Genomic DNA, 41,670 nt, shown 5'->3' on the forward strand with positions numbered 1-41,670 from the left:
GCGTTCCTTCGCGGGAATCAGGTGACGTGAACAATCACCAGCCTGCCATGACCGCCCCCTCTCAGCGAATTTGCAGAACTCTCAGCACACTACCCGCCAGACATATGACGTCAGGGCGGGCTGTTTGCGTTCAGATGGCGTCGCCCATGCCCCACGGCCTGAGCGCATGGGGCGACTGTCACCATTATTTCATGCCATTCCTGATTGCCTTTTGCGGCACTTTGGCTAAGAGGGGCGCGACGCTTTCAATCGATCAATCGGGGACATCGCAATGACCGCCATCATCGACATTGTCGGGCGTGAAATCCTGGACAGCCGTGGAAATCCGACCGTCGAGGTCGACGTCGTCCTCGAAGACGGCTCGATGGGCCGCGCCGCGGTGCCGTCGGGCGCGTCGACCGGCGCGCATGAGGCCGTCGAACTGCGCGACGGTGGCGCCCGCTATCTCGGCAAGGGCGTGCTCAAGGCGGTCGAGGCCGTCAATGGCGAGCTGTTCGAGGCGATCGGCGGCTTGGAAGCCGAAAACCAGATCCACATCGACCAGACCATGATCGAGCTCGACGGCACGCCCAACAAGAGCCGGCTCGGCGCCAACGCCATCCTCGGCGTCTCGCTGGCGGTCGCCAAGGCCGCGGCGGAAGCCGCCGGCCTGCCGCTCTACCGCTATGTCGGCGGCACCAAGGCGCATTTGCTGCCGGTGCCCATGATGAACATCATCAATGGCGGCGCGCATGCCGACAATCCGATCGATTTCCAGGAATTCATGATCCTGCCGGTCGGCGCGCCGACGCTGCGCGAAGGCGTGCGCTGGGGCTCGGAAATCTTCCACACGCTGCGCAAGAAGCTCAAGGATGCCGGCCACAACACCAATGTCGGCGACGAAGGCGGCTTCGCGCCCAATCTGAAGAGTGCGCCGGTGGCGCTCGATTTCATCATGGAATCGATCGAGAAGGCCGGCTTCAAGCCGGGCGAGGAGATCGCGCTTGGTCTCGACTGTGCGGCGACCGAATTCTTCAAGGACGGCAATTACGTCTATGAGGGCGAGAAGAGGACCCGCGATCCCAAGGCGCAGGCCAAGTACCTGGCCAAGCTTGCCGCCGACTATCCGATCATCTCGATCGAGGACGGCCTGGCCGAGGACGACTGGGAGGGCTGGAAGTACCTGACCGACCTGATCGGCAACAAGACGCAGCTGGTTGGCGACGACCTCTTCGTCACCAACACGGCGCGGCTGCGCGACGGCATCCGCATGGGTGTCGCCAATTCGATCCTGGTCAAGGTCAACCAGATCGGCTCGCTCACCGAAACGCTCGACGCTGTCGAGACCGCGCACAAGGCAGGCTACACAGCCGTCATGTCGCACCGTTCGGGCGAAACCGAGGATTCGACCATCGCCGACCTCGCCGTCGCCACCAATTGCGGGCAGATCAAGACCGGTTCGCTGTCGCGCTCGGATCGCATGGCCAAGTACAACCAGCTGATCCGCATCGAGGAAGAGCTCGGCAAGCAGGCGCGCTACGCCGGCAAGTCGGTGGTCAAAGCTTAAATTCTGCCGAACTGGCGAAAACGACGAAGGGCGGGATTTTCCCGCCCTTTTTCGTTGCGGCCGCTGGCTAATGCACCTGTCCGTAACCGTCCATTAAGCACAATCGAGCGACAAATGGCGGTCAAAGGATTGCGACCATGTGGACACGCCAGCACAAGCAGAGAAACACCGGCCGGCTGATCATCCCGTCGCTTTGCGTGGCGTTCCTGGCCTATTTCGGCTTCCATGCCTATCATGGCGAGTTCGGCATCAATTCCAAATATCAGCTCGAAGCGCAGACCATCGAATTGCAGGCCAAGTACGATGCCATCAAGGCGCGCCGGATCGATCTGGAGCGGCGCGTCCAGCTGATGCATGAGGGCACGCTTGAAAAGGATATGCTCGACGAGCAGGCACGCCGGGCGCTCAATCTGTCCCAGCCCGATGAAATCACCATCATGCTGCCGGCTAGTTCGAAATAACCGAGTTTCGGTTAATCGCTGTTATCTCCAACGATTCTGGGCGTTTAGGCGCATGCCAGCCATGCGTTTTTCTGCATGGCGAAACGCGGTCTCGCATGTTAGCTTCCTTCCAATCGGTGGGGAGGAGCTGCCCCCCCGGAGCAGACATGGTCTGCTTTAGTGTCCGCGAAGAGACGCCAACAGGGAGTGATGCATGGCCACCGCCGCCAAAAAAGCGCCTGCCAAATCCGTTAAATCGACATCCGCCAAATCAACGGGGCTTTCCGCCCCCAAGCCGGCCGACTTCACCAAGGACGAGGAGCTTGCCGCCTACCGGCACATGCTGCTTATCCGTCGCTTCGAGGAAAAGGCCGGCCAGCTCTACGGCATGGGCTTCATCGGCGGCTTCTGCCACCTCTATATCGGCCAGGAAGCGGTCGTCACCGGCATGAAGATGTCGCTGATCAATGGCGACCAGATGATCACCGCCTATCGCGATCATGGCCATATGCTGGCGATGGAGCTTTCCCCGCGCGGCGTCATGGCCGAGCTGACCGGGCGCCGTGGTGGCCTGTCGAGGGGCAAGGGCGGCTCCATGCACATGTTCTCCAAGGAGAAGCATTTTTACGGCGGCCACGGCATTGTCGGCGCGCAGGTTTCGCTCGGCACCGGGCTGGCCTTCGCCAACCGCTACCGCGACAACAACAATGTCTCGCTGACCTATTTCGGCGATGGCGCAGCCAACCAGGGCCAGGTCTATGAAAGCTTCAACATGGCCTCGCTGTGGAAGCTGCCGGTGATCTACATCATCGAGAACAACCGCTACGCCATGGGCACTTCGGTGTCGCGCTCGTCGGCCGAAACCAATTTTTCGCATCGCGGCGCCTCGTTCAAGATTCCCGGCATTCAGGTCGACGGCATGGATGTGCGTGCGGTCAAATCCGCCGGCGATCAGGCGACCGAATGGTGCCGTGCCGGCAACGGTCCGATCATCCTCGAGATGCAGACCTATCGCTATCGCGGTCACTCGATGTCGGATCCCGCGAAATACCGCTCCAAGGAAGAAGTGCAGAAGATGCGCTCGGATCATGATCCGATCGAGCAGGTCAAGGCGCGGCTGACGGCCAAGAAGTGGGCGACCGAGGACGAGCTCAAGAACATCGACAAGGAAGTCCGCGACATCGTCGCCGACGCCGCCGAATTTGCCCAGCACGACGCAGAGCCGGATCCGTCCGAGCTCTGGACCGACATCGTATTGTAACGGGAGGGCAAGGACATGCCGATCGAAATTCTCATGCCCGCTCTCTCGCCGACCATGGAAGAGGGCAATCTTTCCAAGTGGTTGAAGAACGAGGGCGACAAGGTCGTCGCCGGTGATGTCATCGCCGAGATCGAAACCGACAAGGCGACGATGGAAGTCGAGGCCGTCGATGAAGGCACGATCGGCAAGATCGTGGTTCCCGCCGGCACCGAAGGCGTCAAGGTCAATGCGGTGATCGCCGTGTTGCTGCAGGACGGCGAAAGTGCAGGCGATGTCGAAAAGAGCGGCCAGCCTGCCTCAACCCAGGATGCCGTTTCCGCTGGCGGTCAGCGGACCGATGCAGCCGAGGAAGGCTCAAAGGCGGCGGCTCCCCAGGATGCCGGCGAGGCTCCGAAGGCAGTTCCCGCCGCTCCGGCAGCCAAACCTGCCGCCGATCCGGATATTCCCGCCGGCACCGAGATGATCTCGACTACGGTGCGCGAGGCCTTGCGCGATGCCATGGCCGAGGAAATGCGCCGCGACGGCGATGTCTTCGTCATGGGCGAGGAGGTCGCGGAATACCAGGGCGCCTACAAGATCACGCAAGGGCTGCTGCAGGAATTCGGGCCGCGCCGCGTCGTCGACACGCCGATCACCGAGCACGGCTTTGCCGGCGTCGGCGTCGGTGCGGCGATGGCCGGCCTGAAGCCGATCGTCGAGTTCATGACCTTCAACTTCGCCATGCAGGCGATCGACCAGATCATCAACTCCGCGGCCAAGACGCTCTATATGTCGGGCGGCCAGATGGGCGCACCGATCGTGTTCCGCGGACCGAACGGTGCGGCCGCCCGCGTCGGCGCCCAGCATTCGCAGTGCTATGCCGCCTGGTACAGCCATATTCCCGGCCTGAAGGTGGTGATGCCGTACACGGCTGCCGACGCCAAAGGCCTGCTCAAGGCGGCGATCCGCGATCCGAACCCGGTCATCTTCCTTGAAAACGAAATCCTCTACGGCCAGTCCTTCGACGTGCCGAAGCTCGATGATTTCGTGCTGCCGATCGGCAAGGCGCGCATTCACAAACAGGGCAAGGACGTCACCATCGTCTCGTTCGGCATCGGCATGACCTATGCCATCAAGGCGGAAGCCGAACTGCGCGGCATGGGCATCGATGCCGAGATCATCGATCTCCGGACCATCCGCCCGCTCGACCTCGACACCGTCATTGCCTCCGTGAAAAAGACCAACCGCCTGATCGTGGTGGAAGAAGGTTTCCCGCAGAACTCGGTCGGCGACCACATCGCCAACCAGGTTTCGCAGCGCGCCTTCGATTTCCTCGACGCGCCGGTCATCACCATCGCCGGCAAGGACGTGCCGATGCCTTATGCGGCGAACCTCGAAAAGCTGGCTTTGCCCAATGTCGGCGAGGTCATAGAGGCGGTCAAAGCCGTCACGTATCGCTGACGGTCTTTCTTGCGGGGGAGGCAGAAATGGCGACGATGGCAGATGTGAGGAGAATAGCTTGGTCTCTATTTTGGCGGAGCTTCCTGTCTAGTATCGCTTGTGGATTTGTTGCTGGCGCGATTGTTGGGTTCGTCATTGGGTTCATTGGCGGTTTTTTTGGACTTCGCCATGAGGCAATTCAGGTACTGAGCTCTGTTGGGGGAGCATGCCTTGGGCTTGTAGCATCATTCCTTTGTTTGAATTTCTTCTTGGCCCGATCGATTGGCAAGGAATTCAAAGGCAAACGTCTAGAACTTGCCGTGGTTAGCCCGGCTGGCTTGCAGGGAGAGTAACTATGCCAATCAACATCACCATGCCGGCACTCTCGCCCACGATGGAAGAGGGCAATCTTTCCAAGTGGCTGGTCAAGGAGGGCGACAAGGTTTCGCCGGGCGACGTGATCGCCGAGATCGAGACCGACAAGGCGACGATGGAAGTCGAGGCCGTCGATGAGGGCACGGTCGCCAAGCTGGTCGTTCCGGCCGGCACCGAAGGCGTCAAGGTCAATGCGCTGATCGCCATTCTCGCCGGCGAAGGCGAGGATGCAGGGGCGGCGGCAAAGGGTGGTGGCGATGCCGCGCCCGCGAAAGCCGATGCCAAGCAGGATAAGGCGTCAATCTCCCCACCCGTGGGGGAGATGTCGACGAAGTCGACAGAGGGGGGCGCTGTCCCGCCGACCTCTCAGTCTGTCGCGCCCCCCTCTGGCCTGCCGGCCATCTCCCCCACAAGGGGGGAGATCAGCCAATCGTCAGGCGAGCGCACTTTCGCCTCGCCGCTGGCGCGGCGCATAGCCAAGGACGCCGGCGTCGATGTGTCCGCTGTGAGTGGCACCGGCCCGCATGGCCGTGTCGTCAAGGCCGATGTCGAGGCGGCGATTGCCGGCGGTGGCGCCAAGGCTGCACCGGCCGCGAAAGCCGCACCTGCCGGCGCTCCGGCACCTGCGGCTCCGGCTGCGGCACCCAAGGCGATGTCGGACGAACAGGTGCTGAAGCTGTTTGCCGAAGGGTCCTATGAGCTCGTCCCGCACGACAATATGCGCAAGACCATTGCGCGCCGCCTGGTCGAGGCCAAGACAACCATCCCGCATTTCTACCTGACGCTCGACTGCGAGCTCGATGCGCTGCTGGCGCTGCGCACACAGATCAATGCGGCGGCTCCGATGAAGAAGACCGACAAGGGCGAAGTGCCCGTCTACAAGCTGTCGGTCAACGACATGGTGATCAAGGCGATGGCGATGGCGCTGATGGCGGTGCCGGATGCCAATGCGTCGTGGACCGAAAGCGCCATGGTCAAGCACAAGCACGCCGATGTCGGCGTTGCCGTGTCGATCCCCGGCGGCCTGATCACGCCGATCATCCGCCACGCCGACGAAAAGACACTGTCCACTATCTCCAACGAGATGAAGGATCTGGCGAGCCGTGCCCGCAGCCGCAAGCTGAAGCCTGAGGAATATCAGGGCGGCACGACGGCTGTCTCCAATCTCGGCATGTTCGGCATCAAGGACTTTGCCGCCGTCATCAACCCGCCGCATGCGACGATCCTGGCGGTGGGTGCCGGCGAGCAGCGGCCGGTGGTCAAGAATGGCGAGATCAGAATCGCCAATATCATGTCGGTGACGCTGTCGACCGATCACCGCGCCGTCGACGGTGCGCTCGGCGCCGAACTTCTGGTCGCCTTCAAGCGCATGATCGAAAATCCGATGGGCATGCTGGTCTAGGAAGGAAAAAGGCTGTGCGGAAATTCGTCACCAGCCTTTTCGCCCTGATCCTTTCCGGCCTGGCCGGCGGGCTGGTGGCGCTGTGGCTGGCAATCGTCACCAATGCGAATTCCGAATACATCCTGGTCTTCATGGTTTCGGCGCTGGTCACCATCGTTGCGACGGTGGCGTTTTTCATCGCGCAGTTCGTGCCAAACCCGCAAAGGGCGATAAACCTGACGGGGCTTGTTGGGGTTTCGTTGTTCGTGCTGGCCGGAATCGGGCTGATTGCCTGGACCTTCTCGCAGCCGCCTGGCAAAGCCCAGTGGTCGGGCGATCTCCCCGTTGTCGCCGGTCTGTTTTTGCCAAGCATCGCCACGGTTATCGTGCAGTGGCTGTTCGTGGGATGGCGCGTGCGGCGCGGGCTTAGGGCGGAGGCGGGTGCGGGTGCATGAAGACGATCCTCTGCTACGGCGATTCCCTGACCTGGGGCTATGACGCGGCGAGCCTCGGGCGTCATGCGCTGGAAGATCGCTGGCCGAGCGTGCTCAAGGCGGCGTTGGGCGACGATGATATCGAAGTCATTGCCGAAGGTCTGAACGGCCGCACCACGGCTTTCGACGATCACCTGGCTGGTGCCGACCGCAATGGCGCCAAGGTGCTGCCGACGATCCTGACCAGCCATGCGCCGCTCGACCTGATCATCATCATGCTCGGCGCCAACGACATGAAGCCCTGGATCCACGGCAATCCGGTCGCGGCCAAGCAGGGCGTGCAGCGGCTGATCGACATCGTGCGCGGCCACGATTATCCGTTCGACTGGGCCGCGCCGCAAATCCTGATCGTCGCGCCACCAGCGGTCAGCCGCACCGACAATGCCGAATTCAAGGAAATGTTTGCCGGCGGCGACGAGGCCTCGAAGCGGCTGGCGCCGCAATATTCCGCGCTCGCCGACGAGGCCGGCTGCGGCTTTTTCGATGCCGGCACGGTGGCCGAGACCACACCGATCGACGGGGTCCATCTCGATGCCGAAAACACGCGCAATATAGGTGACGCATTGGCGCCATTGGTGCGTGTGATGCTGGAACTCTAGAGAAAATCAGGGAGAAACCCCGTGGCTGAATCCTACGACGTCATAATCATCGGCTCAGGCCCCGGCGGCTATGTCACGGCGGTGCGCTCCGCCCAGCTCGGCTTCAAGACGGCGATCGTCGAGCGCGAGCATCTCGGCGGAATCTGCCTCAACTGGGGCTGCATCCCGACCAAGGCGCTGCTGCGCTCGGCCGAGATCATGCACTATTCCGATCATCTGAAGGACTACGGCCTGAAGCTCGAAGGCGGCAAGGTCAGCGCCGACACGGCCGCTGTCGTCGACCGCTCGCGCAAAGTGTCGTTGAGGCTCAATGGCGGCGTCGCCTTCCTGATGAAGAAGAACAAGGTCGACGTCATCTGGGGCGAGGCGAAGCTCTCCAAGCCCGGTGAGATCGTCGTTTCCAAGACGGCCAAGAAACCGATGGAGCCGCAGCCGCCGGTGCCCAAGGGCGTCAAGGGCGAGGGGACCTACACCGCCAAGCACATCATTCTCGCCACCGGCGCCCGGCCGCGCGCGCTGCCCGGCATCGAGCCGGACGGCAAACTGATCTGGACCTATTTTGAAGCGATGGTGCCGAAGGAGATGCCGAAATCGCTGCTGGTCATGGGTTCGGGCGCCATTGGCATCGAGTTCGCCTCCTTCTATCGCACCATGGGCGCCGAGGTGACGGTGGTCGAGCTTTTGCCGGCGGTGATGCCGGTCGAGGATGCCGAGGTCTCGAAATTCGCGCAGAAGCAGTTCGAGAAGCAGGGCATGAAAATCATCCTCGAGGCCAAGGTGACCAAGGTCGAGAAGGGTGCCAACTCGATCACCGCCCATGTCGAGATGAAGGACGGCAAGGTCGAGAAGATCACCGCCGACCGCATGATCTCGGCCGTCGGCGTGCAGGGCAACATCGATAATCTCGGCCTCGAGACGCTCGGCGTGAAGACCGATCGCGGCTGCGTCGTCATTGACGGCTATGGCAAGACCAACGTTCCCGGCATCTACGCTATCGGCGATGTAGCCGGACCGCCTATGCTTGCCCACAAGGCCGAGCATGAAGGCGTGGTGTGTATCGAAAAGATCGCCAATTTCCCCGGCGTGCATGCGACAGACAAGCTGAAGATCCCGGGCTGCACCTATTGCAACCCCCAGGTCGCATCGGTCGGGCTCACCGAAGCCAAGGCCAAGGCCGAAGGCAAGGACATTCGTGTCGGCCGCTTCCAGTTCGGCGCCAACGGCAAGGCGATCGCGCTTGGCGAGGACCAGGGCTTCATCAAGACCATCTTCGACAAGAAGACCGGCCAGCTGCTCGGCGCGCATATGGTCGGCGCCGAGGTGACGGAGCTGATCCAGGGCTTTGTCGTGGCGATGAACCTGGAGACCACCGAGGAAGAACTGATGCACACCATCTTCCCGCATCCGACGCTGTCGGAGATGATGAAGGAAAGCGTGCTTGATGCCTATGGCCGTGCGCTCAACGCGTGATAAATTGCTGCCGCGAGACTCAGACGCATGCGCCGGAGGAACCTTACGGCAAGACAGTTCGTTTCCGGATGCATTTTCACCTGACACTGGAGGAGTTGGCATATGGACGTGAATGGCGTGGGCTGGATTGCGGCCATCATCATCGGCGGTTTGGCCGGGTGGCTGGCCGAGATGGTCATGAAGAGCAATACCGGCGTCTTGATGAACATCATTATGGGCATTGTCGGCGCGGTGGTGCTGAACGCAATTCTCAGGGCGCTCAACATCGAACCCTTCGGTGTCGGCTGGCTCGCCTACCTGATCACCGGCTTCATCGGCGCCTGCCTGCTGATCTTTGCCGGGCGGCTGATACGCCGCTAGACTACCGCTATGCGAAAAAGGCTGTGGCGGCATGCGCCGCCGCGGCCTTTTTCTTTGCACCGAAAAGTCCTAGATGACGTCAGAAGGGCGAATGCCGACGGGCAGACGCCAACAAGTCAGGTTTGAGATGGTCACCGTCCTCGACACGATCGCCAACGCGCCGCGCCTGCGGCACCCCGAGAAGGCGCACAAGCCTGATCAGGACGTGCTGCGCAAACCCGACTGGATCCGCGTCAAGGCGCCGATGTCCAAGGGCTATGCCGAAACCCGCGAGATCGTGAAGTCGCACAAGCTGGTCACGGTGTGCGAAGAGGCCGGCTGCCCCAATATCGGCGAGTGCTGGGAAAAGAAGCACGCCACCTTCATGATCATGGGCGAGATCTGCACGCGCGCCTGCGCGTTCTGCAATGTTGCCACCGGCATTCCGACCGCGCTCGATGCCGATGAGCCGGCGCGTGTCGCGCATGCCGTAAAGCAGATGGGGCTGACCCATGTCGTCATCACCTCGGTCGACCGCGACGATCTCGCCGATGGCGGCGCGCAGCATTTCGCCGAGGTTATCCGGGCGATCCGGGCAGCGACACCTCTGACCACGATCGAAATCCTGACGCCCGATTTCCTGCGCAAGGAAGGCGCGCTGGAGATCGTCGTGGCGGCCAAGCCCGATGTCTTCAACCACAATCTCGAAACCGTGCCGTCGAACTACCTGACGGTGCGGCCGGGTGCCCGCTATTTCCACTCGATCCGGCTGTTGCAGCGGGTCAAGGAGCTCGATCCGTCGATCTTCACCAAGTCCGGCATCATGGTCGGCCTCGGCGAAGAGCGCAACGAGATCCTGCAGCTGATGGATGACCTGCGCTCGGCCAATGTCGACTTCATGACCATTGGCCAGTATCTGCAGCCGTCGAAGAAGCACCACCCGGTGATCCGCTTCGTCACGCCGGAGGAATTCAGCTCCTTCGCGACGATCGGCAAGACCAAGGGTTTCCTGCTGGTGGCGTCGAGCCCGCTGACGCGCTCCTCGCATCATGCCGGTGACGATTTCGCCAGGCTGCGGGCGGCGCGTGAGGCGCAGCTCAAAAAAGCCAGTTAAATCCTGCTTCAATGCCGAAATTCGAAGCCACACGCCGCGTTGCCCACACGCCGGAGCAGATGTTTGCGCTGGTCGCCGATATCGAGACCTATCCGCAATTTCTGCCGCTGTGCGAGGCGCTGACGGTGCGCTCTCGCAAGGAGCGTGATCGCCGCACCATTCTCCTCGCCGATATGAGCATCGGCTACAAGGCGATCCGCGAGACCTTTACGACGCAGGTGCTGCTGAAGCCGGACGAGAACACAATCGACGTCAAATACATCGATGGGCCGTTCAAATATCTCAGCAATATCTGGCGCTTCGAGCCGGCCGACGGCGGCGGCTGCAACGTTCGCTTCTTCATCGACTACGAGTTCAAGAGCCGTATCCTCGGCGTGTTGATGGGCACCATGTTCGATCGCGCCTTCCGCATGTTTTCCGAAGCCTTCGAAAAACGTGCGGACGTCATCTACGGAACGACGCCCATCTCATGAGTGTCGCCGAGCGCGCGCAGGCCGATCTCCAGCGCATGCTTGACCGTCTCGCGGCGGATGAAGTCGCGGCCATTGTCGGCAAACATATTGAGCTCGGCAGCCACCGGCCCACCTCTTAGGGCAACTCCGAACCAGACGAGGCCGACCGGTTTTTCCGGCGAGCCGCCGCCTGGGCCGGCAATGCCGGTGACGGCAAGCGCAAGCCCGGCGCGCGAGCGGGCCAGAGCGCCCTCCGCCATCTCCAGAACCGTTTCGCGCGAGACGGCGCCATGCGCCTCGAGTGTGGCGGGCGAGACGCCGAGCATCTCCATCTTTGCTTCATCGGAATAGGTGATGAGGCCGCGATCGACGACAGCGGACGAGCCGGCAATGTCGGTCAGTGCCGAGATGATCATGCCGCCGGTGCAGCTCTCGGCCGTCGCCAGCATGATGCCGCGTTGCTGGCAGACCTGGAGCAGGGCGTTGGCAAGATCGCTGTTGTTCATGCGGGAACCTCCCCGGGGAAGACGACACTGGCGGTGGCGATGGCGGCGATGCCTTCCTCGCGGCCGACAAAGCCGAGTTTCTCGTTCGTCGTCGCCTTGATCGAGATGCGATCGCTGGAAATGCCCAGCATCGCCGACAGCGCATTGGTCATGGCCCCGCGATGCGGGCCGACGCGCGGCGCCTCGCAGATCAGCGTGATGTCGGCATTGGCGATGCGGCCGCCGCGTTCGCGCACCAACCTGGCCGCATGCTCGACGAAGATCTTTGACGCCGCGCCCTTCCATTGCGGATCGGAAGGCGGGAAATGCGTGCCGATGTCGCCGGCGCCGCAAGTGGCGAGCAGCGCATCGGTCAGCGCGTGCAGGCCGACATCGGCATCCGAATGGCCGGAAAGCTTCTTGCCGTGCGGAATGGCGACGCCGCACAGGGTGACATGGTCGCCGGCCTCGAAGGCGTGCACGTCATAGCCATTGCCGGTGCGAATGTCTGGAAAACGCTCGCCAGTAAGCCGTTGATCCGCCATCGCGATATCCCTTGCCCAGGTCAATTTGACATTGTCCGGCGACCCCTCGACGATTTTTACCGGAATATGCGCCCATTCGGCGATCGCGGCATCGTCGGTGAAATCCGCCTTGCCGAGATGATGGGCCTTTTCATGCGCGGCGAGCAACGGCCAGAACGGAAAGCCTTGCGGCGTCTGGGCGGCATGAAGGCCGGCCCTTGGCACCGTCTCTTCGATCATGCCGGTCGTCGACTCGCGCTTCAGCGTATCGGCGACGGGCAAAGCGGGCAGCGCGCCCTGCCGCTCGCCAATGGCGGCGATGGTACGGTCGATCAGGGCCGCGTCGACAAAGGGCCGCACCGCGTCATGGACAAGGACACGGCCGGGCGTACGGTCCCTCAGCGCCAGCAGGCCGAGCCGGACCGATGCCTGGCGCGACTCGCCACCGACCACGGCGGTAACCCGCTCGGCATACAGGCCGGCTGCCTTGTCGAAAAGCGCGCGGTCATCGGCATGGATGGCGACGACGACGGGGCCAATTTTGGGATGCGCCAGGAACGTCTCCAGCGTGCGCGCGATAACGGCACGGCCGCCGATGCGCTGATATTGCTTCGGCCCGTCGGCCTGTCCGGCACGCGCGCCGCGGCCGGCTGCAACGATGACCAAGCCGACCTTGTCGGTCGTCGCCTCGGCCGGTTTTTCGCTTGCGTCTGTCATGCCGAGAGGCTTAGTCGCGGCTTATTGCGAAGGCCAGCATTTTCCCAAATGCGCCGCAATGTGACGTCATTGCGCGTTGCACAATGCCTTTCTTATGGCTAGAGAATGTGCAGCAATCCGATATGCTTGGTTTTTGTGCATGCCTGAAGTGACAAAATTGGCTTCGCCGCTCGACGTTGGCGGCGTGACGATCCGCAACCGCGTCTTCCTCGCGCCCATGTCGGGAATAACGGACGAGCCGTTCCGGCAGCGCGCCGACGCGCATGGCGCGGGCCTAGTCGTGTCGGAAATGGTGGCGAGCGGCGAGCTTGCCAAGGGCAGGGTCGGATGCGACCTGCGCATCCGTCATTCCGGGCTGCCCGTCCATATGGTTCAGCTTGCCGGCCGCGAGGCCGAGCACATGGCCGAGGGCGCGCGCATCGCTGCCGGCGAGGGCGCCGACATCATCGACATCAATATGGGCTGCCCGGCCAAGAAGGTGACCGGCGGCTATGCCGGCTCGGCGCTGATGCGCGATCTCGACCATGCGCTGTCGCTGATCGAAGCGGTGATCGGCGCGGTCCAGGTGCCGGTCACGGTCAAGATGCGGCTCGGCTGGGACGACAATGCGCTCAATGCACCCGTCTTGGCGCGCCGCGCCGAAGAGGCCGGTGTTAAAATGGTGACCGTGCATGGGCGCACGCGCTGCCAGTTTTATCAAGGCAAGGCCGATTGGGGCGCCATCGCCCGCATCAAGGACGCCGTCTCGATCCCGGTCGTCGCCAACGGCGATGTGGGCTCGCCCGCGGAGGCCGCCGAAATCCTTGAACAGTCGGGCGCCGACGCGGTGATGATCGGTCGTGCCCATTATGGCGCGCCATGGACGGCGGGCCGCATTGCGGCGAAGGCTGCGGGCGACGCGCTCTCCGGCGTGCCGGAAAGCCCGCAAGCCATGGCCGACTACATCGTTTCCCACTACGAGGACATGCTGACGCTTTACGGCGTCGAAAGCGGCTTGCGCCAGGCGCGCAAGCATCTCGGCTGGTATCTCGACCGCCACTCTGCTGGCGTTTCCGATGAGCGGCGGAAAGCCATCCTCACCTCTTTCGAACCCGCCCGCGTCATTGCCTTGCTGCATGAGGTGTTTTCCGGCGGGGGCGAGGCCGCATCCATGCGGAGCGCTGCATGAACGCGCCTGCTGCACCGGGCACCGAGATGGCAAATGCTGCCCATATCGTGCTCAACACCATCCGCCGTCCGGTGATCATGGTCGATCCGGACGGGTTCATCACCTACGCCAATGCCGATGCGGAAGACTTCTTCCGCTCAAGTGCCAACATGCTTGCCCGCAACACACTGTCCAAGCTGATCCCGTTCGGCAGCCCGTTGCTGCAGCTGGTCGATCAGGTGCGCGAGCGCCGTGCGCCGGTCAACGAATACCGTGTCGACGTGTCGTCGCCGCGTCTCGGCATCGAGAAGGTCGTCGATCTCTATGTCGCGCCGGTGCCGGAATTCCCAGGCTCGATCGTGGTGATGTTCCAGGAACGCTCGATGGCCGACAAGATCGACCGGCAGATGACACACAGGGGTGCCGCGCGTTCGGTCACCGGCCTTGCCGCCATGCTGGCGCATGAGATCAAGAACCCGCTGTCCGGCATTCGTGGCGCCGCACAGCTGCTCGAACTCTCGGCGTCCGACGAGGATCGCGCCCTGACCCGCCTCATCACTGACGAGACTGATCGCATAGTCTCCCTGGTCGACCGCATGGAGGTGTTTTCCGACGAGCGGCCGATTGACCGCTATCCCGTCAACATCCATGTCGTGCTGGACCATGTGAAGGCAATCGCGAAGAACGGTTTTGCCAAGAGGATCAGGATAATGGAGGACTATGATCCATCATTGCCTCCGGTTTTCGCCAACCGCGACCAACTGATCCAGGTGTTTCTCAACCTGGTCAAGAACGCCGCCGAGGCGATCGGCGGCGCCCCGCAGGGCGAGATCGTGCTGTCGACCGCGTTCAGGCCGGGCATCCGCGTTTCCGTTCCCGGAACCCAGGACCGCGTGTCGCTACCGCTTGAATTCTGCGTGCGCGACAATGGGTCCGGCGTTTCGGAAGACATTCTGCCGATCCTGTTCGATCCGTTCATCACCACCAAGCCGAACGGCTCGGGGCTCGGCCTGGCGCTGGTGGCGAAAATCGTCGGCGAGCATGGCGGCATCATCGAATGCGATTCGACGCCGCGCGGCACCACCTTCCGAATCCTGATGCCGGCCTGGAAAGAAACACCCATCGACACTGCCGATGATGAAGGCGAAGGAGACCGCAAATGACGGTTCGCGGCAATATTCTCGTCGCCGACGACGATGCGGCCATCCGCACCGTGCTCAATCAGGCGCTGTCGCGCGTCGGCCATGAGGTGCGCGTGACCTCCAACGCCTCGACGCTGTGGCGCTGGGTGGCGGCGGGCGAGGGCGATCTGGTGATCACCGACGTTGTCATGCCGGACGAGAACGCCTTCGACATGCTGCCCCGCATCAAGAAGGCCCGGCCGGAGCTGCCGGTCATCGTGATGAGCGCGCAAAACACTTTCATGACGGCTATTCGTGCTTCCGAAACAGGTGCTTACGAGTATCTGCCGAAGCCGTTCGACCTGACCGAGCTGCTCAACATCGTCAATCGTGCGCTGTCAGAGCCGCGCCGACCGAAGATCGATACGCGACCGGAAGAACAGCCTGACGCCATGCCGCTGGTCGGCCGCTCGGCCGCCATGCAGGACATCTACCGCATGCTGGCGCGCATGATGCAGACCGATCTGACGGTGATGATCTCGGGCGAGTCCGGCACCGGCAAGGAATTGGTGGCGCGCGCGCTGCACGAATATGGCCGCCGCCGAGGCGGTCCGTTCGTCGCCATCAACATGGCGGCAATCCCGCGCGACCTCATCGAATCGGAACTGTTCGGTCATGAGAAGGGTGCCTTCACCGGCGCACAGAACCGCTCGACAGGCCGCTTCGAGCAGGCCGAGGGCGGCACGCTGTTCCTGGACGAGATCGGCGACATGCCGATGGAGGCGCAGACGCGGCTGCTGCGCGTGCTGCAGCAGGGCGAATACACCACGGTCGGCGGGCGCACGCCGATCAAGACCGATGTGCGCATCGTCGCCGCCACCAACAAGGATCTGCGCACGCTGATCAACCAGGGGCTTTTCCGCGAGGATCTGTTCTATCGCCTGAATGTCGTGCCGCTTCGGCTGCCGGGTTTGCGTGAGAGATCGGAAGACATTCCCGATCTGGTGCGGCATTTCTTCAAGATCGGCGCCAGCGAAGGCTTGCAGACCAAGCGCATTTCGACCGGCGGCATCGAATTGATGAAGCGCTATCCGTGGCCGGGAAACGTGCGCGAGCTGGAAAACCTGGTGCGCCGGCTTGCGGCGCTCTATTCGCAGGACGAAATATCAGCCGAAATCATCGAAGCCGAACTGAAGACAGGCGAAAGGCCGGTCGTTCCCGGCGGCGGCAATTTGATCCCGGACGATCTGTCCATCGGCCAGGCGGTGGAGCACTTCCTGCAGCGCTATTTCGCCTCTTTCGCCGGTGATTTGCCGCCGGCAGGTCTCTATCAACGCATCTTGTCGGAGGTCGAATATCCGCTGGTGCTCGCTTCCATGACGGCAACGCGCGGCAACCAGATCAAGGCGGCCGAATTGCTCGGCTTGAATCGCAACACGTTGCGCAAGAAGATTCGCGAGCTGGGCGTCAACGTCTACAAATCGTCGAGATCATGAGCGCCTGCTGCCCGAAGTGACGCGAGGTCATCCCCTTTTCAGGGGATCGGCGGCCGAAAGATTTCCGTCACGGCCACACTTGTTGCATAATCGCCACAATGCGTTGCATACATCCAACGCAATCACTGGCTCTTAGACGGCGACATGGCTTCGCAAGCTCTGACATCAAACGAACCGCTTTTCAGCAGACCCGGCCAGAGGGATGGACGGCGGCTGCTTGCGTTGCCTGGCGTTGTGGCAATTGCCGGCGCGCTGGTTACGGCGGCAATCTCGTTTGCGATTCTTGTCGGCGCCACGCCGATCACGCCAGACGCAAACACAACGCTGACGCTGATTGCGGCCAATGCCTTATTTGTGCTGGCGCTGATTGCTCTGGTCGGCCGCGAGGTGCATCGCATCACCATGGCGCGCCGGCACGGCAAGGCGGCGTCACGGCTGCATGTGCGCATCGTGACGATGTTTGCGCTGGTCGCGGCCATCCCCGCCATCATGGTGGCCATCATCGCCTCAATCACGCTCGATATCGGCCTCGACCGCTGGTTCGAAATCCGCACCAAGGCGATCGTCAACTCGTCGCTGTCGATCGCCGACGCCTATGTGCAGGAAAACGCTCGTAATCTTCAGGGCACGACGCTGTCGATGGCCTATGATCTCGACGCCTCGCGCACGCTTTACGGCCTCGATCGAACCGGCTTTCTCGACCTGATGAACAAGGAAGCCGTGGGCAGGAGCCTGGTGCATGCGGCGCTGGTCAGGGAAGACGGCTCCTTTGTCATGAGCGCGAAGACCGATGCGGATTTCTCTATGCCGCCACCGCCGGAGGGCGCGGTCAGCGCCGCGGCCGACGGCAAACCGGTGCTGATCGAGCCGAAGACGCGCAACATCATGGGCGCCATCATCAAGCTGCGGGAGATCGAAGGCCTCTACCTCTACACCAATCGCCTGGTCGACCCCGAAGTGATCAAGGCGAGGGCGATCGTCCAGTCCAACACCGCCGAATATCGCGGCCTGGAAGACAACAGGCGGACGTCGCAGGTGGCGTTCGCGCTGCCCTATCTGTCACTGACGCTGATCATCATCCTGTCGGCCATCTGGACCGGCATAGCGGTGGCCGACCGTCTGGTGCGGCCCATCCGTCAACTCATCGGCGCGGCTGACGAGGTTGCGACCGGCAATCTCGATGTCGCCGTTCCGGTACGGCCTTCCGACGGCGATGTCGCCTCGCTTGGCGATACGTTCAACAAGATGCTGCTGGAGCTTAAATCGCAGCGCAACGAGATCCTGTCGGCCAAGGATTTGATCGACGAACGGCGTCGTTTCTCGGAAGCGGTGCTGGCCGGCGTCACCGCCGGCGTCATCGGGGTCGATCCCTACGGCATCGTCTCCATCGTCAACAAATCGGCCGAAACGATGCTGGCCATATCGGCCACGGCGGCGCTGGGGCAGAACCTGTCCGCCGTGCTACCGCATGTCGGCCGTGTCTTCGAGATCGGCCGCAAATCCGGCAAGCCGGTCTATCGCGAGCAGGTCACCTTCTATCGCACCGGCGCCGAGCGTACCTTCAACGTGCAGATCACCATCGAGGCCGGCGACGACGGCGAGGAGGAGAAATCCTACGTCGTGACGGTCGACGACATCACCGATCTCGTCCAGGCACAGCGCTCGTCGGCCTGGGCGGATGTGGCGCGGCGTATCGCACATGAAATCAAGAACCCGCTGACGCCGATCCAGCTCTCGGCCGAGCGCATCAAGCGACGCTTCGGCAAGGTCATCACCGAAGACCGCGAGATTTTCGACCAGTGCACCGACACCATCATCCGGCAGGTCGAGGATATCGGCCGCATGGTCGACGAGTTCTCGGCTTTCGCCCGCATGCCCAAGCCCGAGATGAAAGCCATCGATCTGCGTGAATCGCTGCGCGAGGCGTCGTTCCTGGTCGAAGTCAGCCGCGCCGACATTGCTTTCGAACGCGTGTTCGGCAACGAACCGCTCAAGGGCACGTTCGATAGCCGATTGATGGCGCAGGCTTTCGGCAACGTCATCAAGAACGCGGCCGAGGCGATTGACGGGCTGGAACAAAAGGACGGTTCGCACGGCATAATCCGGATTCAAGCTGCCCGGCAGAATGGCGCGATCAGAATCGACGTCATCGACAATGGCAAAGGCTTGCCGCGCGAGAACCGCCAAAGGCTGCTCGAGCCCTACATGACGACGCGCGAGAAGGGCACCGGGCTTGGTCTCGCCATCGTCAAGAAGATCGTGGAGGACCATGGCGGGCGGCTTGAATTGCACGATGCGCCTGCGGACTTCCACGGTGGACGCGGCGCGATGATCTCGATCATCCTGCCGCCAGCTGCCGCAACCGCGCCGCCACGCGGTCAAGGCGAAACGGAACACGAACGAGAAACTGAAAAGGTCGGTAATGGCGTCTGATATTCTCATCGTCGATGACGAGGAAGACATCCGTGAACTCGTCGCGGGCATATTGAGCGACGAAGGGCATGAAACCCGCACGGCATTCGATGCCGACAGCGCGCTCGCGGCAATCGCCGACCGGGCGCCGCGGCTGATTTTCCTCGACATCTGGTTGCAGGGCTCGCGCCTCGACGGGCTGGCGCTGCTCGACGAGATCAAGACGATGCATCCGAGCCTGCCGGTGGTGATGATCTCCGGCCACGGCAATATCGAGACAGCGGTGTCGGCCATCCGCCGCGGCGCCTATGATTTCATCGAGAAGCCGTTCAAGGCCGACAGGCTGATCCTGATCGCCGAGCGGGCGCTCGAAACCTCGAAATTGCGGCGCGAGGTGTCCGACCTCAAGCAGCGCAGCGGCGAAACCTTCGACCTGATCGGCATGTCGTCGGCGATGAGCCAGCTGCGCCAGACCATCGAGCGCGTGGCGCCGACCAACAGCCGCGTCATGATCATCGGTCCGTCCGGCTCGGGCAAGGAGCTCGCCGCGCGCGCCATCCACACGCTGTCGACGCGCAAGGGCGCGCCGTTCGTGACGCTGAGCGCGGCCAACATCACGCCCGAGCGCATGGAGATCGAGCTGTTTGGCACCGAATCGAACGGCACCGAGCGCAAGGTCGGCGCGCTTGAAGAGGCGCACCGCGGCATTCTCTACATCGACGAAGTGGCCGACATGCCGCGCGAGACGCAGAACAAGATTTTGCGCGTGCTGGTCGAACAGCAGTTCGAGCGGGTCGGCGGCACCAAGCGGGTCAAGGTCGACGTCCGCATCATCTCCTCGACCTCGCAGAACCTGGAGGCGATGATCGCCGACGGCCGTTTTCGCGAAGACCTCTATCACCGCCTGGCGGTGGTTCCGGTCATGGTGCCGGGCCTGGCCGAGCGGCGAGAGGACATTCCCTATCTCGTCGACAATTTCATGAAGCAGATCGCTCGCCAGGCCGGCATCAAGCCGCGCCGCATCGGCGACGATGCGCTTGCCGTGCTGCAGGCGCACAACTGGCCGGGCAATGTCCGCCAGCTGCGCAACAATGTCGAACGGCTGATGATCCTGGCGCGTGGCGACGATATCGATGCGCCGATCACCGCCGACCTGTTGCCGTCGGAGATCGGCGATGTCATGCCGCGCACGCCGAACCAGTCCGACCAGCACATCATGGCGCTGCCGCTGCGCGAGGCGCGCGAACAGTTCGAGAAGGACTATCTGATCGCCCAGATCAACCGTTTCGGCGGCAACATCTCGAAGACGGCGGAATTCATTGGCATGGAGCGCTCGGCGCTGCACCGGAAACTGAAGTCGCTGGGGGTCTGATCCCCATTGTTGTTGGTCCAGCGGGCCGTGGCCCGTGCAATTGCCGGTTACGGCAGCGGCGGAATCGCCTAGAAATAGCGAGACTGTTCTGAGGGGTAACCCATGCCGCGCATTGCCTATGTGAACGGGCGCTATGTCGCCCATGCCGACGCTGCCGTGCATATCGAGGATCGCGGCTATCAATTCGCCGACGGCGTCTACGAGGTCTGCGAGGTGGCGCAGGGCTTTATCGTCGACATGCCGCGCCATCTTGCCCGGCTGAGCCGCTCCCTTAGCGAATTGTCGATCGACTGGCCGGTCACCAGGGGTGTGCTGCCGCTTCTTCTGCGCGAAATCGTCCGGCGCAACCACGTCGTCAACGGCCTGGTCTATGTCCAGGTTACGCGCGGTGTTGCCAGCCGCGACTTCGTTTTCCCCGCCGATACACCGTCATCGCTGGTGATTACGGCCAGAAAGGCCGACCCGGCGGCGGCCGCCAAGCGAGCCGAGGCGGGCATCAAGGTCATCACCGTGCCGGAAAACCGTTGGGACCGGGTCGACATCAAGAGCACCGGCCTGCTGCCCAACGTACTGGCCAAGCAGAAGGCCAAGGAGGCCGGCGCCCAGGAGGCCTGGTTCGTCGACACCGATGGCAACGTCAAGGAGGGCGGCTCGTCCAACGCCTGGATCGTTACAAGGGACGGCGTTCTGGTCACCCGGCCGGCGGAGCATGGCATCCTGCGCGGCATCACCCGCACGACCATGTTCGAAGTGGCGGCAAAGCTCGGGTTGACGATCGAGGAGCGCGGTTTTTCAGTCACTGAAGCCAAGGCTGCGCGAGAAGCTTTCATCAGTTCGGCAACGACAATCGCCATGCCGGTCGTGGCAATCGACGGTGCCGCGGTCGCCAATGGGCACCCCGGTTCGATAACACTTTCATTGCGGCAAGCCTTTTTTGACGTTGCGGAAAAAAGTCCAGCCTGATAACCGCACAGACGGACTGCACATCAATATATCTCGTTCTGCTTGTCGCTACTGACGGCAAGGGGGTGTTTGCAAGCTTGACATGTGCCCGCTAATTTGGCGCATTAGCCTGCAAACCGAAGGGGATCGGCGAAAGACAAGAACAATGGCGGAACGATCGCAAAACCTTCAGGACCTGTTCCTGAATTCTGTTCGCAAGAGCAAAAATCCACTCACCATCTTTCTCATCAACGGCGTCAAGCTGACCGGCGTGGTCACTTCCTTCGACAATTTTTGTGTTCTGCTGCGCCGTGACGGCCACTCCCAGCTCGTCTACAAGCATGCCATTTCCACGATCATGCCGAGCCAGCCGGTTCAGATGTTCGATGGCGAGGAAAGCCAGGGCGCCTGATTGGCACGTGAAAAAGACGCGGACCGCGGCGTCCGCGGGAAACCAGCACATAATTCCGGGACGGAAGCCACAGGTCCGACCCGGGCGGTTGTCATTGTGCCGGTGCTTACCCGGCATCAGCGCAACGATGACGAAACGAACCGTCCACGGCTGACGCGTTCGGCGGATGCGCGCCACGACGAAGCGGTCGGCCTTGCCCGCGCCATCAACCTGGATCTGATCCACACGGCGGTGGTCACCGTCAACGATCCACGCCCGGCAACCTTGCTCGGCAGCGGCAAGGTCGCGGAATTCGCCGAGATCGTCAAAGAGGGTCACGCGGAGGTGGTCATCGTCGACCATCCGCTGACGCCGGTGCAGCAGCGCAATCTCGAAAAAGAAATGAATGCCAAGGTGCTCGACCGCACCGGATTGATCCTGGAGATTTTTGGCGAGCGCGCGCGGACCAAGGAGGGCACGCTGCAGGTCGAACTTGCCCATCTCAACTACCAGAAGGGCCGTCTGGTGCGGAGCTGGACCCACCTTGAACGCCAGCGCGGCGGAGCCGGCTTCCTCGGCGGCCCCGGCGAAACCCAGATCGAGTCGGACCGGCGGCAGCTGCAGGAAAAAATCATCAAGCTCAAGCATGAGCTGGAAACGGTGCGCCGCACCCGCGACCTGCACCGCGCCAAGCGCAAGAAGGTGCCGTTCCCGGTGGTGGCGATTGTCGGCTACACCAATGCCGGAAAGTCGACGCTGTTCAACCGGCTGACCGGGGCCGACGTGCTGGCCGAAGACATGCTGTTTGCAACGCTCGACCCGACGCTGCGCCGCGTGCGCCTGCCGCACGGCACGCCGATCATCCTGTCGGACACAGTCGGCTTCATTTCGGACCTGCCGACGCATCTGGTCGCCGCCTTCCGCGCCACGCTGGAAGAGGTCGTCGAGGCCGATCTGGTCATCCATTTGCGTGATATCTCAGATCCGGATACGGCCGCCCAGGCCGAGGACGTCGAGCGCATCCTTGCCGATCTCGGTGTCGACGCTGGCGATGCGAACCGGGTCATCGAGGTGTGGAACAAGGTCGACCTTCTCGACGACGGCAACCGGGAGCGCCTGCTCGCCGACGGCACTGACGCCAACAAGGCGCCGCCGATCGCCATCTCGGCGGTCACCGGCGAAGGCATCGATGCGCTGAAGGCGCTGATCGAGACCAGGATGTCGGGCGAACTCGAGGAATTGACGGTGACGATCGAACCGCCGCAGTTCGGCCTTGTCGACTGGCTATACCGCAATGGCGACGTCGTTTCGCGGGTAGACAATGAGGATGGCAGCGCGACCATCGCACTCAAGGCCACGCACACCGCCCGGCAAGAGATCGAAAGCCGATTGCACCGCAAAAACAGGCAGTAAGCCTGATTATTTCACGCCCTTGGCCTGCTGCCAGAGCACTTCCATCTCGTCCAGCGTGGCTTTTTCGAGCGTGCTTCCCGATGCATCGATCGCGCGCTCGACATAGTGGAAGCGCGAGCGGAACTTTTCGTTGGTGCCGCTAAGCGCCGCTTCCGAATCGAGCTTGAGGTGACGCCCCAGATTGACGACGGCAAACAGGATGTCGCCGAATTCGTCCTTGATCTCAGCCGTTTCGCCCTTAGCCAGTGCCTCGCGCAGCTCGCCGATCTCTTCCTCGATCTTGTCGAGGATGGGTGCTGCCTCGCTCCAGTCGAAACCGACACGCGCTGCCTTTTCCTGCAGCTTTAGCGCCCGCGTCAAAGCGGGCAGGGCGACGGGCACGCTGTCCAGGAAACCCTTGCCATGGTCTTCGGGGTCGAGGCCGCGGGCGAGGCGCGCACTTCGCTTTTCGGCTTTTTCCTCAGCCTTGATCTTTTCCCACATGCCCTTTGCCATGCCGGCGCTGCGCGCCTTCTCGTCGCCGAAGACATGCGGATGGCGCCGGATCATCTTGGTGGTGATGGCCTCGACCACATCACCGAAGGCAAAATCGCCGGCTTCCTCAGCCATCTGCGCGTGGTAGACGACCTGCAGCAGGAGATCGCCGAGTTCGTCGCGCAGATCGTCGGGATCGCCGCGCGCAATGGCGTCCGCCACCTCATAGGCTTCCTCGATCGTATAGGGCGCGATGGTCGAGAAATCCTGCTCGATGTCCCAGGGACAGCCGGTCTTCGGCGCCCTGAGCGCCGCCATGATCTCGATCAGCCGGGAAATGTCGCGCGAAGGTTTCATGCGGCGAATGCTATCCCGCTGCCTGTCGTGCGGCCAACGGCGTCAGCCGGAGAGGGGAGATTGTCCACAGCGAGCTTCAGCCGAGTACCGACACAACCGCCTTGGCGAGGTCATCCATGCCGTCCTCGGGCAGGCCGGCGACGTTGATGCGGCTGTCGCCGACCATGTAGACGCCACACTCGGCACGCAGCCGCTCGACTTGCGCCTCGGTCAGGCCAAGCCTGGAAAACATGCCGCGATGGCTGGCGATGAAGTCGAAGCGGTCGGAGTTGGACTGCCGGCGCAGCGCGTCGGCGAACTGGACCCGCAGCCTCAGCATGCGCAGCCGCATCTCCTCCAGCTCCGCCTCCCAGTCGGCGCGAAGGCCATCATCTTCCAGCACCGTGCGCACGGCGGCGGCGCCGTGGTCCGGCGGCATCGAATACATGGCGCGCGCCGCCGCCAGCATCTGGCTCATCGCGACATCGGCTTGCGCGCTATCCTTCGCCAGGATCATCGCCGCGCCGACGCGGTCGCGGTAGACGGCAAAGTTCTTCGAGCAGCTCGAGGCAACGACCATTTCAGGCACCTTGCCCGCGAGAAGGCGCAAGCCGGCCGCATCGGCGTCCAGGCCTTCGCCAAAGCCCTGATAGGCAATGTCGACAAAGGGCAACAGCCCGCGCTCGACGACAAGATCGGTGACGCTGGCCCATTGCGCGATATCGAGATTGGCGCCGGTCGGGTTATGGCAGCAGCCATGCAGCAGCACGATATCGCCGGGCTCGGCTGCGCCAAGCGTTGCCAGCATCTCGTGGAAGCGCACCGCGCCGGAAACGGCATCGAAATAGGGATAATCGCGCACCTTGAGGCCGGCCCCGCGCATCACCGGCGGGTGGTTCGGCCATGTCGGGTCCGACAGCCAGACGGTTGCGTCGGGGCGGGTCCGCTTCAACAGCTCCGCCACCAGCCGCAGCGCGCCGGAACCGCCAGGCGCTTGCGCGGCGCGGATGCGCGTCATGTCGGCAGCGGGGCCGAAGGCCAGCTTGACCATCGCCGTGTTGAAGCCGGTGTCGCCGGCAAGGCCGAGATAGGTCTTGGTGTCCTGGTCCTGCAGCAACCGCTTCTCGGCCTCGCGCAGGGCGCGCATGACCGGCGTCCTGCCGTCGCGGTCCTTGTAGACGCCGACGCCGAGATCGATCTTGCCGGGGCGCGGATCGGCGCGATAGAGGCCGATCAAGGCGATGATCTTGTCGGCCGGGGCAGGTTGCAGGGTCTCGAACATCAATACGGCTCCAATGGCGGCGGAGTAATACGCAAAGCGGCCGCGTTTCGCCAGTGCTTCCATCTGCGCCAGTCCGCTAGCGTACTGGACCGTTACGCCAAGCTTTGTCTGTACGGCAGGGGTCGGCGGCTATGGCGACGGGTTCATTCCAATCCGCCGGATAAGCACCCGTCCAATCACGGCGAGACCGATGCCGGTCAGCAGGGAGAAACCGCCGAGCATGCCGGCCAGCCCGGCAAGGAACCAGCGTCCGGCGAAGCTGTCGACGGAGGCATTTTGCGGATTGGTTGGGTCGTAAGCGACAGGGACGCTGTCGCCATCACCCCAGAACGAGCTGTGGACGGCATTGTTGAAGCGGATGACGGTGCCGTCGGCGGTCGAGAACTCGATGCGGGGATTGTATTCGGCGGCGACAATCCTGCCTGTCGCCGAAGCGGTACGAGGGCCGTACATCTCGACGATGGCCAGCACGCCGGAAGCGATCAGTCCGACAATGCCAAAGATGATGAACACCCTGCCGACGATCGGCAACGCTGCAAAACCCGTTACACGACTACCATTGGCCATCTTTTGCTCCTGGGACAGACGGATAAGGCTAGACTTCATCCATAAAGCAAACATCTGCCGCACGGGAGATGGGTAAGTGCGCAGCGGACTTCTGATTGCATGATGCCTATTGTGGCGACGCAAAAAAGTTTTGGTGGCGATGGATTAAGATCCCCGCCTGTTTCGTAAACGGGGCATGAAACGGTCGATGCCACGCTTCGATATTGTCGGACAGCTGGGTTCGCTCAGGCGCTACGCACGCTCGCTGACGCGCGACGGCACTGACGCCGAGGATCTGGTGCACGATGCGCTGGTGCGCGCCTACGAGCGGCGCGACACATTCCGCTCGGGCGGCAATCTGCGGGCATGGTTGCTGTCGATCGTCCACAACGCTTTCATCGACAAGATGCGCTCGCGCCGGTCGGAATCAGCGCGTGTCGAGCAGGCCGGCTATCTCACCGATGCCAGCACGCCGGCGCCGCAGGAACATTCCGTGCGACTGGCGCAGGTGCGCGAGGCCTTTTTCAGTCTGCCGGAGGAGCAGCGTTCGGCGCTGCATCTGGTCGCCATCGAGGGCCTTTCCTACCAGCAGGCCGCCGACGCCAGCGGGGTGCCGCTGGGCACGCTGATGTCGCGTATCGGCAGGGCGCGCGCAGCACTGCGCGAGATGGAAAACGCTGCACCTTTGCCGGCCAAAAGCCATCTGAGGATCGTGGGAGACCCGTCATGACCGACCTGTTGCGGGACCCGGTGACCGATACCGATCTCGACGCCTATGTCGACGACCAGCTGGATGTCGCGCGCCGCATCGAGGTCGAGGCGTTCCTGTCGGCTCGTCCGGAGGCTGCGGCGCGGGTGATGTCCGACTTGAGGACGCGCGACGAACTGCGCCTGGCGCTGGCTGCTTCCACAGGCATGGCGCGGCCGGCGACGACTGAAGTCGCGCGCCGGCTGGGCAGGGGGCTGGCCAGTCGCCGCGTCTTCGCCGTGCTGCAGCGGGCGGCCGCGGTCGCCATCTTTGTCGCTGCCGGCTGGCTGGCGAACGGCCTCTTCGGGCCGCTGCTGGTGACCAAGGTCGTGGCTTCGCCGCCGCCGCCCGCCTATGTCGAAGAAGCGATCCGGGCGCACAAGACGACGCTCATGCGCGAGGCGATGCCCTCGCAGCTGGAGGCGCCCAACTACAATGGCGACGAAATCCGCGCCGCCACCGCAATCGTCATGCCATTGCTGCCCAAGGACTGGAAGGTCCGCGACGTGCAGATCTATCCGTCGCGCTTCGGGCCGAGCGTCGAGGTGGCGCTGGAGACGAAGGATATGGGGCTGGTCTCGCTGTTTGCGATCCGGCCCGGAACCTTCGACGTGGTCAAGCCTGCCATCGCGCCCTCCGGCGACATCTCCTCTGCCTATTTCCAGATCGGCGAGGTCGCGTACGCGGTCGTCGCGCGCAGCGATGTCCACGACCTCGACCGCGCCGCCGAGACGCTTGCCAAGACACTTTACTGATCAGGACACTTTACTGAGACCACATAAGGAGAACCCGCAATGAATACCCCTGACCTCGGATACCGCATGGGCACTGGCGCGCGCGCCGGCGCCGTCTATGACGAGGGCCTGCGCAGCCACATGCTGCGTGTCTATAACTACATGGGCATCGGCCTCGTCGTCACCGGCATCGTCGCCATGGTGGTCGCTTCGACGCCGGCCCTCTACGTGCCGATCTTTTCCAGCCCGCTGAAATGGGTGGTGATGCTGGCGCCGCTCGCCTTCGTGCTGCTGTTCTCGTTCAAGATGCAGACGATGTCGGCGGCGAGCGCCCAGGCGATGTTCTGGGCCTTCTGTGCGGTGATGGGGCTGTCGCTGGCTTCGGTGTTCCTGGTCTTCACAGGCACCAGCATCGCGCGCACCTTCTTCATCACCGCCACCATGTTCGGCGCCACCAGCCTCTACGGCTACACGACCAAGCGCGACCTGACCCAGTTCTCGTCGTTCCTGATCATGGGCCTGATCGGTGTGGTGATCGCCAGCGTCGTCAACATCTTCCTTGGCTCGACCGCGCTGCAGTTCGCCATCTCGGTGATCGGCATCGCGGTGTTCGTTGGCCTGACCGCCTGGGACACGCAGACGATCAAGGAACAGTATGCTGAGAATTTCGACGCGGAATCGCAGCAGAAGCTCGCCGTCTTCGGCGCGCTGTCGCTCTACCTGAACTTCGTCAACATCTTCCAGCTGCTGCTGAACTTCACCGGCGAACGCGAATAGTCGAACCGTAGCAAGGCAACAATCTCGATCTCGCAGTGGCCGGAGGAGAATCTCCGGCCACTGTCGTTTTGGCGTGGAGACATCGCTCCTCTATCAGCGCGATGTCGCTGCGCCCTTGAGTCCATGCGGGCTTTTGCTAACCTGCCGCTCGCACGCAGCTTTCCGCGAGAACGCATGGAACAAGTGACGCTTCAGGGCGACGGCATCTCGGCAACCATTGTCGGGCAGGGGGCCGAGCTCGTCTCCTTGCGCAATGCCGAGGGTCTGGAGTTTTTGTGGCAGGCCGGGCCGGAATGGCGGCGGCATTCGCCGGTGCTGTTTCCGATCGTCGGCCGGCTGAAGGGCGACCAGCTCCGCCATGGGGGCCAGGTCTATCCCCTGACGCAGCACGGATTTGCGCGCGACAAGCCATTTGTGTGGGCTGACGCGAGCCCCCGATCCTGCACGCTGGTGTTGACCGACGATGCCGATACACGCACGCGCTATCCGTTCGCCTTTCGCCTTGCCATCACCTATACGCTCGAGCGTCGCGAACTTGGTGTGAGCTTCGAGATTGCCAACACCGGCGACGAGACGCTGCCAGCCTCCATCGGTGCACATCCGGCTTTCAATTGGCCATTGCAGCCGGGGCTCGCCAAGACCGACTACCACCTGACCTTTGCCCAGGACGAGCCGGCGCCGATCCGCCGGCTGAAGGATGGCCTGGTGCTGGCTGCACCGCGGCCGACGCCCATCGAAGGCAAAACGCTGGCGCTTTCCGAACAGCTGTTCGAGGCAGACGCCGTGATCCTCGACCGGCCGGCCAGCACCAGCGTGCGCTATGCCGCCGCGAACGGTGCGGCGATCGAGATGTCGTGGCAGGGTTTCAAGGAATTGGGCATCTGGTCGAAGCCGGGCGGCGCTCCGTTCCTGTGTATCGAACCCTGGCACGGGCTTGCCAGCCCCGTGGATTTCGATGGCGAGTTCGCGGACAAGCCGGGCGTGATGCTGATCGCGCCCGGTGAAAAGCGCGTGCTGAGCTATCAGGTACGGCTCGAGCATGCGCCGCTGTGACCGATGAACCAGAGACAGGCGCGATGAAACTTGGCTTCATCGGCACGGGTGCCCTTACAGCGGCCATTGTCAGCGGGCTCAAATCCGTCGCGGATAACTCCGTCTCCGTGCTGCTGTCGCCGCGCAATGAAGAGATCGCCGCAGAGCTGGCAGCCCGTTATCCGGATGTGTGTATCGCTGATGACAATCAGGCGGTTCTCGATCAATGCGACCTAGTCATGCTGGCTGTCCGGCCGCAAATTGCGCATGACGTCCTGCCGGGTTTGCGGTTTCGGCGCGAGCATCACCTCATCAGCTTGATCGCCACGCTGCCGCGCGAGGAGATTGCCCGCTTGACCGCACCCGCGCACCAGGTGACGAAAGCGCTGCCCATGCCGATGATTGCCCACCGGCTGGGGGCAACGATCATCTGCCCGCCCGATGCCACTGTCGCTGCCTTGTTCGGCAATCTGGGGAAAGCGATCGAGGTCGAGAACCCAGCCGAATTCAACGCGTTGAGCGTGGTCACCGCGACCTATGCCAGCTACTTCAGATATCTCGATACGATCAACAGCTGGCTCAAGAAGAATGGCGTCGAGGAAGGAAAGGGGCGCGATTACATCGCCTCGCTTTTCAAAGCCTTGGGAAGCGCTCCTGATATGTCGCCGGATGCCGACTTCATGCATCTGGCGCAGGACTATGCGACGCGCGGCGGCATCAACGAACAGGTTCTTCGCGAACTCACGGCGCGAAACGTGTTCGATGCGCTCACCGAGAGCCTGGACGGCGTACACCGGCGCATCCTTGAAATTCCCTGATGATCAGGAGTATGGCTCCAACGGATGTTCCGGACCGTTTCGGGAGGGTCGGCGGGTGCCTGGATGCTTGAAATTGGGCTTTGTGGCAGCGGCGCTGGCTGTGCTGATTGTCTTTCCGGTCGCTGCCGCCGACATCGACCGCGCCAGCCTCTACCGCGCGCAATCGGTGACCAGCGGCACTGGCGAGGAGAACCGGGCGTGGGGCCTGGCGCCGTGCCTTGAAGAGGTGCTGGTCAAGGTTTCCGGCGACCCGCGGCTGATCGGCGACCCGCGTGTTGCGGACATGAGTCGGCACGCAGCCGACTATGTCACTGGTGTCGGCTACCGCGACCTGCTCAACAACCGTCCGCCGCATGACGAGCAGGGCACCCATGACCGGCCGCATTACATCACCGCCGATTTCGACCCGGACAAGATCGATGCCTTGCTGGCGTCGCTCGGGCGCAAACCGTGGGCGGTGCCGCGGCCAACAATCGTCGCACTGCTGGATGTAAGGCCGATGAAAGGCGACGGCTTCACGCTGGTGCGCGATGGCGGCGGCGAGCTTGCGGCGGATATGCGCGTTGCGCTGGCGGACGCGGCGCACCGGACCGGTTTGCCGCTGGAGTTGCCTCGGCCGTCCGACGTCGCGCTCGCCGACGTGGCCAACACGCTGGATGGGGACGCCCTGCTTGCCGGCACTTTGGCATGGCGCCAGGAAGCGCTGGGTTGGGTCGGCGACTGGCGGCTCAGCTTCAAGGACAAGGACTATCGCTGGCAGGTACGTGGCGTCAGTTTCGACGATGCGTTCCGCAACGCCACGCGCGGAACGCTGCAGATCCTGTCGGGCAATGGAGAGCCGGAAGCCGTCACGCCCTGACTTCAAGGGAACCTTCTTGCCGGAGCGCCGTAAACAAAGTGGCGGGCAAGCTTTGAGCAAGGAGGTAGAATTGCAACATCGCCGGATCGACGTTGACGGAAACAGCATCTTCTATCGCGAAGACGGCCCGCCTGATGCTCCCGTCCTCCTGCTGCCGCACGGCTATCCGTGCTCGTCCTATCAATTCCGAAGGTTGATGCCGGCACTTGCCGATCGCTGGCATACATTCGCGCCGGACTTTCCCGGCTTTGGCTACAGCGGCACGCCCGAAATGTCGGACTTTGGCTATGATTTCGATGCCTATGCCGGGCTTCTGACAGCTTTCGCCGATGCGCTCGGCACGTCGCGCTATGCGCTCTGGCTGCACGATTATGGCTCTCAGATCGGACTGCGCCACGCCATCGCACATCCCGAGCGCATCGCCGCACTCATTATCCAGAACGGTGACATCTACGAGGACGTTCTCGGGCCGAAATACGCCGCCATAAAAGCCTATTGGAATGAGAAGACGCCCGAAAAGCATCGGCCGTTGGAAGAGGCGGTAAGCGAGGAGGGCTTCCGGCACGAGTTTGTCGGAGAGGTGGATGACGCTGTAGCCGAGCGCGTGCCTCCCGATCTTTGGAAACTCCACTGGCCTTTGATGGACACGCCGATCCGCCGGCGGCTCGCGGTCAACCTGATGGAGAAGTTGGAGGCGAACCTCGGCTGGTTCCCCCGCTATCAGAGCTTTCTGCGCGAGCACCAACCTCCGACGCTCATCGTTTGGGGTCCCGAGGATGGTTACATGCCGGCGCAATCGGCGCATGCCTACCAGCGCGATTTGCCGGAAGCAGAACTTCATCTCATCGGCGGCGCCGGCCACTGGTTGCTCGAAACCCATTTCGATGAGGCGCTTCCGCTGGTGCGCGATTTTCTGGCGCGCGTCCACAGTCAGGAAGCGAAAGGGACGGGCAGGGCGGCCGGCCGGGCGTAGACCCCTCCGTTGCGGTCATCGGATCGATCTGCAACCATGGCGTCATGATGGAAAAGTCTGCCGCGCCCTGGCCTCTGCTGCAAATCGCGATCGAGCCGAAGTCGCGGGCCGATCAGGAGAAGCTGCTTGTCACTTCGTCCAAGCTCGCGCCTGACGACCGCGACCCGTCCGCTGCCATGGCCATGGCCAGATGACGTCGCCAAAATTCTCCTCGCGGGCAGGGTTCCTTGTCGGCCTCGGCATCACGCCCGTCGCCTTTTTCCTGGCGCTCTATTCGGCCGGAGCCGGGCATGGCGACTATGGGCTGGCGCGACTTCTCTATCCGGTCCCCATGCTGGCAACGCTGTTGACCAACACAACGATCACCGGCCTTTCCATCGGATTGGCTGCGCTGCAGTTTCCTGCCTATGGGGCATTTGTTGCGGGCGCCGGCGGCTCCAGATGGCTGGCCCTTGGCGTCTTCCATCTTGTTGCAATCGCAGCAGCCTTCAGCGGCCTCCTGGAAAGCTTCTCGGGATGACGCTCCTGTTCGTTATCCTGGTGCCAGCCCGTCGAGCAGGAAGTCGAGGCCTTTGCGAAAGGCGCCATCCCAATCGCTAAGGGGAGAGGGGGGAATCGACCTGAGGCAGCCGCTCGTTAATGAGGCGATCATCCCATACCTGCACCTCGATGAACTTGTCATACTTCATCGTTGGATCGGTCTTCCAGCGCTCACCGGGCATCCCAAATTCGGCCACGACGGCTTCGATCTCACCAAGAGTAAACACTTGCCCGTGGTATCGCTTTCGTTGGGGGCGAAGATCGTCACGCGTCGCGATCGGAAGACTTGCCATGCTGTCTGGATAGGTGAAAGTGAGCGTCTCCAGTGGGAACTCTCGCAGTCGCATAACGAGTGAGCTTGGCCGTGACGGGTCTTTGCCGTCGGCAAAGTCGCCAAGCTAAGAAATAGACCGGACGCTCTAGCTTCGTGGGCCCAAGCAGTCGGCGCCGTTCTCGAATGAGCCATTCCTCCGTTAATCGTCGCCTCTCCAAGTAGTTTGCTTTTGATAGCGCGCAGCCCAGACGCTCTGATCTCGTCAAGAACCCGTTCTGCCTGCTCTTCGGACAGCTCGCAAATATTTCTGCACGGTCCTCGACGGGGATCGTAGTTGTGAGTGATGACCTCGGGGAACGATTCCATTCGGGGAAGCTATACGAACCGCGCGTCAGCAGGCCAGATCGCTGGCAGATGGATGCCCCTGAGGGTACCCGTTGGGACGTTGTCGGCAAATCATGCGTTGTATCGCAACCATGGGATGGTGGGATGGTGACCGCCCAGTGAGCGCCGGCCTGCATCTCAGTCAGCAGGGCGTATATTGGCACGCCGCTAATGGAAGCAGCAGCCACATATGAAAGTCGCATAAGATAGATTATGGAACTTATGCATCAGGCCGCAGCTGGGAAAGGACGCGGACTTTCATAGAGCGTTTCAGATTTTGACAGAAGCGTGAGAGTGGTTTTGTGATTCAAGATGCTGGCTGGATCGGAGGCCAGCATCAGATGACTTGGCATGAGCCGTTGGCCAACGCTACGCTGTGTCGATGACGACAGGAAAGCGTGACATCGAAGCGGCGATCGAAGTGTTCGTGCACGGCTTCAGCACCGACAAGAGCCGCACCTTTCCATACGAAGCCAGCCGCGTCGGACCCTTGTGGCTGATGCGCGATGCCGAGCGCAAGAATGCACGCGACTACCGTGGCGAAGAATGGATCGTCCATGACGTCGCCGCCGAGGAAGCCGATGCCATCGTGCGGCAGCATGCGCGGCCGGGCTTTGCCGTTTCGGTCGTGATCGCGAATGACGGCCCGGACGAACCAACGCGAACGGCCTACAAGGCGCTCGGCTACCGGCTGCTGCGGACGGAAGGCTTTTTCATCCAGTCGCTGCGCCAAATTCCAGACCCGCCAGCAATCGTCTCTATCGAACGCGTGAGGACGGCTGAACGCGCTGCACAACTGGGAAAGGTCATACGCAGGCGGCCACTTCCAGACGATCAACTCGGCGACGATGCGCCGTTTCGCCAGTATGTGGCGCTCGATGGCGACGCCATCGTCGGGCGTGTGCGCAGCATAGACGCCGTCGGCGCCACATGGTGCTCGGCAATGTTTGTCGAGCCTTCGCACCGGCGTCGAGGCATCGGCCAGGCGCTGATGGCCAAAATGCTGCATGACGACAAAGCGCATGGGTCGCGGTGCTCGATGCTGTTGGCGACGCGTGCCGGAGCGCTGCTTTATCCCCGCATGGGCTATGAGCGGATTGGAACGCTGTTGATCTTCGCGCCGAAGAACCGAACGTCCTTATAAAGATCTGCTCGTATCATGCTGTCTCATAAAGGAATTTCGATCACCATGCCGTCATAGGCCGGAGTGACGTTGGCCGGCACCTCGGCCTTCACCGTGGCATAGTCGAGCGGCACATGCATATGCGTCAGCACGGCCTGTTTCGGCGCCAGTTTTTCAATCCAGCCAAGCGCCTGAACGAGCGACAGATGACTGGGATGGGTATGGTACTGCAAGGCATCGATGACCAGCATTTCCAGGCCGCGCAGCCGCTCGGCGGTGGCATCCGGGAAGTCGCTTATATCGGGGCAGTAGGCCAGCCCGCCGATGCGGAAGCCGAGCGAAATGATGTCGCCATGGATCTGCGGCAGCGGCTCGAGGGTGAGGGCACCGCCCTCGCCTTCGATCGTCACCGCCCTTGCGTGATCGATGATGTGCGGCCTGACGATCGGCGGATAGGAACTGCCAAACGGCGTCTCGAAGCAATAGCCGAACGCTTCGCGCAGCCTGAGCATGGTCGGCTGGTCGGCATGGACATCGATCAAATGGCGCTGCTCCAGCACGTAGCCGCGCAGATCGTCGATGCCGTGGATGTGGTCGGCGTGCGGATGCGTATAGACGACGGCGTCGATGCGCCGGACGGCCGCCATCAGCATCTGCTCACGGAAATCAGGCCCGGTGTCGATGACGACCGTGGTTCTGGCGCCGTTGGCTGCTATCCGCTCGACGAGCGCGGCTGAGCGTGTACGCCGGTTTTTCGGATTGGCCGGGTCGCAATTGCCCCAATCGCCGGTGATGCGCGGCGTGCCAGGTGACGAGCCGCAGCCGAGGATGGTGAGGCGCAGCCGGTCGCTCATGCGTCAGAGCCCGGCGGGCCGCGGCATCTTGCCGAACAGCCGGAAGAAGTTCGCCGTCGTCAGCGTCGCGATCTCGGCTTCGCCAACGCCGACCGTCTCCGCCAGCACCTTGGCTGTATGCGCGACATAGGCCGGCTCGTTGCGTTTGCCGCGGAACGGCACCGGCGCCAGATACGGTGCGTCGGTCTCGACCAGCAGCCGGTCATGCGGCACATCGGCTGCGATGGCGCGTAAATCGGCTGAGTTCTTGAAGGTCAGTATGCCCGAGAAGGACACATAGCCACCAAGCTTGACGCCCACGTCGGCCAGCCGTCGCCCCGACGAAAAACAATGCAGGATGAAGGGGAAGGCGCCCTTCCCTGTTTCGTCTTCGAGGATGGCAGCCATGTCGTCATCGGCATCGCGCGAATGGATCACCAGCGGCAAGCCGGTCTCGCGCGCGGCCGCTATGTGAGTACGAAAGCCCTGCGCCTGCGCATCGCGTGGCGCCTTGTCGTAAAAATAGTCGAGCCCGGCCTCGCCGATCGCCACCACCTTCGGGTGCGCGGACAGGCGCACAAGGTCCTCAGCCGTCACATCCAGCTCTTCGCCGGCATTGTGAGGATGAGTGCCGACCGAGCAATAGATTTCGTCGAAACTCTCGGCAATCTCAAGCACTTGCGCAAACCGCTTCACGCGTGTCGAGATGGTCACCATGTGACCTATACCGGCAGCCTTGGCGCGGGCGACGATGGCCGCCCGCTCCTCGGTGAAATCCGGAAACTCGAGATGGCAATGGCTGTCGACCAGCATCAGGCGCTCGCCTCAGGGTTTTCGACATAACGCGGAAACACGCCCTCCGGCGCGGGCAGCGCCGTGCCGGGCACCAGCGCATAGTCGGCATGGACATGCGCGAAGTCGCGCGTGTCCGCCGGCACCGCCAGCAGATCGAGCAGCTTGCCGGCCGACCCCGGAATGTAGGGCTGGCACAGCAATGCCACGCGCCGCACCAGTTCGGCGGTCGTCCACAGCACCGTTTCCATGCGCGCCGGATCGGTCTTCTTCAGCGCCCAGGGTGCCTGCGAGGCGAAGTAGCGATCCGCTTCCGCCACAACGCCGAAGATCGCCGCCAACGCGAGATGGATGCCCTGTTCCGCCATCGCCTGGCGCGCGGTACCCAGCGCTTCCACCGCCTGGTCGAGGATCGCGCTGTCGGCTTCGGTCAGCTCGCCGCGATGCGGCACCACGCCGCCGCAGTTCTTGGCGATCATCGACAGCGAGCGCTGCGCCAGATTGCCGAGACCGTTGGCGAGATCGGCATTGGTGCGGTTGACGATCGCGTCATGGCTGTAGCTGCCGTCCTGGCCGAATGGCACCTCACGCAAGAAGAAATAGCGCACCTGGTCGAGGCCGTAGTGCTCGACCATGGTGAAGGGGTCTACGACATTGCCGACCGACTTCGACATTTTCTCGCCGCGGTTGAACAGGAAGCCATGCGCGAAGACGCGCTTCGGCAGTTCGATGCCGGCCGACATCAGGAAAGCCGGCCAGTAGACGGCATGGAAGCGGACGATGTCCTTGCCGATAATGTGCGTGGCCGGCCAGTAGCGCCATTGCTCGGCCTTGGTGTCGGGATAGCCGGCAGCGGTGATGTAGTTGGTCAGGGCATCGACCCAGACATACATCACATGCTTGTCGTCGCCCGGCACCGGCACGCCCCAATTGAAGGTCGTGCGCGAGATCGAGATATCCTTGAGGCCGGACCTGACGAAGCTCATCACCTCGTTGCGACGCTCGGCCGGACCGACGAAATCGGGCTGGCTTTCGTACAGCGCAAGCAATTTGTCCTGATAGGCGGAAAGCCTGAAGAAGTAGCTTTCCTCCTCATTCCATTCGACCGGCGAGCCAAGTGGCTCGCGGCGCACGCCGTCGTCGCCGAGCGTGGTTTCGCTCTCTTCGAAATAGGCTTCCTGGCGGACCGAATACCAGCCGCTATAGCGGTCAAGATAGATGTCGCCATTGGCCGCCATAGCCTTCCAGATCGCCTGGCACGACTCGTAGTGGCGTGGTTCCGTCGTGCGGATGTAGTCATCATTCGAGCCGCCCAGGACCTCTGTCATCGAACGGAAGATCGCCGAGTTGCGGTCGGCAAGCGCGAGTGGCGTTATGCCTTCCTTCTCGGCCGTCTGCTGCATCTTGAGGCCATGTTCGTCGGTGCCGGTGAGGAAGAGCACGTCCTTGCCGTCCAGGCGCTGGAAGCGGGCCAGCGCGTCGGTTGCAATGACTGTATAGGCGTGGCCGATATGCGGCTTGCCGTTCGGATAGAAAATCGGTGTTGTGATGTAGAATGTGTCGCGTGACATGAATTAACCGTCATGAATGGCCGAATGAATGTGAGCGGTGGATATCGCATCGAGACGGCGATTGCCATCCCGCCCCAATGCCGAAACCGGTCACATTCGCATTGCGGAATTCAGGCGGTCGATCATGGTCAAGGCGTGCTGCTTCTTGTCAAGATTGTAGGTATCGGTCTCAGATATGGCGTTCAGCGCCTCGTGCCAAGTGTCGGACAGCGTTTTCGCCCGCGCGAGATCCCCAGCCAGCGCGGCTTCACTGGCGCCGGTGGAGAGCAGATCGAGCGCGCGGCGGTTGAAGATGTCGAACTGGATCGCCTGGTCGCGGCCGGCGACGGCCTCGGCAAGGCGATAGGCGCCGGCGATGTCGCTCTTGCCCGACGTGACCAGGGCGTCGAGGGTGCCGGCAATCTCCAGCCCGCCATATTGGGTCAGAAGGATCGCATTGCGGGCGCTGCCCCCTGCCCGTTCCGCTAGTGCCGCGCGCGCAGCAGGATCGGAAGGTGGCGGCGGCTCGACGGTCTCCAGAACACTCATCAGGCTGCCGGCATCGAGCGGCGTCAGCCGCACCATCTGGCAGCGCGAACGGATGGTCGGCAAAAGGCTGCCCGGCGCATGCACGATGAGGATGAACAGCGTGCGGCTCGGCGGCTCCTCGAGGTTCTTCAGCAAGGCATTGGCGGCGTTGGTGTTCATGTCGTCGGCCGGATCGACGATCACCACCCGGTAGCTGCCGTCATGCGAGGTCAGCGACAGGAAGCGGTTGACCTTGCGGATCTCGTCGACGGTGACGACGGTCTTGAAACTCTTGGTCTTGTCGTTCAGCGGCCGGGTCAGGTGCAGCACGCCGGGATGCGCCCCGGTGGCGATCTGGCGAAACAGCGGTGAGGCCGGATCGGGAACGGCAAACGTGTCCGGCGCCTGGTCGAAGGCCGGATGCTTCAACAGATGGTGCGCCAGGTGAAAGGCAAGCGTCGCCTTGCCGATGCCGACCGGCCCGGCAAAGATCAACGCATGCGGCAGTTTTCCCGAGCGATAGGCGGCAGCGAGCATCGCGGCCGCCTGCTCATGGCCGACCAGGCGCAGCGTCTCGGACGGCTCCGGTACACCGTCCAGCGTGTCGTGCTGCTCGGGAGCGATGCGTTCGAAGATCATGCGGGCGCCGCCTGTCGGTTGCGCGCGGGCGCCCTCGCCTCAAGTGCGGCGAACACCACCGCGGTGATGACATCCTCCACCGCAGCGGGAGGCGCCGACGCGTCGATCACGATGCAGCGGTCCGGCTCGGCCGCTGCGATCGCCAGGAAGGCGTCACGGCGGCGCTGGTGGATGTCCAGCGTCTCCTTTTCGAAGCGGTCCGGACCGTCCTCGGCGCCACGCCGCGCGGCGGCGCGCCGCAAGCCCTCGGCGGGGTCAATGTCAAGGATCAGCGTCATGTCCGGCATCATGCCGTTGATGGCGACCTCCTCCAGAGCTTCCATGAAAGCCGGATCGAGGCCGCCGGTGACGCCCTGATAGACGCGCGACGAATCCAGGAAACGGTCGCAAAGCACGATGGAGCCGCGCTCCACCGCCGGCCGGATGACCTGCTCGACATGGTCGGAGCGTGCGGCGGCAAACAGCAGCGCCTCCATCTTCGGCCCGAAAGGCTCGGCGGCGCCGGACAGGAGCACGTGCCTGACCGCCTCGGCGCCGGGTGACCCCCCGGGTTCGCGGGTGAGGAGGACATCGTATTTCTTGGCGCGCATCTTCTGGGCCAGCCGCTCGATCTGCGTCGACTTGCCGGCGCCCTCGCCGCCTTCGAAGGTGATGAAAAATCCGCTTGCCAATCGAAAGGCCTTTGTCCTGCTTTGCGCTGGTGTCTTAGTCCGCGCCCGAGAAAAGGTCCACGCCGCAGGAACTCAACGCAGCCAGCCTACGGCCAGTTCCCTGGCGGCATCAAACGCTCGTTGCGGCAGTGTGCCGACGCCAACCGATTCGGCGGCGAAAAGCGGGGTTTCCTGGCTCAGCGTGTCGCCGATCCAGACGCGCAGCGCGCCGACGGGCTGTCCCTCCTCCACCGGCGCCGATACCGGCCCCTGATAGACGATCCTGGCGGTCAGCTTGTCGCGGTTGGCGATCGGCAGCAGGACGTCGATGGGCGCCTTTGCCTTCAGCGCTACGCTGGATTTGGCGCCGCCGAACACCTGGGCCTCGCCGACCACTTCGTTGCTGGCGAAAATCTCGGTCTTCTCGAAGGAGCGGACGCCCCATTCAAGCAGCTTGCGCGCTTCCTCGGCGCGCTCGCGGTCGTTGGCCAATCCGCTCATCGCCGCGATCACCCGCGTCCCGTCATGGCTGACCGAGCCGACGATGCCGAAACCGCCCGCCTCACTCGACCCGACCGCCAGCCCATCGGCACCGATGCCCATGGCCAGCAATGGGTTGCGGTTCTTTTGCGAGATCTTGTTCCAGGTGAAATCGGCCCGGCCGTAATAGAGATAGAGATCCGGATATTCGCGCCATATATGCAGGCCAAGCTGCGCCAGTTCGCGCACCGTCGTCTGCTGGCCGTCGGCCGGCAGGCCGGTCGAATTGACGAATGTCGATTTCGCGAGCCCGATCTGGCGGGCGCGATCGTTCATCTGCGCCGCGAAATTCTCTTCCGAACCGGCCATGCCTTCGGCCAGCACCATGCAGCCGTCATTGGCGGCCTGTATGGTGACCCCCTGGATCAGATCCTCGACCCGGATCGCCGATTTGAGCTTGGCAAACATGGTCGACGTTCCCGAAGGCGCACCGCCCTTGCGCCAGGCATTTTCCGAAACCACGAAGGTGTCGTCGAGGCTCATGCGCTTCGACTTGATGGCGTTGAAGACCATCTCCATCGTCATCAGCTTGGCCATCGAGGCCGGAGGGATCGGTTGGTCGGCATCCTTGGAAAACAGCACCGTGCCGGTTTCGGCATCGATCATGAAAGCCTGCGTGGCCTTGGTCTCAAAAAGCTGCGCGTTGGCCGGAACCAACGCGGCAAGCAAGAAGCCAAGGCCAAAAAGCCCGGCAAAAGGGTGGAAAAGGCGAAATCGCATGAAGAGGCTCGACTGTTAGCCGGCAGAAACTTGCCGCAACGCTATCAGGCTTCTTCCCGGCGGATCAACCGCGCAATGACAAAACCGGCGTGCCTTTGTTGGTCAGTTGCGCACAGCCAGCGCGTCCGGCGCGCCATGCGACCATGCCGCGCGCAAGAGGTCGTCGACATTGCCATTGCCATCCGGATAGAGATTGACCGCGTACCAGTCATTGCCGTCGAGTTCGGTGCTCTGGATTTCGGTCCTGCCGAACGGTTCGAGAGCCGCAGCCACCCGCTTTGCCTCGGCAGCATCGTCGAAGGATCCGGCGGCGACATAGTCGGAAACGGCAGGCGATGCCTGCGGGTTGGATTTCTTCCACGATTGCAGGATGTCGGCTGGCGACATGCCCTGGTCATCGAGTGCTGCAAAGACGTCGGCGCGCTGCACGCGTGCATCCGCATAGGAGAGCGAAGCCACGGCAAAGGGCGATTCCGGGCGCTGAGGCACGATCGGCCCGAATTCCGGCAGCGTCACATCGCTTGAGCCCGGTGCCTGCATCGACATCACTGGCTGTGTGTCGGAATTCGTCAACTGACCAGGAAACGGCACTGCGGCAGGTGGTGCGCCAACAGATAGGCTCGGCGAAGGTCCGTTCATCGCCACCATGACGCCGGTCGGCAAGCCATCGGACGGGTCCGGGCGGTTGTTGCCCGGGCGATAGGAGGCGACCAGATATTGGTCGTCGTCGCCGTCGAGCGGCGCGCGGCCGATATATTCCACTTTGACCCTGGCCGTGCCGACCTTGGCATAGTCGAGCATTTGCGCGGCGCGTTCCGAGACATCGATGATGCGTCCCTCGTGATAGGGGCCGCGGTCGTTGACGCGCACGATGACCGAGCTTCCGGTCTCGGTGTTGGTGACACGGGCATAGCTCGGCAGCGGCATGGTCGGATGCGCCGCGGTCAGATGGGTCATGTCGTAGACTTCGCCATTGGCTGTGAGACGACCGTGGAAGGCATCGCCATACCAGGAGGCGAGACCGACCTTGGCGTAGCGCTTGTCTTCCTTGGGGTAATACCACTTGCCGCGCACCTGATAGGGTTTGCCCAACTGGTCGCGGCCGCCGCCGCGCCGCATGTACTGAACGCGCGGGCTGGCCTTCACGCCGTATTCGGTCTCGGCAAAATATTCCTTCGAGCGAGGCTTCTTGTAGACCATGGCTTTCGGCTCGGACTGCGGCGACGCGCACGCGGCCAGCAACGCAGCCGAAAGAGCGCACAACACCAAAGCAGGAGCGCGACGAAGACGCCGATGCGTCGTGGTCTGCATGTTTTCCGATGTCCCTACCGTCTCGACACAGGCGCCGCTTCTAGAATTTCGGCGGAGCCAGATGAGCAATGCCTGCGACGCGCCAATCCCCATCCCTTGTGCGCAGGAATTGTTTATCAGCGTATTAATCGATTGTGTCCGGAACCGGGCAGGAATGTGGCGGAGTTCTTGGGTCGGTCGGGCCTGTGGAGAGGCATTCGAGACGGTAGTGTGCTGAGAGTTCTGCAAATTCGCTGAGAGGGGGCGGTCATGGCAGGCTGGTGATTGTTCACGTCACCTGATTCCCGCGAAGGAACG

At 62.8% G+C, this 41,670-nt stretch carries 43 protein-coding genes; 30 read left to right on the plus strand and 13 right to left on the minus strand.

Going from position 1 to position 41,670, the window contains the following annotated elements:
• The first annotated feature begins 271 nt into the window (after positions 1-271).
• From eno to NKI15_RS30500, 12 genes are all read left to right on the plus strand, one after another.
• A complete protein-coding gene (eno, locus tag NKI15_RS30445) occupies positions 272-1,546 on the plus strand; it encodes a phosphopyruvate hydratase (RefSeq protein WP_023701745.1) in 1,275 nt (424 codons plus the stop codon).
• 137 nt (positions 1,547-1,683) lie between these two features.
• Complete coding sequence (locus NKI15_RS30450; RefSeq protein WP_352515386.1) at positions 1,684-2,007, plus strand: FtsB family cell division protein; 324 nt, start codon at positions 1,684-1,686, stop codon at positions 2,005-2,007.
• A gap of 193 nt (positions 2,008-2,200) precedes the next feature.
• The gene (gene pdhA, locus NKI15_RS30455) at positions 2,201-3,247 is read left to right on the plus strand and encodes a pyruvate dehydrogenase (acetyl-transferring) E1 component subunit alpha (protein WP_023682559.1); all 1,047 of its coding nucleotides are present in this window, start codon (positions 2,201-2,203) and stop codon (positions 3,245-3,247) included.
• Positions 3,248-3,262: 15 nt separating this feature from the next.
• Positions 3,263-4,687 carry a pyruvate dehydrogenase complex E1 component subunit beta gene (locus tag NKI15_RS30460; protein WP_023726782.1) on the plus strand — a complete coding sequence of 475 codons (1,425 nt, stop codon included), beginning with the start codon at positions 3,263-3,265 and terminating at the stop codon, positions 4,685-4,687.
• Positions 4,688-4,713: 26 nt separating this feature from the next.
• Positions 4,714-5,019 (plus strand): hypothetical protein, encoded by a 306-nt coding sequence (locus tag NKI15_RS30465; RefSeq protein WP_023714177.1) that lies wholly within the window; start codon positions 4,714-4,716, stop codon positions 5,017-5,019.
• 2 nt (positions 5,020-5,021) lie between these two features.
• Positions 5,022-6,443 (plus strand): pyruvate dehydrogenase complex dihydrolipoamide acetyltransferase, encoded by a 1,422-nt coding sequence (locus tag NKI15_RS30470; RefSeq protein ID WP_023706544.1) that lies wholly within the window; start codon positions 5,022-5,024, stop codon positions 6,441-6,443.
• A gap of 14 nt (positions 6,444-6,457) precedes the next feature.
• Positions 6,458-6,877 (plus strand): hypothetical protein, encoded by a 420-nt coding sequence (locus NKI15_RS30475; protein ID WP_023668917.1) that lies wholly within the window; start codon positions 6,458-6,460, stop codon positions 6,875-6,877.
• Positions 6,874-7,515 (plus strand): SGNH/GDSL hydrolase family protein, encoded by a 642-nt coding sequence (locus NKI15_RS30480; protein WP_023682555.1) that lies wholly within the window; start codon positions 6,874-6,876, stop codon positions 7,513-7,515. Before NKI15_RS30475 ends, NKI15_RS30480 begins: the two co-directional genes overlap by 4 nt.
• A 21-nt stretch (positions 7,516-7,536) precedes the next feature.
• Positions 7,537-8,985, plus strand: coding sequence for a dihydrolipoyl dehydrogenase (gene lpdA / locus NKI15_RS30485; RefSeq protein WP_023668919.1), 1,449 nt, complete (start codon positions 7,537-7,539; stop codon positions 8,983-8,985).
• 102 nt (positions 8,986-9,087) lie between these two features.
• Positions 9,088-9,345: a GlsB/YeaQ/YmgE family stress response membrane protein gene (locus NKI15_RS30490; RefSeq protein WP_023668920.1), complete on the plus strand. Its 258-nt coding sequence runs from the start codon at positions 9,088-9,090 to the stop codon at positions 9,343-9,345.
• A gap of 127 nt (positions 9,346-9,472) precedes the next feature.
• Entirely contained in the window at positions 9,473-10,438 is a 966-nt protein-coding gene (gene lipA, locus NKI15_RS30495) for a lipoyl synthase (protein ID WP_023668921.1), read from the plus strand.
• An 11-nt stretch (positions 10,439-10,449) separates the two neighbouring features.
• Entirely contained in the window at positions 10,450-10,911 is a 462-nt protein-coding gene (locus NKI15_RS30500) for a type II toxin-antitoxin system RatA family toxin (protein WP_023668922.1), read from the plus strand.
• On the opposite strand, the gene NKI15_RS30505 is transcribed toward NKI15_RS30500, so the two are convergent.
• Positions 10,887-11,396: a CinA family protein gene (locus NKI15_RS30505; RefSeq protein WP_023696095.1), complete on the minus strand. Its 510-nt coding sequence runs from the start codon at positions 11,394-11,396 to the stop codon at positions 10,887-10,889. The genes NKI15_RS30500 and NKI15_RS30505 overlap by 25 nt on opposite strands.
• Positions 11,393-12,616 carry a bifunctional 2-C-methyl-D-erythritol 4-phosphate cytidylyltransferase/2-C-methyl-D-erythritol 2,4-cyclodiphosphate synthase gene (locus tag NKI15_RS30510; RefSeq protein WP_023696096.1) on the minus strand — a complete coding sequence of 408 codons (1,224 nt, stop codon included), beginning with the start codon at positions 12,614-12,616 and terminating at the stop codon, positions 11,393-11,395. Before NKI15_RS30510 ends, NKI15_RS30505 begins: the two co-directional genes overlap by 4 nt.
• Positions 12,617-12,755: 139 nt before the next feature.
• Between NKI15_RS30510 and dusB the strand changes: the two genes are divergently transcribed.
• From dusB to hflX, 8 genes are all read left to right on the plus strand, one after another.
• On the plus strand, positions 12,756-13,784 hold the full coding sequence (gene dusB, locus NKI15_RS30515) for a tRNA dihydrouridine synthase DusB (RefSeq protein WP_352515387.1): 1,029 nt from the start codon (positions 12,756-12,758) through the stop codon (positions 13,782-13,784).
• Entirely contained in the window at positions 13,781-14,926 is a 1,146-nt protein-coding gene (locus tag NKI15_RS30520) for a two-component system sensor histidine kinase NtrB (protein ID WP_352515388.1), read from the plus strand. Before dusB ends, NKI15_RS30520 begins: the two co-directional genes overlap by 4 nt.
• Entirely contained in the window at positions 14,923-16,380 is a 1,458-nt protein-coding gene (gene ntrC, locus NKI15_RS30525) for a nitrogen regulation protein NR(I) (protein WP_023691281.1), read from the plus strand. Before NKI15_RS30520 ends, ntrC begins: the two co-directional genes overlap by 4 nt.
• Before the next feature lie 144 nt (positions 16,381-16,524).
• Positions 16,525-18,813 (plus strand): sensor histidine kinase NtrY-like, encoded by a 2,289-nt coding sequence (locus NKI15_RS30530; RefSeq protein ID WP_023668928.1) that lies wholly within the window; start codon positions 16,525-16,527, stop codon positions 18,811-18,813.
• The gene (gene ntrX, locus NKI15_RS30535) at positions 18,803-20,164 is read left to right on the plus strand and encodes a nitrogen assimilation response regulator NtrX (RefSeq protein ID WP_023668929.1); all 1,362 of its coding nucleotides are present in this window, start codon (positions 18,803-18,805) and stop codon (positions 20,162-20,164) included. The genes NKI15_RS30530 and ntrX overlap by 11 nt, the downstream gene beginning before the upstream one ends.
• A 102-nt stretch (positions 20,165-20,266) precedes the next feature.
• On the plus strand, positions 20,267-21,127 hold the full coding sequence (locus NKI15_RS30540; protein ID WP_023710527.1) for a D-amino-acid transaminase: 861 nt from the start codon (positions 20,267-20,269) through the stop codon (positions 21,125-21,127).
• Between the two features lie 145 nt (positions 21,128-21,272).
• The gene (gene hfq / locus NKI15_RS30545) at positions 21,273-21,518 is read left to right on the plus strand and encodes an RNA chaperone Hfq (protein WP_006202172.1); all 246 of its coding nucleotides are present in this window, start codon (positions 21,273-21,275) and stop codon (positions 21,516-21,518) included.
• Positions 21,519-22,910, plus strand: coding sequence for a GTPase HflX (hflX, locus tag NKI15_RS30550; RefSeq protein ID WP_023708495.1), 1,392 nt, complete (start codon positions 21,519-21,521; stop codon positions 22,908-22,910).
• Positions 22,911-22,916: 6 nt separating this feature from the next.
• On the opposite strand, the gene mazG is transcribed toward hflX, so the two are convergent.
• The 3 genes from mazG to NKI15_RS30565 form a co-directional block, all read right to left on the minus strand.
• The gene (gene mazG / locus NKI15_RS30555) at positions 22,917-23,741 is read right to left on the minus strand and encodes a nucleoside triphosphate pyrophosphohydrolase (protein WP_352515389.1); all 825 of its coding nucleotides are present in this window, start codon (positions 23,739-23,741) and stop codon (positions 22,917-22,919) included.
• A gap of 76 nt (positions 23,742-23,817) precedes the next feature.
• Entirely contained in the window at positions 23,818-25,002 is a 1,185-nt protein-coding gene (locus NKI15_RS30560; RefSeq protein ID WP_023668933.1) for an amino acid aminotransferase, read from the minus strand.
• 129 nt (positions 25,003-25,131) lie between these two features.
• Positions 25,132-25,569: a DUF3592 domain-containing protein gene (locus NKI15_RS30565; protein WP_023706554.1), complete on the minus strand. Its 438-nt coding sequence runs from the start codon at positions 25,567-25,569 to the stop codon at positions 25,132-25,134.
• A gap of 175 nt (positions 25,570-25,744) precedes the next feature.
• Here NKI15_RS30565 and NKI15_RS30570 point away from each other — a divergent pair, with 175 nt between their 5' ends.
• From NKI15_RS30570 to NKI15_RS30610, 9 genes are all read left to right on the plus strand, one after another.
• A complete protein-coding gene (locus NKI15_RS30570; RefSeq protein ID WP_502898733.1) occupies positions 25,745-26,278 on the plus strand; it encodes a sigma-70 family RNA polymerase sigma factor in 534 nt (177 codons plus the stop codon).
• Entirely contained in the window at positions 26,275-27,051 is a 777-nt protein-coding gene (locus tag NKI15_RS30575; RefSeq protein ID WP_352887917.1) for an anti-sigma factor family protein, read from the plus strand. Before NKI15_RS30570 ends, NKI15_RS30575 begins: the two co-directional genes overlap by 4 nt.
• 39 nt (positions 27,052-27,090) lie before the next feature.
• Positions 27,091-27,807, plus strand: coding sequence for a Bax inhibitor-1/YccA family protein (locus NKI15_RS30580; protein WP_023824945.1), 717 nt, complete (start codon positions 27,091-27,093; stop codon positions 27,805-27,807).
• A gap of 174 nt (positions 27,808-27,981) precedes the next feature.
• The gene (locus tag NKI15_RS30585; protein WP_352887933.1) at positions 27,982-28,860 is read left to right on the plus strand and encodes an aldose 1-epimerase family protein; all 879 of its coding nucleotides are present in this window, start codon (positions 27,982-27,984) and stop codon (positions 28,858-28,860) included.
• Between the two features lie 23 nt (positions 28,861-28,883).
• Positions 28,884-29,657 carry a pyrroline-5-carboxylate reductase gene (locus NKI15_RS30590; RefSeq protein WP_352887940.1) on the plus strand — a complete coding sequence of 258 codons (774 nt, stop codon included), beginning with the start codon at positions 28,884-28,886 and terminating at the stop codon, positions 29,655-29,657.
• A gap of 82 nt (positions 29,658-29,739) precedes the next feature.
• Positions 29,740-30,516, plus strand: a complete 777-nt coding sequence (locus tag NKI15_RS30595) for a DUF8605 domain-containing protein (protein WP_245261936.1) — start codon at positions 29,740-29,742, stop codon at positions 30,514-30,516.
• A gap of 70 nt (positions 30,517-30,586) precedes the next feature.
• The gene (locus NKI15_RS30600; RefSeq protein ID WP_023741236.1) at positions 30,587-31,489 is read left to right on the plus strand and encodes an alpha/beta fold hydrolase; all 903 of its coding nucleotides are present in this window, start codon (positions 30,587-30,589) and stop codon (positions 31,487-31,489) included.
• Positions 31,490-31,533: 44 nt separating this feature from the next.
• A complete protein-coding gene (locus NKI15_RS30605) occupies positions 31,534-31,683 on the plus strand; it encodes a hypothetical protein (protein WP_023696109.1) in 150 nt (49 codons plus the stop codon).
• Positions 31,680-32,009, plus strand: a complete 330-nt coding sequence (locus NKI15_RS30610; RefSeq protein ID WP_023696110.1) for a hypothetical protein — start codon at positions 31,680-31,682, stop codon at positions 32,007-32,009. The genes NKI15_RS30605 and NKI15_RS30610 overlap by 4 nt, the downstream gene beginning before the upstream one ends.
• 76 nt (positions 32,010-32,085) lie before the next feature.
• On the opposite strand, the gene NKI15_RS30615 is transcribed toward NKI15_RS30610, so the two are convergent.
• The gene (locus NKI15_RS30615; RefSeq protein WP_352887958.1) at positions 32,086-32,322 is read right to left on the minus strand and encodes a hypothetical protein; all 237 of its coding nucleotides are present in this window, start codon (positions 32,320-32,322) and stop codon (positions 32,086-32,088) included.
• 747 nt (positions 32,323-33,069) lie between these two features.
• On the opposite strand from NKI15_RS30615, the gene NKI15_RS30620 reads away from it, so the two are divergent.
• A complete protein-coding gene (locus tag NKI15_RS30620) occupies positions 33,070-33,831 on the plus strand; it encodes a GNAT family N-acetyltransferase (RefSeq protein ID WP_023736650.1) in 762 nt (253 codons plus the stop codon).
• Between the two features lie 23 nt (positions 33,832-33,854).
• On the opposite strand, the gene NKI15_RS30625 is transcribed toward NKI15_RS30620, so the two are convergent.
• The 7 genes from NKI15_RS30625 to NKI15_RS30655 all read right to left on the minus strand — a co-directional run bounded on the left by NKI15_RS30625 (position 33,855) and on the right by NKI15_RS30655 (position 41,373).
• A complete protein-coding gene (locus NKI15_RS30625) occupies positions 33,855-34,664 on the minus strand; it encodes an MBL fold metallo-hydrolase (RefSeq protein WP_023805224.1) in 810 nt (269 codons plus the stop codon).
• A 3-nt stretch (positions 34,665-34,667) separates the two neighbouring features.
• A complete protein-coding gene (locus tag NKI15_RS30630) occupies positions 34,668-35,456 on the minus strand; it encodes a TatD family hydrolase (RefSeq protein ID WP_023805223.1) in 789 nt (262 codons plus the stop codon).
• Positions 35,456-37,006, minus strand: a complete 1,551-nt coding sequence (gene metG, locus NKI15_RS30635; RefSeq protein ID WP_023824940.1) for a methionine--tRNA ligase — start codon at positions 37,004-37,006, stop codon at positions 35,456-35,458. Before metG ends, NKI15_RS30630 begins: the two co-directional genes overlap by 1 nt.
• A 90-nt stretch (positions 37,007-37,096) precedes the next feature.
• Entirely contained in the window at positions 37,097-38,152 is a 1,056-nt protein-coding gene (locus NKI15_RS30640) for a DNA polymerase III subunit delta' (protein WP_023668948.1), read from the minus strand.
• On the minus strand, positions 38,149-38,823 hold the full coding sequence (tmk, locus tag NKI15_RS30645) for a dTMP kinase (RefSeq protein WP_023668949.1): 675 nt from the start codon (positions 38,821-38,823) through the stop codon (positions 38,149-38,151). The genes NKI15_RS30640 and tmk overlap by 4 nt, the downstream gene beginning before the upstream one ends.
• Before the next feature lie 72 nt (positions 38,824-38,895).
• Positions 38,896-40,062, minus strand: coding sequence for a D-alanyl-D-alanine carboxypeptidase family protein (locus NKI15_RS30650; RefSeq protein ID WP_023668950.1), 1,167 nt, complete (start codon positions 40,060-40,062; stop codon positions 38,896-38,898).
• Between the two features lie 102 nt (positions 40,063-40,164).
• Complete coding sequence (locus tag NKI15_RS30655) at positions 40,165-41,373, minus strand: septal ring lytic transglycosylase RlpA family protein (RefSeq protein ID WP_352515396.1); 1,209 nt, start codon at positions 41,371-41,373, stop codon at positions 40,165-40,167.
• Positions 41,374-41,670: the final 297 nt, after the last annotated feature.

It is taken from the genome of Mesorhizobium sp. M0862 (assembly GCF_040319795.1).
Classification (GTDB): domain Bacteria; phylum Pseudomonadota; class Alphaproteobacteria; order Rhizobiales; family Rhizobiaceae; genus Mesorhizobium.

Bases quoted from the DNA above. Each gene is read 5' to 3' on its own strand.
- NKI15_RS30460 (WP_023726782.1), top strand. From the start codon at position 3,263: ATGCCGATCGAAATTCTCATGCCCGCTCTCTCGCCGACCATGGAAGAG.
- NKI15_RS30630 (WP_023805223.1), bottom strand. From the start codon at position 35,456: ATGCTGGTCGACAGCCATTGCCATCTCGAGTTTCCGGATTTCACCGAG.
- NKI15_RS30450 (WP_352515386.1), top strand. From the start codon at position 1,684: ATGTGGACACGCCAGCACAAGCAGAGAAACACCGGCCGGCTGATCATC.
- metG (WP_023824940.1), bottom strand. From the start codon at position 37,006: ATGTCACGCGACACATTCTACATCACAACACCGATTTTCTATCCGAAC.
- NKI15_RS30560 (WP_023668933.1), bottom strand. From the start codon at position 25,002: ATGTTCGAGACCCTGCAACCTGCCCCGGCCGACAAGATCATCGCCTTG.
- NKI15_RS30565 (WP_023706554.1), bottom strand. From the start codon at position 25,569: ATGGCCAATGGTAGTCGTGTAACGGGTTTTGCAGCGTTGCCGATCGTC.
- NKI15_RS30640 (WP_023668948.1), bottom strand. From the start codon at position 38,152: ATGATCTTCGAACGCATCGCTCCCGAGCAGCACGACACGCTGGACGGT.
- NKI15_RS30510 (WP_023696096.1), bottom strand. From the start codon at position 12,616: ATGACAGACGCAAGCGAAAAACCGGCCGAGGCGACGACCGACAAGGTC.
- NKI15_RS30650 (WP_023668950.1), bottom strand. From the start codon at position 40,062: ATGCGATTTCGCCTTTTCCACCCTTTTGCCGGGCTTTTTGGCCTTGGC.
- NKI15_RS30470 (WP_023706544.1), top strand. From the start codon at position 5,022: ATGCCAATCAACATCACCATGCCGGCACTCTCGCCCACGATGGAAGAG.
- NKI15_RS30505 (WP_023696095.1), bottom strand. From the start codon at position 11,396: ATGAACAACAGCGATCTTGCCAACGCCCTGCTCCAGGTCTGCCAGCAA.
- NKI15_RS30480 (WP_023682555.1), top strand. From the start codon at position 6,874: ATGAAGACGATCCTCTGCTACGGCGATTCCCTGACCTGGGGCTATGAC.
- NKI15_RS30520 (WP_352515388.1), top strand. From the start codon at position 13,781: ATGAACGCGCCTGCTGCACCGGGCACCGAGATGGCAAATGCTGCCCAT.
- eno (WP_023701745.1), top strand. From the start codon at position 272: ATGACCGCCATCATCGACATTGTCGGGCGTGAAATCCTGGACAGCCGT.
- pdhA (WP_023682559.1), top strand. From the start codon at position 2,201: ATGGCCACCGCCGCCAAAAAAGCGCCTGCCAAATCCGTTAAATCGACA.
- NKI15_RS30580 (WP_023824945.1), top strand. From the start codon at position 27,091: ATGAATACCCCTGACCTCGGATACCGCATGGGCACTGGCGCGCGCGCC.
- NKI15_RS30605 (WP_023696109.1), top strand. From the start codon at position 31,534: ATGATGGAAAAGTCTGCCGCGCCCTGGCCTCTGCTGCAAATCGCGATC.
- ntrX (WP_023668929.1), top strand. From the start codon at position 18,803: ATGGCGTCTGATATTCTCATCGTCGATGACGAGGAAGACATCCGTGAA.
- NKI15_RS30585 (WP_352887933.1), top strand. From the start codon at position 27,982: ATGGAACAAGTGACGCTTCAGGGCGACGGCATCTCGGCAACCATTGTC.
- NKI15_RS30610 (WP_023696110.1), top strand. From the start codon at position 31,680: ATGACGTCGCCAAAATTCTCCTCGCGGGCAGGGTTCCTTGTCGGCCTC.
- NKI15_RS30465 (WP_023714177.1), top strand. From the start codon at position 4,714: ATGGCGACGATGGCAGATGTGAGGAGAATAGCTTGGTCTCTATTTTGG.
- lipA (WP_023668921.1), top strand. From the start codon at position 9,473: ATGGTCACCGTCCTCGACACGATCGCCAACGCGCCGCGCCTGCGGCAC.
- ntrC (WP_023691281.1), top strand. From the start codon at position 14,923: ATGACGGTTCGCGGCAATATTCTCGTCGCCGACGACGATGCGGCCATC.
- NKI15_RS30590 (WP_352887940.1), top strand. From the start codon at position 28,884: ATGAAACTTGGCTTCATCGGCACGGGTGCCCTTACAGCGGCCATTGTC.
- NKI15_RS30620 (WP_023736650.1), top strand. From the start codon at position 33,070: ATGACGACAGGAAAGCGTGACATCGAAGCGGCGATCGAAGTGTTCGTG.
- NKI15_RS30655 (WP_352515396.1), bottom strand. From the start codon at position 41,373: ATGCAGACCACGACGCATCGGCGTCTTCGTCGCGCTCCTGCTTTGGTG.
- mazG (WP_352515389.1), bottom strand. From the start codon at position 23,741: ATGAAACCTTCGCGCGACATTTCCCGGCTGATCGAGATCATGGCGGCG.
- NKI15_RS30615 (WP_352887958.1), bottom strand. From the start codon at position 32,322: ATGGCAAGTCTTCCGATCGCGACGCGTGACGATCTTCGCCCCCAACGA.
- NKI15_RS30490 (WP_023668920.1), top strand. From the start codon at position 9,088: ATGGACGTGAATGGCGTGGGCTGGATTGCGGCCATCATCATCGGCGGT.
- hfq (WP_006202172.1), top strand. From the start codon at position 21,273: ATGGCGGAACGATCGCAAAACCTTCAGGACCTGTTCCTGAATTCTGTT.
- NKI15_RS30625 (WP_023805224.1), bottom strand. From the start codon at position 34,664: ATGAGCGACCGGCTGCGCCTCACCATCCTCGGCTGCGGCTCGTCACCT.
- NKI15_RS30540 (WP_023710527.1), top strand. From the start codon at position 20,267: ATGCCGCGCATTGCCTATGTGAACGGGCGCTATGTCGCCCATGCCGAC.
- NKI15_RS30500 (WP_023668922.1), top strand. From the start codon at position 10,450: ATGCCGAAATTCGAAGCCACACGCCGCGTTGCCCACACGCCGGAGCAG.
- NKI15_RS30575 (WP_352887917.1), top strand. From the start codon at position 26,275: ATGACCGACCTGTTGCGGGACCCGGTGACCGATACCGATCTCGACGCC.
- NKI15_RS30570 (WP_502898733.1), top strand. From the start codon at position 25,745: ATGAAACGGTCGATGCCACGCTTCGATATTGTCGGACAGCTGGGTTCG.
- NKI15_RS30530 (WP_023668928.1), top strand. From the start codon at position 16,525: ATGGCTTCGCAAGCTCTGACATCAAACGAACCGCTTTTCAGCAGACCC.
- dusB (WP_352515387.1), top strand. From the start codon at position 12,756: ATGCCTGAAGTGACAAAATTGGCTTCGCCGCTCGACGTTGGCGGCGTG.